This is a genomic window from Cyclobacterium sp. SOCE241 (genome assembly GCF_056867545.1).
This window is the reverse complement of record NZ_CP149779.1, coordinates 3748638-3806308: the sequence shown is the minus strand read 5'-3', so window position 1 is coordinate 3806308 and position 57671 is coordinate 3748638. Positions and strand designations below refer to the sequence as shown.

Annotated in this window: 52 protein-coding genes, 7 pseudogenes and 1 riboswitch (2 of these 60 cut by a window edge); of the genes and pseudogenes, 25 read left to right on the top strand and 34 right to left on the bottom strand. The window is 38.8% G+C overall.

Annotated features, from left to right (window positions below):
- The 5 genes from WG932_RS18980 to WG932_RS18960 all read left to right on the top strand — a co-directional run.
- Positions 1-1524: the 3' portion of a TonB-dependent receptor domain-containing protein gene (locus WG932_RS18980; RefSeq protein ID WP_483085020.1), read on the top strand. Its footprint begins 720 nt before the window's first position; the window shows 1524 of its 2244 coding nt (coding positions 721-2244); its start codon lies beyond the left edge, outside the window; it ends in the stop codon at positions 1522-1524.
- A gap of 31 nt (positions 1525-1555) precedes the next feature.
- Positions 1556-2164, top strand: coding sequence for a nitroreductase family protein (locus tag WG932_RS18975; protein WP_014019527.1), 609 nt, complete (start codon positions 1556-1558; stop codon positions 2162-2164).
- A gap of 64 nt (positions 2165-2228) precedes the next feature.
- Entirely contained in the window at positions 2229-2777 is a 549-nt protein-coding gene (gene gldD, locus WG932_RS18970) for a gliding motility lipoprotein GldD (RefSeq protein ID WP_052316302.1), read from the top strand.
- A gap of 98 nt (positions 2778-2875) precedes the next feature.
- Positions 2876-3943 carry a fatty acid desaturase family protein gene (locus WG932_RS18965; protein ID WP_014019525.1) on the top strand — a complete coding sequence of 356 codons (1068 nt, stop codon included), beginning with the start codon at positions 2876-2878 and terminating at the stop codon, positions 3941-3943.
- Positions 3944-3992: 49 nt separating this feature from the next.
- A riboswitch (TPP riboswitch) is annotated at positions 3993-4089 on the top strand.
- 82 nt (positions 4090-4171) lie between these two features.
- Positions 4172-6574: a TonB-dependent receptor gene (locus WG932_RS18960; protein ID WP_483085019.1), complete on the top strand. Its 2403-nt coding sequence runs from the start codon at positions 4172-4174 to the stop codon at positions 6572-6574.
- Between the two features lie 62 nt (positions 6575-6636).
- Here WG932_RS18960 and WG932_RS18955 read toward each other — a convergent pair whose 3' ends face one another.
- A complete protein-coding gene (locus tag WG932_RS18955) occupies positions 6637-7365 on the bottom strand; it encodes an NAD(P)/FAD-dependent oxidoreductase (RefSeq protein ID WP_483085018.1) in 729 nt (242 codons plus the stop codon).
- Positions 7350-7751 (bottom strand): NAD(P)/FAD-dependent oxidoreductase, encoded by a 402-nt coding sequence (locus WG932_RS18950; protein ID WP_483085017.1) that lies wholly within the window; start codon positions 7749-7751, stop codon positions 7350-7352. The genes WG932_RS18955 and WG932_RS18950 overlap by 16 nt, the downstream gene beginning before the upstream one ends.
- Before the next feature lie 121 nt (positions 7752-7872).
- Here WG932_RS18950 and WG932_RS18945 point away from each other — a divergent pair.
- Positions 7873-10362 (top strand): annotated as a pseudogene (locus WG932_RS18945) (zinc-dependent metalloprotease).
- Between the two features lie 65 nt (positions 10363-10427).
- On the opposite strand, the gene WG932_RS18940 reads toward WG932_RS18945, so the two are convergent.
- From WG932_RS18940 to rfbC, 9 genes are all read right to left on the bottom strand, one after another.
- Positions 10428-10604, bottom strand: a complete 177-nt coding sequence (locus WG932_RS18940) for a hypothetical protein (RefSeq protein ID WP_483085016.1) — start codon at positions 10602-10604, stop codon at positions 10428-10430.
- A gap of 44 nt (positions 10605-10648) precedes the next feature.
- On the bottom strand, positions 10649-11203 hold the full coding sequence (locus WG932_RS18935; protein ID WP_483085015.1) for a shikimate dehydrogenase family protein: 555 nt from the start codon (positions 11201-11203) through the stop codon (positions 10649-10651).
- Complete coding sequence (locus WG932_RS18930; protein WP_014019520.1) at positions 11169-12104, bottom strand: DUF368 domain-containing protein; 936 nt, start codon at positions 12102-12104, stop codon at positions 11169-11171. The genes WG932_RS18935 and WG932_RS18930 overlap by 35 nt, the downstream gene beginning before the upstream one ends.
- 31 nt (positions 12105-12135) lie before the next feature.
- Positions 12136-12897, bottom strand: coding sequence for a phosphosulfolactate synthase (locus WG932_RS18925; RefSeq protein ID WP_014019519.1), 762 nt, complete (start codon positions 12895-12897; stop codon positions 12136-12138).
- 36 nt (positions 12898-12933) lie between these two features.
- Positions 12934-14346, bottom strand: coding sequence for a tetratricopeptide repeat protein (locus WG932_RS18920; RefSeq protein ID WP_014019518.1), 1413 nt, complete (start codon positions 14344-14346; stop codon positions 12934-12936).
- Positions 14347-14445: 99 nt separating this feature from the next.
- Positions 14446-15105 (bottom strand): NAD-dependent epimerase/dehydratase family protein, encoded by a 660-nt coding sequence (locus tag WG932_RS18915; RefSeq protein ID WP_483085014.1) that lies wholly within the window; start codon positions 15103-15105, stop codon positions 14446-14448.
- Positions 15069-15407 carry an NAD-dependent epimerase/dehydratase family protein gene (locus tag WG932_RS18910; protein ID WP_483085013.1) on the bottom strand — a complete coding sequence of 113 codons (339 nt, stop codon included), beginning with the start codon at positions 15405-15407 and terminating at the stop codon, positions 15069-15071. Before WG932_RS18910 ends, WG932_RS18915 begins: the two co-directional genes overlap by 37 nt.
- 22 nt (positions 15408-15429) lie before the next feature.
- The gene (locus WG932_RS18905; protein WP_014019516.1) at positions 15430-16185 is read right to left on the bottom strand and encodes a tyrosine-protein phosphatase; all 756 of its coding nucleotides are present in this window, start codon (positions 16183-16185) and stop codon (positions 15430-15432) included.
- Complete coding sequence (rfbC, locus tag WG932_RS18900) at positions 16185-16736, bottom strand: dTDP-4-dehydrorhamnose 3,5-epimerase (protein WP_014019515.1); 552 nt, start codon at positions 16734-16736, stop codon at positions 16185-16187. The genes WG932_RS18905 and rfbC overlap by 1 nt, the downstream gene beginning before the upstream one ends.
- 229 nt (positions 16737-16965) lie before the next feature.
- On the opposite strand from rfbC, the gene hflX reads away from it, so the two are divergent.
- Positions 16966-18231 carry a GTPase HflX gene (gene hflX, locus WG932_RS18895; RefSeq protein WP_014019514.1) on the top strand — a complete coding sequence of 422 codons (1266 nt, stop codon included), beginning with the start codon at positions 16966-16968 and terminating at the stop codon, positions 18229-18231.
- 244 nt (positions 18232-18475) lie between these two features.
- Positions 18476-19159 carry a monofunctional biosynthetic peptidoglycan transglycosylase gene (mtgA, locus tag WG932_RS18890; protein ID WP_483085012.1) on the top strand — a complete coding sequence of 228 codons (684 nt, stop codon included), beginning with the start codon at positions 18476-18478 and terminating at the stop codon, positions 19157-19159.
- 7 nt (positions 19160-19166) lie between these two features.
- Here the strand turns inward: mtgA and WG932_RS18885 are convergent, their stop codons facing one another.
- The 4 genes from WG932_RS18885 to WG932_RS18870 all read right to left on the bottom strand — a co-directional run bounded on the left by WG932_RS18885 (position 19167) and on the right by WG932_RS18870 (position 21830).
- Positions 19167-19769 (bottom strand): DUF2179 domain-containing protein, encoded by a 603-nt coding sequence (locus WG932_RS18885; RefSeq protein ID WP_014019512.1) that lies wholly within the window; start codon positions 19767-19769, stop codon positions 19167-19169.
- A 158-nt stretch (positions 19770-19927) separates the two neighbouring features.
- Complete coding sequence (locus WG932_RS18880; RefSeq protein WP_483085011.1) at positions 19928-20746, bottom strand: MFS transporter; 819 nt, start codon at positions 20744-20746, stop codon at positions 19928-19930.
- A 52-nt stretch (positions 20747-20798) separates the two neighbouring features.
- Entirely contained in the window at positions 20799-21116 is a 318-nt protein-coding gene (locus WG932_RS18875) for an MFS transporter (RefSeq protein ID WP_483085010.1), read from the bottom strand.
- 207 nt (positions 21117-21323) lie between these two features.
- Positions 21324-21830 (bottom strand): phosphohydrolase, encoded by a 507-nt coding sequence (locus WG932_RS18870; RefSeq protein ID WP_339680477.1) that lies wholly within the window; start codon positions 21828-21830, stop codon positions 21324-21326.
- A 426-nt stretch (positions 21831-22256) separates the two neighbouring features.
- Between WG932_RS18870 and WG932_RS18865 the strand changes: the two genes are divergently transcribed.
- Positions 22257-23291, top strand: coding sequence for an amidohydrolase family protein (locus tag WG932_RS18865; protein WP_483085009.1), 1035 nt, complete (start codon positions 22257-22259; stop codon positions 23289-23291).
- 86 nt (positions 23292-23377) lie between these two features.
- Here the strand turns inward: WG932_RS18865 and WG932_RS18860 are convergent.
- Both WG932_RS18860 and WG932_RS18855 read right to left on the bottom strand, forming a co-directional pair.
- Positions 23378-24839 (bottom strand): annotated as a pseudogene (locus WG932_RS18860) (DUF1501 domain-containing protein).
- A 1-nt stretch (position 24840) separates the two neighbouring features.
- Positions 24841-27509: pseudogene (locus tag WG932_RS18855) on the bottom strand (DUF1553 domain-containing protein).
- A gap of 428 nt (positions 27510-27937) precedes the next feature.
- Here WG932_RS18855 and WG932_RS18850 point away from each other — a divergent pair.
- From WG932_RS18850 to WG932_RS18835, 4 genes and pseudogenes are all read left to right on the top strand, one after another.
- The gene (locus WG932_RS18850) at positions 27938-28396 is read left to right on the top strand and encodes a hypothetical protein (protein WP_483085008.1); all 459 of its coding nucleotides are present in this window, start codon (positions 27938-27940) and stop codon (positions 28394-28396) included.
- A complete protein-coding gene (locus WG932_RS18845; RefSeq protein WP_483085007.1) occupies positions 28357-30435 on the top strand; it encodes a PSD1 and planctomycete cytochrome C domain-containing protein in 2079 nt (692 codons plus the stop codon). The genes WG932_RS18850 and WG932_RS18845 overlap by 40 nt, the downstream gene beginning before the upstream one ends.
- Before the next feature lie 15 nt (positions 30436-30450).
- Positions 30451-31877: pseudogene (locus WG932_RS18840) on the top strand (DUF1501 domain-containing protein).
- 9 nt (positions 31878-31886) lie between these two features.
- Positions 31887-32953: pseudogene (locus WG932_RS18835) on the top strand (NHL repeat-containing protein).
- A 202-nt stretch (positions 32954-33155) separates the two neighbouring features.
- Here WG932_RS18835 and WG932_RS18830 read toward each other — a convergent pair.
- The 6 genes from WG932_RS18830 to WG932_RS18805 all read right to left on the bottom strand — a co-directional run bounded on the left by WG932_RS18830 (position 33156) and on the right by WG932_RS18805 (position 39541).
- Positions 33156-34874 (bottom strand): peptide-N-glycosidase F-related protein, encoded by a 1719-nt coding sequence (locus WG932_RS18830; RefSeq protein WP_483085006.1) that lies wholly within the window; start codon positions 34872-34874, stop codon positions 33156-33158.
- A 385-nt stretch (positions 34875-35259) separates the two neighbouring features.
- The gene (locus WG932_RS18825; protein ID WP_483085005.1) at positions 35260-36069 is read right to left on the bottom strand and encodes a hypothetical protein; all 810 of its coding nucleotides are present in this window, start codon (positions 36067-36069) and stop codon (positions 35260-35262) included.
- Between the two features lie 196 nt (positions 36070-36265).
- The gene (locus WG932_RS18820; RefSeq protein WP_483085004.1) at positions 36266-36913 is read right to left on the bottom strand and encodes a DUF7507 domain-containing protein; all 648 of its coding nucleotides are present in this window, start codon (positions 36911-36913) and stop codon (positions 36266-36268) included.
- Between the two features lie 89 nt (positions 36914-37002).
- Positions 37003-37542 carry a hypothetical protein gene (locus WG932_RS18815; RefSeq protein ID WP_483085003.1) on the bottom strand — a complete coding sequence of 180 codons (540 nt, stop codon included), beginning with the start codon at positions 37540-37542 and terminating at the stop codon, positions 37003-37005.
- 17 nt (positions 37543-37559) lie between these two features.
- Complete coding sequence (locus WG932_RS18810; protein WP_483088684.1) at positions 37560-37874, bottom strand: hypothetical protein; 315 nt, start codon at positions 37872-37874, stop codon at positions 37560-37562.
- A gap of 38 nt (positions 37875-37912) precedes the next feature.
- Entirely contained in the window at positions 37913-39541 is a 1629-nt protein-coding gene (locus tag WG932_RS18805; protein ID WP_483085002.1) for a hypothetical protein, read from the bottom strand.
- 292 nt (positions 39542-39833) lie between these two features.
- On the opposite strand from WG932_RS18805, the pseudogene WG932_RS18800 reads away from it, so the two are divergent.
- Together WG932_RS18800 and rluF are read left to right on the top strand one after the other, a co-directional pair.
- Positions 39834-40821, top strand: a pseudogene (locus WG932_RS18800) (D-alanine--D-alanine ligase).
- Between the two features lie 16 nt (positions 40822-40837).
- Positions 40838-41566 carry a 23S rRNA pseudouridine(2604) synthase RluF gene (gene rluF / locus WG932_RS18795; RefSeq protein ID WP_483085001.1) on the top strand — a complete coding sequence of 243 codons (729 nt, stop codon included), beginning with the start codon at positions 40838-40840 and terminating at the stop codon, positions 41564-41566.
- 1427 nt (positions 41567-42993) lie between these two features.
- Here rluF and WG932_RS18790 read toward each other — a convergent pair.
- Positions 42994-43248, bottom strand: coding sequence for an HAD hydrolase-like protein (locus tag WG932_RS18790; protein ID WP_483085000.1), 255 nt, complete (start codon positions 43246-43248; stop codon positions 42994-42996).
- A complete protein-coding gene (locus tag WG932_RS18785) occupies positions 43248-43775 on the bottom strand; it encodes an HAD family hydrolase (protein ID WP_483088683.1) in 528 nt (175 codons plus the stop codon). Before WG932_RS18785 ends, WG932_RS18790 begins: the two co-directional genes overlap by 1 nt.
- Positions 43776-44601: 826 nt before the next feature.
- Between WG932_RS18785 and WG932_RS18780 the strand changes: the two genes are divergently transcribed.
- Complete coding sequence (locus WG932_RS18780; protein ID WP_483084999.1) at positions 44602-45552, top strand: hypothetical protein; 951 nt, start codon at positions 44602-44604, stop codon at positions 45550-45552.
- Between the two features lie 270 nt (positions 45553-45822).
- Here WG932_RS18780 and WG932_RS18775 read toward each other — a convergent pair.
- Positions 45823-46658: pseudogene (locus WG932_RS18775) on the bottom strand (ion transporter).
- 397 nt (positions 46659-47055) lie between these two features.
- On the opposite strand from WG932_RS18775, the gene WG932_RS18770 reads away from it, so the two are divergent.
- The 6 genes from WG932_RS18770 to WG932_RS18745 all read left to right on the top strand — a co-directional run bounded on the left by WG932_RS18770 (position 47056) and on the right by WG932_RS18745 (position 49500).
- Positions 47056-47406: a hypothetical protein gene (locus tag WG932_RS18770; RefSeq protein WP_014019495.1), complete on the top strand. Its 351-nt coding sequence runs from the start codon at positions 47056-47058 to the stop codon at positions 47404-47406.
- A 174-nt stretch (positions 47407-47580) separates the two neighbouring features.
- A complete protein-coding gene (locus tag WG932_RS18765) occupies positions 47581-48108 on the top strand; it encodes a hypothetical protein (RefSeq protein ID WP_483084998.1) in 528 nt (175 codons plus the stop codon).
- On the top strand, positions 48101-48598 hold the full coding sequence (locus tag WG932_RS18760) for a sensor histidine kinase (RefSeq protein WP_483084997.1): 498 nt from the start codon (positions 48101-48103) through the stop codon (positions 48596-48598). The genes WG932_RS18765 and WG932_RS18760 overlap by 8 nt, the downstream gene beginning before the upstream one ends.
- Before the next feature lie 38 nt (positions 48599-48636).
- A complete protein-coding gene (locus WG932_RS18755; RefSeq protein WP_483084996.1) occupies positions 48637-48867 on the top strand; it encodes a sensor histidine kinase in 231 nt (76 codons plus the stop codon).
- Positions 48857-49009, top strand: coding sequence for a helix-turn-helix domain-containing protein (locus WG932_RS18750; RefSeq protein ID WP_483084995.1), 153 nt, complete (start codon positions 48857-48859; stop codon positions 49007-49009). Before WG932_RS18755 ends, WG932_RS18750 begins: the two co-directional genes overlap by 11 nt.
- Positions 49010-49041: 32 nt before the next feature.
- Complete coding sequence (locus WG932_RS18745) at positions 49042-49500, top strand: LuxR C-terminal-related transcriptional regulator (RefSeq protein ID WP_483084994.1); 459 nt, start codon at positions 49042-49044, stop codon at positions 49498-49500.
- Between the two features lie 53 nt (positions 49501-49553).
- On the opposite strand, the gene WG932_RS18740 is transcribed toward WG932_RS18745, so the two are convergent.
- The 6 genes from WG932_RS18740 to WG932_RS18715 form a co-directional block, all read right to left on the bottom strand.
- Complete coding sequence (locus WG932_RS18740) at positions 49554-50216, bottom strand: phosphatidylserine decarboxylase family protein (RefSeq protein ID WP_483084993.1); 663 nt, start codon at positions 50214-50216, stop codon at positions 49554-49556.
- 112 nt (positions 50217-50328) lie between these two features.
- Complete coding sequence (locus tag WG932_RS18735; protein ID WP_014019490.1) at positions 50329-51168, bottom strand: phosphatidate cytidylyltransferase; 840 nt, start codon at positions 51166-51168, stop codon at positions 50329-50331.
- Positions 51152-51358, bottom strand: coding sequence for a putative signal transducing protein (locus tag WG932_RS18730; protein ID WP_014019489.1), 207 nt, complete (start codon positions 51356-51358; stop codon positions 51152-51154). Before WG932_RS18730 ends, WG932_RS18735 begins: the two co-directional genes overlap by 17 nt.
- Positions 51351-51965, bottom strand: a complete 615-nt coding sequence (locus WG932_RS18725; RefSeq protein WP_483084992.1) for a CPBP family intramembrane glutamic endopeptidase — start codon at positions 51963-51965, stop codon at positions 51351-51353. Before WG932_RS18725 ends, WG932_RS18730 begins: the two co-directional genes overlap by 8 nt.
- Before the next feature lie 82 nt (positions 51966-52047).
- Positions 52048-52287: a hypothetical protein gene (locus tag WG932_RS18720; RefSeq protein ID WP_483084991.1), complete on the bottom strand. Its 240-nt coding sequence runs from the start codon at positions 52285-52287 to the stop codon at positions 52048-52050.
- A 233-nt stretch (positions 52288-52520) separates the two neighbouring features.
- Positions 52521-53459, bottom strand: a complete 939-nt coding sequence (locus tag WG932_RS18715) for a CPBP family intramembrane glutamic endopeptidase (protein ID WP_483084990.1) — start codon at positions 53457-53459, stop codon at positions 52521-52523.
- Positions 53460-53608: 149 nt separating this feature from the next.
- Between WG932_RS18715 and dusB the strand changes: the two genes are divergently transcribed.
- The 3 genes from dusB (at position 53609) to WG932_RS18700 (ending at position 56539) form a co-directional block, all read left to right on the top strand.
- Positions 53609-54598, top strand: a complete 990-nt coding sequence (dusB, locus tag WG932_RS18710) for a tRNA dihydrouridine synthase DusB (RefSeq protein ID WP_014019485.1) — start codon at positions 53609-53611, stop codon at positions 54596-54598.
- Positions 54599-54693: 95 nt separating this feature from the next.
- The gene (locus WG932_RS18705; protein WP_483088682.1) at positions 54694-55557 is read left to right on the top strand and encodes a DMT family transporter; all 864 of its coding nucleotides are present in this window, start codon (positions 54694-54696) and stop codon (positions 55555-55557) included.
- Positions 55558-55627: 70 nt separating this feature from the next.
- Entirely contained in the window at positions 55628-56539 is a 912-nt protein-coding gene (locus WG932_RS18700) for a mechanosensitive ion channel family protein (RefSeq protein ID WP_014019483.1), read from the top strand.
- A 55-nt stretch (positions 56540-56594) separates the two neighbouring features.
- Here WG932_RS18700 and WG932_RS18695 read toward each other — a convergent pair whose 3' ends face one another.
- Both WG932_RS18695 and WG932_RS18690 read right to left on the bottom strand, forming a co-directional pair.
- Positions 56595-57086, bottom strand: a complete 492-nt coding sequence (locus tag WG932_RS18695; RefSeq protein ID WP_483084989.1) for a hypothetical protein — start codon at positions 57084-57086, stop codon at positions 56595-56597.
- Between the two features lie 348 nt (positions 57087-57434).
- Positions 57435-57671, bottom strand: partial view of a Pycsar system effector family protein gene (locus tag WG932_RS18690; RefSeq protein ID WP_483084988.1) — the 3' end only. The gene runs 489 nt beyond the window's last position; 237 of the gene's 726 nt are visible here — the last part of the coding sequence; the start codon falls outside the window, past its right edge; it ends in the stop codon at positions 57435-57437.

Sequence of the window (57671 nt, the reverse complement as noted above, 5' to 3'; positions counted from 1 at the left end):
TTTGGCTTGGTTCGATACCGTTTAGGAATTGATCAGAAATTGGAAAATGGTGGAATTTCTGTAGGCTATACCAGTCAAAAATCTGATGGATACAGAGACCATACAGCCATGGATAGAGAAGTTGTTCAAGTCACAGGTTATTATCAGCCTTCCAAGAAACAAAAGCTTACTACACAAATACTTTACTCTGACCTTTTCTATGAGTTGCCCGGAGCATTGACAGCAGATCAGCTGGCAGAGAATCCACAGCAGGCAAGGCCAGGGTCAGCTGCAATGAACGCTTCAATCAGTCAGAAATCCATGTTTGGTACCTTGTCTCATGATTACAGGTTTAACCATAATTTGGACAATAAGACTTCCCTTTATATCAATACTACTGATTTTGAAAATCCTTTCAACACAGACTACAAAAAGGAAACGCAGTTTAGCTACGGAGGTAGAACAAGCTTTACTTATGATGACATTTGGGCGAACATACCTGTAAGGCTTATTGGAGGTGGTGAATACCAGCTTTCAAAGACTTCAGCACTTAATTTCGGAAACAATGGAGGGCAAATTGATACCATCCGTTTTGGGGATGAGTTGCTGACCACCACTTCATTTCTTTTTCAACAACTTGAAGCTGAGCTTACCGACAATCTGCTTATGACTGTAGGTCTAAGTGAAAACTTTTCCAGTTTTGATATTGCCAGAAATATAGATGCGATCAACGGAGTGCCATCCAATGCCACGCGTAATTTTGATCTTGTAGTTGTCCCTAGAGTTGCCTTATCTGCAAAATTAAATGCCAATTCGGCCTTACATGCAAGCATTAGTTCAGGCTTTTCTCCCCCGACCATTGATGAAGTAAGAACCAATGAAGGGTCTATTAATTTGGATCTGGAAGCAGAAAAAGGGGTGAATTACGAACTGGGTTACCGTTCCAGTTTCAACAAAGGAAAGGTAAATGTAGACGGGTCTGTATTTTATTTTAAATTGGATGAAACCATCACCACCTTCGTTAATGAAGATGGGGTTGTCCTTTTCAGAAATGCAGGAGCCACCAATCAAAAAGGTGTTGAGTTAATGGTTGATTATGCTTTGATTAGAAAACAATTAGGTTTTGTTCAGGAAGTTAAAGTTACCCATTCTTTTACCGGACATTATTTCAAATTTGATGAATTTATGAAGGGCGATGATGATTATAGTGGAAATGACCTTACCGGCGTAGCTCCCAATACTTTGGTCAATCAGCTAGATATCAAAACTAAGCCCGGTTTTTATTTGAATTTCACTCATCAATTTGTAGATGATATTCCTTTGAATGATGCCAATACGGTATTTCAGGAGGCTTACCATTTGATGAATTCAAGAGTAGGTTGGAGAGGTGATGTAGGAAATGCCCTTGATCTCGAGTTTTATTTTGGGGTACAGAATTTGAGCAATGCGAGTTATAGCCTTGGCAATGATCTGAATCCATATGGCGGAAGGTATTTCCAACCGGCAGCTCCAAGAAACTTTTATGGGGGATTAAGGTTGGACTAAGATATTAACAATCTCAAAAAAACAATTATATATGAACAGCAGGCCTGTATTCAATATAGAAGAAGTCAATAAAGTTATACGCAACAGGAGGTCTCAGTTTGTGGCCCAGTTTAAGGAAAATGATCCTGTTGAAGATGGGATCATCAAGGAGCTTTTGGAGAATGCCAATTGGGCACCTACCCATAAGCTTACAGAGCCTTGGCGCTTTGTTGTTTTCTCTGGCGATGGCTTAAAAAAACTAGCCGATTATCAGTCCAATTTATACAAGGAGCGTAGTAAAAAGACTGGGGTTTTCAAAGAATCGGTATACAATAAGCTGAAAGAAAACCCATTGAAAGCTTCTCATGTAATTGCAATTGGCATGAAGAGAGACTTGCGGGCAAACCTTCCCGAAATGGAGGAAATTTCATCTGTAGCTATGGCTGTTCAGAACATGTACTTAACTGCAAGCGCCAGAGGGTTAGCAGCTTATTGGAGTACAGGGGCTCCTACTTTTTGGCCGGAAGCAAAGGGCTTTTTTGGCTTGGGTGACGAAGACATGCTGATGGGCTTCTTTTTTGTAGCCAAGCCGGTATCGGATGGTTGGCCGGAAGGGAAGAGGAGTCCGCTATCTGATAAAGTGACCTGGGTAAAAGAATAATGTTTTTTTAAAAAAACTATATCAAAATCCCGCTTTGGCCATTTGTTGGTTAGCCTTAGTAGTGATGGGGGCATGTAGCGAAGACTACCTTCCCAAACCTACAGGCTATAACCGCATTGATTTACCGGAGCGGGATTTTGTTTCTCTAAATAAAAATTTGCCTTATGATTTTGAACATTCTGCCTATGCACAGATTGAACGAGACTCCTTTAACCTTGATGAAGAGACTTGGACCAATGTTCATTACCCAGGGCTTGAGGCCCGAGTGCACCTGACATACAAGGAAATCAATGGAGATGAAGAGCTGTTCAAAACTTATTTGAATGATGCAATGAGTTTGACCTTCAAACACCAGGTTAAAGCTTATGGAATCGATGAAGCTGTTTTAATGACACCCAAAGGCTATAGCGGCTTTGTCTCTGAACTAAGCGGGGAGGTGCCAACTCAATTTCAATTTTTTGTTACTGATTCCACACAACATTTTTTACGGGGAGCGTTATACTTCCAGACAGCAGTGAAAAATGATTCACTGGCACCCATAATTGAATACATCAAAGTTGATATGATGCATTTGATGAATACGCTTTCATTTGAAAATGTCAGATTAAAGTAGTATATTTAGAAGTATATTTGTACCCTTCCACCGGCTACTTTTTATATTTACTAGCGCCTAGTAAGCTTTCCAATTTTATTAAACATTTATTTACCTTTATGGCTACGCCAAAATTTTCCAGACCTAAAATAACCTTCCACCAAGACTTAAAACTAAGAGTTGGAGAATATTTTAAATCTCAAAACATTGCCCGATCAGGGAATATTGACCTTTTTATAAAGGCAGGCATCATGGTTGTGTCTTTTCTTTTGCTTTATGTTCATTTGGTGTTTTTCACACCACATTGGATTTTAGGCTTAATTGAATGCCTGATATTAGGTGCCTTGACAGCTTTTATTGGATTTAATGTGATGCACGATGGAGCTCATGGGAGCTTTAGTGACAAGCCATGGGTCAATTCTTTAGCGGGTATGTCCATTAATTTTCTTGGTGCCAATGTGTTCATGTGGAAGACCAAACACAATGTGGTCCATCATTCCTATACCAATGTAGATGGGGTTGATGACGACTTGAACGCAAGGCCTTTCTTACGTCTTTCTCCTAGTCAAAAGAAATTCAAAATTCATCAATTTCAACATTACTATTTCATTTTAACTTATTCCCTATTGTACCTTTATTGGGTGTTTTTCACAGATTATAAAAAATATGTAACGAGAAGGGTGGGGATAGTACCTATACAAAAAATGAAACTATCTGATCATATCAGTTTTTGGGGCTTTAAAGCCTTGCATTTGATGCTTTTTATTGCCATTCCGGTATACATGATGGGTTGGGTGCCATGGTTAATTGGCTTTTTGGTATACAGCCTTTTTGCCGGTTTATTGTTGACTTTGGTATTTCAACTGGCTCATAGCCTTGAAGAAACAGCTTTTCCCGTTCCTGAGCCGGTGTCCAATTGTCTGGAAGACGAATGGATGATCCATCAAATTAGAACCACGGCTAATTTTGCCACAGGTTATAAATTATTAACATGGTTTTTGGGAGGCTTGAATTACCAAATTGAGCATCATTTGTTTCCAAAGGTATCCCATATCCATTATCCTGCACTAAGTAAAATCATTAAGGAAACATGCAAGGATTATAACATTCCATACCTTGAGCATCAAAAATTAAGATGGGCGTTTAGGTCTCATTTTCGTCATTTGAAAATCTTGGGAACTGCATAAACTAAAATTGGAAGTTTGATATTTTAAATAATACCTGCTACATTTGTGGCAAGATCATTAGGGGTGCCTTAATATAACGGGCTGAGATCATACCCATATCACCTGAAACGGATAATGCCGGCGCAGGGAAATGAAAAATAGCTAATCGTACGTAATGCTATTGGGTAAACAAGAAAAGGAGATTTGTCCCCTCATTTCTTCTATGTTTAACCAGAATAAAATATCAACATGATTCGTATTTGTATTTCAGCAATACTCTTATTGCTGAGCCAATGGGCTATTGCCCAAAATAATATTCAGGGTTTAATTACTGACGCTGAGAATAATACACCTTTAGAAGGTGCGACTATCTACCTGGAAGGTACCTCCAAAGGGACAGTTACTGATGAAAATGGTGCCTTTCAGTTAATGAATCTGAAGCAAAAGTCCGCAAGTCTTCGTGTTTCATTTATAGGCTTTTCCTCCCAAACAATAAAGGTCAGCCTCCCTCAACAGGGACAGCTTGTAGTGGCTCTTGAACCTATAGCCATTACTGCTGAGGAGTTTATTGTGTCCGGAACACGGGCTTCAGAAACAACTCCTACAACCTTTCAGGTGATTGACAAGGAAACAATTGGGAAGGATAATTTGGGCCAGGATTTACCTTTATTGCTAAATTACACCCCTTCTATTGTGACGCATTCTGATGCCGGTACGGGAGTAGGGTACACCGGTTTGCGAATTAGGGGGACGGATCAGACAAGGATCAATGTCACTGTAAATGGTATTCCACTAAATGATGCCGAATCGCATGGGGTGTTTTGGGTTAATATGCCTGATTTTGCTTCCTCAGTAGACAATATTCAAATACAAAGAGGTGTAGGAACATCTACCAACGGAGCGGCCACCTTTGGAGCCAGCTTAAATATTCAGACCGATACAAAGAAAGAAGAAGCCTATGCCGAAACAGACAATTCCTACGGTTCTTTCAATACCCGCAAGCATACCATAAAAGCAGGTACAGGATTGATCAATGACAGATGGGCTGTGGATGCTCGCCTTTCGCAGGTAACATCTGATGGATATATAGACAGGGCTTTTTCTAACCTTAAATCCTATTTTGTTTCCGGAGGATATTATGGAGACAAGCATGTGGTAAAGGTGAATATCTTTGCCGGTGCAGAAAAAACCTACCAAGCTTGGTATGGGGTTCCTGAAAATTTGTTGGCCACCAACCGAACTTACAATTCGTATACTTACGATAACGAAACAGACAATTACAAGCAAAATCATTATCAGTTTATATATGCGGGAACACTTTCAGACAACTTAAAAGCGAATTTTGCTTTACATTATACTGCCGGTCAGGGTTATTATGAGCAATTTAGAGAAGATGATGACTTGGCAGATTATGGTATTAACCCAATACAAATAGGCGATCAACAAATTAATAGTACGGATATTATCCGAAGGAGATGGTTAGACAATGACTTTTATGGCGCTGTTTTCTCCTTAAATTATGTGTCATCAGATGGAAGGTTGGATGCCATTCTAGGTGGAGGAGCCAATCGCTATGATGGAGATCACTTTGGTGAAATTATTTGGATGGACATTTCTGGGAATACCAATATTCGGGACAAATACTATAACAATGTGGCGGTAAAAGATGATCGAAACGTTTATATGAAAGCCACTTATGAAGTGAGGGAAAGACTTTACCTATTTGGAGACCTTCAAGTGAGAGGGATTGATTATTCTTTTAATGGAAAAAATAATGACCAAAGAGATGTAAGTGGACAGCAATCTTATACTTTTTTTAATCCTAAATTTGGACTTTCATATGAAAGTGGCAATGGAAAAACCTTATATGCCTCCTATGCCGTAGCCAATAGAGAACCTGTAAGAAGTGATTTTACTGATTCTCCAATATCTGATATTCCAAGGCCTGAAAAGCTAAATAATGTGGAAGCCGGAATAAGGGTTAAGCAATCTAACTTTCAGTACAATGCCAATTTTTACTATATGGGCTATAAAGACCAGTTGGTACTGACAGGTCAACTAAACGATGTAGGAGCTTATATCAGAGAAAATGTTGCCAGTAGCTATAGAGCAGGAATAGAACTTGATGCAGCAGTGGTGCTTTCTCCACAATGGACTTTGGGTGGTAATGTTGCATTTAGTCGGAATAAAATTGATAGTTATACGGAATACAGCGATGTGTATGATGGAAACTGGGCTTTTACCGGTCAGGAAAGCATCACCTATAACAATACTGACATCGCCTTTTCTCCTGATGTAGTCGGAAGTGCTATTATTGATTTCAAGCCTATAAAAAATCTTGAATTGAGCCTGCTTAATAAATATGTAGGTCAGCAATTTCTGGACAATGCCCAGCAAGAGGATAGAAGCCTTGATGCTTATTGGACGACTGACTTCAGGTTTGTTTATACCTGGAATCCCGGATTTTTAAAGGAGGTGGTGTTTTCCGGGAAGGTGAATAATGTATTCGATAAACTTTACGAACCCAATGGCTACACCTTTGGCTATTTTGTCCCCAACAGTGAAGGACAGGGGATGCAAAGAGTAGCTGAGAATTATTATTACCCCATGGCAGGCACCAACTTTATGGCAGGAATATCCATCCGCTTTTAATAATAAGGAAAAGTAATTTTATTTTAAAGGAATCTCTCCTTGGTTTTGACCGGGGAGAGATTTTATTTTATGGGAGTTCCGTGGGTTTGGAGGATAAGTTTTTTTGCCAGAAAAGGAGAATTTTTGAGTACATTGACGGCTAATTTGGAGACGAAAGGAGCCCCAAATAGCCGCTGTACCGCCCTGCCGGTACGCAAGCGCCTGGAGAAATAATAATTCCAAGCCTTCGTATAATCTTCCTGAATAGCCTTGAGTTTCTTGTGTCTTAAGATAGCTTCTGCTGCTAATTTTCCGGTGTGAATGGCTATGGCCATACCATTGCCACACAAAGGTGTGATCATCCCGGCAGCATCGCCAATCATGATCACCTGATTTTCTACAGGAGATTTAGTTGCAAAACTGATCTCATTGATGACTTCGGGTTTATCCCAAAGAAATTCAGCACTTTCGTAAATCGCTTTAATATGAGGGTTTTTAAACAAATGTTGTTCTTCCATGGCAGGGATATTTCCCGCTGCTTTTAACTGAGCTCTGCTTCCCAGATAGCATAGGTTGAAATGTCCATGCTCTACTTGATTGATACCCAGGTAGCCTCCCTCATAATTGTGAAGGGCAACAATATTTTCAGCCTCGGCTATTTTTATGTGGTGTTTAATTCCTATATAAGGACTTCTCTGTTTTAAATAGGGGCGATGGAGGTATTTGTCAATTTTTGATCTTTTGCCATATGCCGCCAATACAATGGGAGAAACCAACTTTTCGCCATGATTTGTACTTAGGTCGAAAGCCATTTTTTGGGGTTGTAATCTATTGTTGCAATTTGTGTTTTTAAAAGAAACTTCACCCCTATCATCTCACATTTTTGGTAAAGATAGTGGTCTAAGTTGTATCTGCTGATACCAAAACCTCCCAAATCCAAAGGGATTTCAGCCAGGGCACCATTGACAGCAGTTAACCTAAAGGTGTTGATTTCGGCAGGTTCAAAAGAGGATGGAAATAAATTTTCTTTGATAAGAAAACCCCTTACTTCATTGGAGATGTATTCTCCACAAACCCTGTGAAAAGGATAACTCTTTTTTTCAATGAGCAGAACCTCTTTACCATTCTTTGCCAAGAGATAGGCAGCGATCAACCCTGAAAGCCCTCCTCCGATGATTGTAATTTGGTCTTGGTTCATGTATTTAATTAACTACTTGGATGCCTAATGGTTTGCAACTATTACTGAACCATTTGCCGGATTACAAATTAAAATTTTAATTTTACTTTCTATTATTCCTAACTTAATTAAAAAAACCAATATGTTAAAGTCAAAGGTAAGCCTTCTGATTTTGCTGCTAGTCGGTTTTGGACTGAATCTTGTTTCACCGGATTTAGCAGAGGCGCAGCGACGAAAGAGAAAAAAGGACAAACAAGAAGAAAAAGATACGGAAAAGAAGCCTTCAAAATCCAAGGATGGATTTAAACTTTATGGTGAAATAATTAAAGACAGCGCCCAGAGTAAAGCAGGGCTTTTTACTGTTCATAAGGTAGATGAAAAATACTATTATGAAATTCCTGAAGAAATGCTCGGCAGGGAAATGCTTATGGTTACCACTATCGCAAAGACAGCAAATGGAATAGGTTATGGTGGTGAGCGCACCAATACCCAAATGCTCAAATGGGAAAAGAAAGACAAAAATATTCTATTGAAAGTGGTCTCTTATGCCAATACTGCAGCGGACTCTCTTCCAATTTATCAAGCGGTAAAAAATTCCAACTTGGAACCTATTTTATACCGTTTTGATATTGAAGCCAAAGGAAAAGATGAAAAGGGCTGGTTGATTGAGGTGTCAGACCTATTCTCTAAAGATATACATGCGCTTGGTTTACAACAAAGGCGCAGGAAAAGCTATAAAGTGACGCGGCTTGATACGGACAGGTCATATATAGAAAGAATCAGCCCATATCCTACCAATATTGAAGCCAGGTATGTATTGACTTATGCGGCTTCTGCTCCCCTTCTAATGCTTCAACCGGGCTTATTACGGTGGAAATGAACAGCAGTATGGTTTTGCTCCCAGAAGAACCCATGAAGCAAAGACTCGCTGACCGTAGGGTTGGCTGGTTTAATACTAGGGTAACAGATTATGGCCTAGATGCACATAAAGCAAGTCAACGAATTTATCTGGATCGATGGAGGCTCGAAGTAAAAGAGGAGGACATAGAAAAATTTAAGGCTGGAGAACTTGTGGAGCCCAAGAAGCAAATTGTCTATTATATTGACCCGGCTACACCTTCCCAATGGGTACCCTACTTGATTGCAGGTGTGGAAGATTGGAATGCCGCTTTCGAAGAAGCCGGATTTAAGAATGCCATTACCGCCAAAGAAGCCCCTAGCCCGGAAGAGGATCCCGATTGGAATCCGGAAGATGCCAGGTATTCTGTGATTAGGTATTTTGCTTCTAATATTCAGAATGCCTATGGTCCGCATGTGTCAGATCCCCGGTCAGGGGAAATTATTGAATCTGATATTGGCTGGTATCACAATGTAATGAACCTGTTGCGCAATTGGTTTTTGTGCAAACTGCAGCAATAAACCCTGACTCTCGGGCGATACAATTTGACGATGAAGTGATGGGAAGGTTAATTAGATTTGTTTCTTCTCATGAAGTAGGGCATACCCTTGGTTTGCCGCATAACTTTGCCTCATCCTATGCTTACCCTGTAGATTCCTTGCGCTCAGCTACATTTACCGCGAAATATGGTACAGCACCTTCTCTTATGGATTATGCCCGTTTCAACTATATAGCCCAGCCTGAAGACAAAGGGGTGCATTTGTTTCCTGAGGTAGGGCCTTATGATAAGTTTGCGATTGCATGGGGGTATAAGCCTATACCTGATGCTGTTACTCCTGAAGATGAGCAGGAAATCCTAGACCAATGGATTTTAGACAAAAAGGGGATCCTATTTATCGCTATGGAAGGCAAGGGAATCCCTATGACCCAAGTGCACAAAGTGAAGACTTGGGCAATGATGCAATGAAAGCATCGGATTATGGAATCCAAAACCTTAAACGAATCCTTCCTAACCTGATTGAATGGACGGGAGAATTGGATAAACCCTATAAAGATTATGATGACCTAAAAGAACTATATGGGCAAGTACTTACTCAGTACAACCGCTATATGGGACATGTAAGAACAAATATTGGTGGGGTTTATGAAATATATAAAGCCATAGGTCAGGATGAGCCTGTTTATATTCATGTGGATAAAGCCAAGCAAAAGGAAGCCATGGCATTCATTCAAAAGGAGCTGTTTTTGACTCAGGATTGGTTAATTGATGATAATATTACTGCTAGGATTGAGGATTTTGGGGTTCTAGATAGGATAAGGAAATTGCAAGTGGGTACCCTCAATGGGATTTTAGATTGGGGTCGTCTTGGAAGAATTATAGAGAATGAAGCCCTAAATGGAGCTGAAGCTTATGATTTGTTGGAAATGATGACTGATTTGAGAAAAGGAATTTGGGAGGAATTGCCTTCTGGAAAATCCATTGATGTCAATCGAAGAAGTCTGCAAAAGGCACATTTGGAAAAACTTGAAGAGTTGATGACCAAGGATGCAAGTGGTCGATCAGCTTCCTCTTTAAATGCCTCGCAATCGGATATTCCCTCAGTGGCACGTGCTTCGCTGAATGTAATCCAGACGGAGATCAAAAGAGCTATTCCTAAAACTTCAGACCCTATGAGCAAAATTCATTTGAAAGATTGTCTTGAGAGAGTTAATAAAATATTAGACCCTTCTTAAGGGCTTATACCAACCCTTTTAATTAAAAAGGCCATGAAATACTCTCATGGCCTTTTTGTTGATTTTTATTTATTCCATATATCCCAAGCAGCTTCTGCTTGGAGATGGAGCATTTCTATTCCATTTTTTGTTTTCGCTCCCATTTTAGCTGCAGCCTTCATCATGGCCGTTTCAGTGGGGTTATACACCAAGTCATAATACCAATTATTGGCTGTTAAGTGCTCCACCGGCAAATCCGGCATGGCTGAGGTATTCGGGAAAGTGCCCAGAGGGGTGCTGTTAATGATCAGTGGGTATTCTTGAAGTAAGCTCGGTGAAGCAAGGATTTTTCGTAGCTAGTAACCTTTTTGGTGGAAGCATCAGGCTTTCTAGAGACTTTTAAATAGGAGATTTCCAGATCTTTCAAGGCCTGGCAAACAGCCTTAGATGCACCACCTGTTCCCAATACCAAGGCTTGGGGTTTTTCCTTTCCAATCCAGTTGGTCAGGGAGGTTTTGAATCCATAGTAATCAGTATTGTATCCTATTAAACCTTTTTTCGTTAGTTTGATGCAATTAACTGCACCGATGGCTTTACAGGCAGGGTCTAAATTGTCCAAAAAGGGAATGACTTGCTCTTTATAAGGTATGGTCACATTAAGTCCGATTAACCCGTCCTGTGAGGAAATGATTTCCGGTAGATCTTGGATCGTTGGGATTTCATATAAATCATACCGGCAATCTTTTTTTCCTTCTCTATTGAATTTATCAGAGAAATACTTTTTGAAAACGAATGGGTAAGCGGATAACCTATTAAACCGTATTTTTTCATTCTTTTCTAAAATTATAAGCCAGCCTTTCAAGCCCAACGACCAGCACAACACCAATTAAAAATGCCAAAATAGCGATTAGAAAGACAGGTTCCTGTCCGGTTTCAGCAAGGTACACATGGGGCAAAATATTTTCTGTTAAAAATGGCTTTTGAGCACCCGAACTAGATACCCTATAGCTTAGGATTTTTTTCCAAGGCCAAATTTTATTGATAGATCCTATCATAAAGCCTGACAAGAAGGACAAGGTAAGGGCGTGATAGTTTTTCAAAAACCAAGAAATCACCCTACTAAACAATAATAAACCGGTGATACATCCCAAAGCAAAGACCATCAGGACCAAAACATCCTTTTCATTGACAGCGTTGAGGATAAACTCATATTTTCCCAAGATAAGCAATAAGAAACTACCGGAAATTCCCGGAAGTATCATGGCACAAATGGCAATGGCTCCTGCTGCGAAAGTAAACCAAATGTTATTTGGTGAAGAAATCATCGGAAGCTCAGTGATAAAATAAGCAATGAGCGCTCCTATAGGAAACATCAGAATAGCGACAATGGTCCATCGTTTGATATCCCGAAGAATAATGATGGCACTAATAAGTATCAATCCACAGAAAAAAGACCACAATGGTATGGGGTATTTATCAATCAAAAAAGTTATAACTTTTGAGAAAGCAAAAATACTGGTAAGGATTCCTGAAAACAAGGTCAGTAGGAAACCTGCATTTACATGTTTCCAGAAAGCCACAACCTCAAATTTTGCCAATAGCTTTATGGCGGTAAGGTCAAAGGAATTGATGCTGGCCAGAAGCTCCTCATAAATCTTTGTTACCAGTGCTATTGAACCACCGGAAACTCCGGGGACAATATCGGCACTTCCCATACCCATGCCTTTTAAGAAAAGCAATGCCTTCTCTCGAAACTTATTCATTGAATGGACTTTTAAATAATGAGATTGAAAATTATTTGTTTAAAAAGAAATCGAAAGTATCTCCTCTTAGTCCAAGTCTTAGCGTTTCCAATGGAATGATTTCATTGGGGGCAATATTTCCTAAATTCACATTGGTACCCAGCAGTTTGATAAACCAAACTTGTTGCTCCTTCTGTGGTGCTTCCCAAATAATCCTCTCTTCCGGAACCTGGGTTAAAATTTCTTCAACCAGCCCCTGTCTTACTTCTCCTGAATCTCTGAATAGTCCTACAGTACCTCCCTCTCTAGCTTCGCCGATTACCTTCCATGCACCGGCACTAAGTTCCTTTTGCATTTGATCAATCCATTTATACGGAGGAATGATTTTGGCAGCATCTTTTGAACCTACTTCTGAAAGTACAGTTACATCCTTTGCTAGGGTTTGAATGTATTCACATTTTGTGTCATGGTCCAAGGTGATGGAACCATCTGAAACTTCTACAAAAGAAAGTTGGTACTTGTCTAAAAGTCGCCTATAATCTTCAAATTGATCCCTTATGATAAAAGCTTCAAATAAGGTGCCTCCAAAATAAACAGGGATGCCTGCGGCCCTATAAATATCAATTTTTTCTTTTAGTTTGGTAGTGACATAAGAAGTGGCCCAGCCTAATTTGACAATATCTACGTAATCTCCATTAGCTTCTATGAAGTCTTCCACTTCTCTTAGACTTAAACCCTTGTCCATAGCCATGGTAAATCCCGAATTTCTTGGCTTTTGTGTTCTGGATGGGATGCTGTTCAGGATGTAATTCATTCAATATGATTTTGATATAAAAGATAAATAGGAGTCTTATTCTTTAAAACCCTCTCTATACTGATTGATTATTTTATAGATTGCTTTTTGTTGTTCCAGTTCAGGCATCAACTCATAAAGCAAAGTGTGTTTTTCAAAGTCCAAAGTTAATGCATTTTCCAAAATTGAAAAGGCTTCTTTGTATTTACCTGTTTTAATCATGTATACTACCAGTCGGTAATACAGGCTCGCTTCCTCAGGGAGCTCTTCCAAGCCTTCCATTATTACATCTTCCGCCTCCTCAAATCGATTTTGATCAAAGTAGATCAATGAAAGGTTGACATAGGTTTCTAAAATACCGGGTTCCAGGTTAATGGCCTCTTCGTAGGCTTCAGAACTTGACTGTAGGTTGCCCAGTTCATATTCTGCATCAGCCAGCCCCACCCAATAGTTGGCATTTTCTGCAGTTAATTTGATGGCCTTTTTGAAATAATGTATGGCTTCAAAATATTTTTTCTTTTTGATCATACACATACCTAACCCAAACCACGCATCATCATATTCTGAATCCAGCTTAGCGGATTTTTTAAAATACTTGAATGCCATGTCTATTTGATCCAGCTTTTCATAAGAAGCCGCGAGATAACAGCAATTTTCGGCATTGCTTCCTTCACAATTGATTGTATTTAGATAGGCTTCTAGTGCTTTTTCATACTGGTTGGTATTCATCAAGGCATTGCCGAGATTGAAGTACGCAGAGGAGAAAGTGTCATCAATCAATAATGCATAGTCATAGGCAGCGATGGCATCCTCAAACTTACCCAAGCGATTATAAACCACTCCAAGGTTATACCAGGCGTTGGCATTGTAAGGGTCTTGGTCGATAAATTCTTGATAGAAATTCAGGATTTCATCGAATGAACCTTCTTCGTCAGTAAGCATGGCCAGCTGAAACAAGGCGTCTTCATGATTGATTTTAAGCTTTACGGCCTCTTTAAGGCATTCAATGGCCTCCCTGTTTTTATTTTCAATCCTGTAAAAATTACCCAAAAGGTAAAATACCTCGGCCTTATCTTCAGCCAAGGGGATGAAGTTTTGTAGCAATTGAATGGCATCTGAATTCTGGTCCAATATGGACATGGCATTGGCCAAAGTCAGCACTATGTCTTCGTTATTGGGGGAAATATTGTTTAGATTTTCAAGAATCTCTAAACCTTCTTCAACCTCATCGAGAAATATATGCGATTGAGCCATCAACAATTTTATTTCAATTGAAAATGGAAACTTAGACAAAGCCCATTCGCTGGTTTTTAATGCTTTTCTATATTTAAAATGATCATGGTAATATCTAATGATATCTTCTAGCTCTTCTTCTCCGAAGAACAAATTTAAGTTAGCGCTAAGTGAGTCCTCAAACCTCTTAACCAACTCTTTCTCTTGATCTGAATGATTATCAAAATCTTCTGTCATAGGTTTGATGTAATTTTTAAACTTAATGTACCAATTTTATTCTTGAGATGGCCTAAACCATTCAAGTTTTTATGATTAATTAACGACTTTAGAAGGAGGTTAATTAATTGATATTGCCCATTTAAAGGTGTCCGTTAAAGGGGTATAGGTATATTTTGTAATTGTATTAATTTTTTGGTTATCATACCTGATTTTGCTTTGAGCAGATTTAATCGTCTGTCGTGTAACAGGTATTTTATTTTTTGCAAAATAATTATAAAGCATGGACCAGTTGATTACCATTCTGGCCATCAAATTATTCAAAGGTTTTTTGGGTGGGGTTAATTTAAATTCTTTGGCCATTTCTTTAAAGAAGGTTTCATAAGGTATGGCTTCTTTATTGATGATGTACCGTTGCCCCCAGGTTCCGGATTCGATCAAGGTATTGATCAGGGAAACAGCATCCCTAATGTCTATATAATTAATGTCTCCAATTGGAAAATACCGGTTTCCTTCCAGTACATACCTGTAGATTTGGCTGGAACTCCTTTCATCGCCAATTTTGGCCAATAAAATTGAAGGATTGAAAACCATTACCTCAAGTCCTTCTTGTGCCCCACGCCAAACTTCAAGTTCTGCAAGATGCTTTGAAATGGCATAGGGAGTATTGAGAGGTGAATTGACCCATTTCTGATCTTCATTGATTAGCGGACTGGCATCCTTCCCGAGTGCAGCAATAGAGCTTATAAAGACCAATTTGTTGCAATTTGAAGATAGCATGGCATTGACCAAACAGGCCGTACCTTGGGTGTTTGTTTCCAGTAAGGCTTCTTTTTAGACTCATCAAATGAGACCATACCGGCTGCATGGATCACTAAATCCTGATTTTCACAGGCTTCAATAAGCAATTCCACATCATTGATCTCACCCTCATACCAATTGATTTGGGAAGCGAGATTTCCCAGAAGCCGGGTGCTACTGTTTTTTCTTTTGAGCCCGGAGATTTGAGCTTTTCCGGCATAGCTTTTTGCCAGATAGCTTCCCAATAATCCGGTAATGCCGGTAATTAATATTTTTTTCACACGCAATAAAGCTTACAGGTTGTTATAATTCTTTATTCCACAAATCCATTTCCTGTAATTTATCATAGTATTTGCTATGGGGTAACCTTTCCATGGCATTGAGGTACTTTTCATTGTGGCAGTCTGTTCCTGCCAATTTTACCAAGTTTCTGTCTATTAATTTCTCGGCAAATTTTTTTACTCCTTTTGAGTAATAACCCGTCAGTGAAAGTAAGTTAAGCTGAAACGGAATGTTTCTGTCTATCAATGCATCGAGAGTTTCCACCTCTTGATGTAAATAAATGTATCTTTCCGGATGTGCAAATACCGGCTGGTAGCCCAACATTTCCATCTTAAAGAAAGTATCCAAAAGAATGTGAGGCTTACTCATAAATCCGGTTTCTACAAGTACCATTTTATTGCTCCCAAAAGAGAGAATGGGTTCTTTGTTTTCAATTTTTTCGTAGAAAACTTCATCCAAGTAATATTCCGCTGCAGCGTCCAGTTCAATGTCAATTCCGGCTTCCTTTACTGCCATTCTAAGTTTTTCTAATCCTGCCCCAATGATTTCAGGGGTGTTTTTGAAAAACTCACTCATGATATGTGGGGTGATAATTAATTTTTTCAACCCATAACCTGAAAGCCTGCTAATTAGCTCTATGGACTCTTCCATACTTTGTGAGCCGTCATCTATGCCAGGTATCAGGTGACTGTGCATGTCTGCCCTAAGCCAGCTGAGGTCTAGGGGTTTGTTTTTTGGTGATTGATTAAATTTTTTAAATAGTTTAATGATAGACATTAAAGTCCTCCTTTGCTTATTTCTGTGAATTTTTCAACATCAGGCCATAACTGGTCTTTTTCTGACAGTAGTGGTTCATCCACTCCCCAATCAATGCTTAACTGTTTATCATTCCAAATAATTCCACCTTCACTTTCTTTGTTGTAAAGGTTAGAACATTTATAAGTAAATACAGCATCTTCCCAGACGGCAAAGCCATGAGCAAAACCTTTAGGAACATATAACATATTTTGTAATTTTTCATCAAGGACCACAGAATGGAATTTCCCATAGGTGGCTGAGCCTTTTCTTAGGTCTACACAAACATCCAAGACTTTGCCACTAATGACCCTTACTAGCTTTGCTTGCGCATGTTCGCCCTTTTGAAAGTGGAGACCACGAACAATTCCGGCTTCAGAATAGGATTGATTGTCTTGGACCCATGTGGTGTTTAATCCCTTCTTTTCAAAACTATCTTGTCGGTAACTTTCTAAAAAATAACCCCTTGCATCTTTAAATACTTTTGGGTAGATTTCATATACATCTTTAATAGGTGTTTCCCTGATTTCCATACCTTTGGATTTATATCTCTAAAAACGTTGCAATTTGACAATTATGTTATGAAGATATATAAATTTGAAACGAAATTGTACAGTTGTGGTTTAAAGATTGGTTCTTAAATGTTTTTGTACCGGAATTTATATCCAAATACCCGGATTTAATTTAACTGATAATGAATCTATTATTAACACAATATGTTATAATTTCCTGAGTTAAAAAAGATTGATTTAAACTTTCTGAATGAGTAAACATAGTAGAAAATTAGCAAAATTAGTAGATACTTCTCCCAAAGAAGAAACGGCCATATTGGTAGCACTTATCCATCAAAATGAAACGGAAAAATTGGTGCAAGATCATTTGGACGAACTGGCGTTTTTAACGGAGACTTTAGGGGCGAAAGCCATTCACCGGTTTACCCAAAGGATGGACAAACCGGATACTAGGTCTTTTGTTGGAACCGGTAAACTTGAAGAAATAAAGGCCTATGTCGAATACTTTGATGTAGACATGGTCATCTTTGATGAAGACCTAAGCCCTTCTCAAGTTAAAATTCTGGAAAATGAGTTGAAGATTAAGGTTTATGACCGATCCATGTTAATCTTGGATATCTTTCTAAACAGGGCCCAAACTGCCCAAGCCAAAACCCAAGTTGAATTGGCTAGGTTTCAATACCTATTGCCAAGGCTTACTCGAATGTGGACTCACCTAGAGCGACAAAGAGGTGGTACTGCCACTCGTGGAGGAGCAGGTGAAAAGGAAATAGAAACAGATAAAAGGGATATCAGGAGAAAAATTGATATTCTTAAGGATAAGCTCAAGAAAATTGAGAAACAAGGCCAAACTCAACGAAAAGGCAGACAAGGGATTGTGAGAGTTGCCCTAGTGGGATACACCAATGTGGGTAAAAGTACCTTAATGAATCTTTTGACTAAGGAAAATATTTTAGCAGAAAACAAACTTTTTGCAACAGTAGACTCCACGGTTAGAAAGGTTGTTTTGGAAAATATACCTTTTCTAATCTCAGATACAGTTGGTTTTATTAGAAAGCTTCCGACTCACCTTATTGAGTCTTTTAAATCTACTTTGTCTGAAATTGAAGAAGCAGACCTTTTGGTGCATGTGGTGGACATTGCCCACCCAGGATTTGAAGATCAAATAGCTGTGGTAAACCAAACGCTAAGAGAATTGGGCGCAGGTGATAAGCCAATGATCATGGTTTTCAATAAAATTGACATCGCTCCCAAAATGCCTTCTGAAGAAGAATTGATGGAAATGTCAGAATTTGAAGTGGAAGAGGCAAATTTCATCGATTTTGAAAAACTGAAAGTAAGTTATGCGAAAAAATCAGCCATTAATCCGGTTTTTATGGCAGCAGGTGATGGTACCAATATTGATGAATTAAGAAAAACTATCATAGAGGAAGTGAAGAAAATTCATAAGAAAATGTATCCACATTACCTTGAAGATGAAGTTGTAGATTTTTCTCAATATTCCGATGAGGAATAAACAATTTTAGCCTAGCGGAGCTTAAGTCCGGCCAAGCTTTTTCTTGAGTGAGTTGGTTTAACTGATTTGGGAAAAAGGTTGGCCGTATTAACGAATTAAATTAAGCCAATGGCATTCATTCACCACGTTTTTTTAGGATAAAGCTTTCCATTATAGGCTGATGTACTATTTTTTCCTGTAGGTATTTGGTGTACAATGCCTGTTATCGAATAAATATTCAATTTATATTTTAATTATAAATACATTGAAAAGGTTAGTAGCTTGGCTTGGAAGGGTTTTATTAGTCTTTTGGGGTATATCGGTGCTAATGGTCTTGGCACTTAAGGTATTGCCGGTTTATTTCACACCCTTGATTGGTATTCGGACCATACATCAGGTATTCTCTGAAGAAAAGGTGGTGCTTAATAAAAAATGGGTTCCTATAGAAGAAATATCTTCTCACTTGTATATGGCGGTGATTGCCTCAGAGGACCAAAAATTTTTAAACCATAATGGCTTTGATTGGGAGGCCTTGGAAGGTGCCATGGCAGATTATAGATCAGGTAAGCGGTTGAGAGGAGGAAGTACTATTTCCAATCAAACAGCTAAAAATGTTTTTCTCTGGCCCGGAAGGAATTTTGTCAGAAAAGCTCTGGAAGCCTATTTTACTGTGTTAATCGAATTGACTTGGAGCAAACAAAGAATACTTGAAGTCTACCTGAATGTAATAGAAATGGGGGATGGCCTGTATGGTGCTGAGGCGGCTGCTCAAAAGTACTTTAACAAACCGGCCTCCAAACTTTCCCGACAAGAAGCGGCGTTGATTGCAGCGATACTTCCCAATCCTATCCAATGGCGAGCTGACCGCCCCACAGGCTATATTAAAAAGAGACAAGCGTGGATACTGAAAAACATGAATAACCTAGGGGAGCTAAAATTTGAAAATTAAGAGCTCATTATTTTCTAATGATACTTCTAAGTCGAGTTGTAAACCTTGGTTTGTCTTCCATGACATTCAAGTCATCTTCTGAAATACGCTTTACGCTTTCAATGGTATAGAAAGCTTTTTCATCGCTTTCTTTTAGTTTATTTATCAAACCCGGAAGCATTTCCCTCTTGATCACAGTAAACATCAAAATTACTTTCCCATACCTACCCTCTGCACCTACAGAGGTGAATCTAAAGCCTCTTTCTTTCATGTATTCAACCAATTGAGGAAGTGGCTCAGGGGTAATGATTCGAACCAGCACTCTTCCCAAAGCCAATCGTTCCTCAATGACCATTCCCACATAAGTACCTGTAGCGAAACCGCCTGCATAAGCAATATAAGACATTGGGTTGCTAATATTTTGAAAAATTTGACCTATGGCTAAGAGCCAAATAAAGGCCTCGAAAAAGCCAAGTATGGGCGCTATTGTTTTTTTGCCATTGAGTACAAACATTATTCTCAGGGTATTGATAGAAACATCCACCACCCTGGCAAAGAAGATCAATAACGGCATTACCAAGTAGTCAAAAAACGTTTCGGAAATACCAAAAGACGCTATAAATTCCTGCATGAGATTTATGAATTTTTGAAAACGCAAAAGTAAGCAAAGTAAATCAGATTAAATAGCTTTCTTCATGTCTAAACTATTGGTAATCAAAAATATTTGTCCGGAATTTATGAATGTAGATCAAGCCAATTTACCAATTAAATTTGCTTCAAATTGAAAACCTAAATTGTTCTGTTTTTACCTGCATGATATCCAAAATAAGTGAATAAAGTGGAGGCAATAATCATCAGGTAAATCAATAAGTCCCAATCCTGCCAAATATCAAAAGCGACACCAAATAACATGGGGCCGAACGCAGCGAGGAAATACCCGGCAGACTGGGCCATACCTGATAAAGCAGAAGTGTAGTTATCCCCATCTGTTCGAAGGGCAATAAGGGTATAGGCCAAACTGATGCTTGCTCCCATGCCAAGGCCTATAAGTCCTATGCTAATAATGTTAAGCCATAGTATGGAGATAAACAAACTACTAAAGCCGATAACATATATTAGTCCTATGATGGTGTTAAAGATCGATTGTTGCTGGTATCTGACTGCAATAAACGGTGCCACAAAGGTGCCTGAAAGTCCGACGACTTGCATCAGGGAAGCGGTTAAGCCTGCTTCAACAGGAGACAAGCCCCTGTCGATCATCATGTCAGGAAGCCAAGTAACAAGGGTAAAGAAAAGAAAGGATTGTAAACCCATAAATAAGGTGACCTGCCAGGCCAATCTTGAACGCCATACAGACTTTCCGGGTTTTTCCGGTTTGATTTTTGGTTTGGGGCTGAGTTTTAATTGAGGCCACCAGACGATCAAGGCGAGGAAAAGCAGAGAACTCCAGAATAACAGAGAACCTCTCCATCCCCAATTTAAGTCAATAGCGAGTGGAACACTCAATGCAGTGGCAATCGCGGCCATTAATGACATGCCTGTGCTGTACATTCCGGTAACAGCTCCGGTTTTCATAGGCATTCGAGCTTTCACCAAAGGGATCAGCAAAACATTACAAATTACAATTCCTATACCGGTGAGGGCAGTGCCAAAAAAAATATTAAGGACCTGCTGACACTCTAATAATTGAGCCTATTCCGAGCACAACTAATCCAAGAAAAATAGCTTTGGCTTTCCCAAAATAGTCTCCTATTGCCGCTGAGAAAAGAGAGAAGATTGCAAAGCTTAGTAAAGGTAAAGTAGTAAGAAAACCAGCCAACCCATTAGAGATTGACATTTCTTCTCTGATATAGGGGATTAATGGACCTACAGCCGTAATGGAGGGTCGTAAATTAAATGATACAAGTAGGATCCCCAAAACCAACCATTGGTTGCTACTCTTGTTTTTTAATCGGCTGATGTTATGGCTAAAAGTCATGAAAGGTCAACCTTAGTAAGGTTGTATAAGGTTCCTTGAAATGTAAAATATGCACTTGTTTTTGTTTAATTGACTTACTAGTTGAGTAAGGTGGTTTTCGGGCCGGTTCCAGAGCGGATCCGAAGGAGTAGGCATAATGACTCGTCTTTGCTCCCCTCAAATACATATGTCTGATTTATTTATTTCTGCAAACCCTACATACAACAATTATTCATTCTCAAGTAAAACCTCAATGTAATTGACCATATCTTTTAATTCGGGACGGTAAGTCTTACGAATAAAGTTGTCATTTTCTTTTTTGTATTTTTCAAACATACCGGAGCCCTGTTTTTTTGAATACATAATATTGGCGATCCGGTCACAATATTTGATAAAAACAGCATTGGGCATTTCTTGCATTTCCTGGTAATATTTATCATTGGCCCTTTCATCTCGGTTTTTCCCTTTTTCATTGGTTAGTGCAAAAGCCAATTCTGCCACTGTTTCATTGGTGTTTTTCTTGACGTCATTATAGGTTTCTCTTGCATCCTCTATAATGTCATGCACCCAGCAAGCACATAAAACATTTTCGCGCTCTTCCTCTGCTACCAAGTAAATGAATTTTTCAGCCACTTCATGTACCATTTGAAGGTGATATTCGTATCCATTTTCTCCATATTTATGGTTAACGGCTTGGTGGGTTTTAATGGCGTAGGTAGTTGTTTTTTCTAACATATAGGAAATACTGTTGTTTGGGTTTTCTTTTCGAATTTGATAGGGCTATGCCTTGAATTTCTTTCGCTTTTTGCGGAAATCCGGTTGCTAAATGAACAAGTTTTTTTATAGGGGAGATTATTAAATAGGCATTTCAATTAACTTTAATCCGTTTGTGCAAACCGAAATATTCACTAGGTCTTCTACGTCCTCAAAGTCAAAAGTAAAAGTGAAAAATATCTTGAAAAAAACCAAACTAATTGTTGATAAGACCATTAATTTTCAGCTTGTTCCAGTAGGGGATTAACTTTTTCAACCAATCTAGATCGGCATTTTCAAGGATGCACAGGATTTGCCAGTTGTAAAATAATTTTCTTTTGTAACTTGGTAAAACGTTTACTCTCCATTGTTTTATTTTATTTTCTTGTCTACCTTATTCCTTCACTTATGAAACAATCAATTTTACTGGTTTTTTGTGCGATGGTTTCCATTACACAGTTATACGCTCAGTTTAAGTCCAATTATCCTGATATTCCGAGGGTTGATGTACATACCCATGTTGCCGGAGATATTTCCGGTATTTCAAATTACCTTAGCCTCGGTGACTTCTTAAGAGAGAAGAAAAACATAGAAATGGCATTATGGATTAACTTGGGAAATCGAAATACTCCCCTATTAAATATTGAAGAAATAGAGCAGGCCGGGAAGGGAAGGATGTTGTGTGGTATTGCGGATTTTAAGGCACATGATGGATTAAGTTATGCTCCTGAATCCCTGAAGAATTTCCAGGAACAAGGGTTTGTTGGTTATAAGATTTGGTCCGGACCTTGGTATAGGACACTGGCGAAGAAAGAAGATGGCTATCCATATATTGATGATCCTGCCCATGAAGCTACCTTTGCAGAAATGGAGCGGATAGGGTTTATGGGTGCCTCTATCCATGTTGCTGACCCCAATGGGCCTTTTGGTAATAGGACAGCTTGGCTGGAAGACCCCATAGAATATTGGACACAGATAAATGCCTGGAGAAATGTGCTTGAGAAACATCCGGATCTGCGCGTGGTTATGGCTCATGCCAATTGGCTGATTTGTCAGGATGCTCAAATAGACTATTTGCGCAATATGCTGGCCACCTTTCCCAACCTAAACATCGATTTGGCTGCAACTTTTCAATACTTTCATTTGGTAGATCGAGAAAATCTACGATCTTTTATGATTGAATGGGCGGATAGAATTGTTTTTGGAACAGATATAGGCAATGTTAAAAACGAAGAAATAAGCGAAAGGGCGGAGCAGTATTCACGGGCTTTTCAGATTTTAGAAACCGGAGATAAGGTAAATGGGGGCTTTTTTGGTGGACCGGAAACGATGGGTTTGGAGTTGCCCAAAGAAGTACTGGAGAAGATCTACTATAAAAATGCCATGCGACTTTATCCTCGAGTCAAGGACAACTTGCTAAAGCTTGGGTATAGCCTTGATTAAGTCCAACTTCTGACCTTGAATTAAACGTAAAAAAACTGTTTAGAATTAACTGTTTTAGAACCAAGGAAAGTTTGAAAACTTTCTGATTAAGTCAGCACTTCATTGATTACTTTTCCATGGACATCGGTCAATCTGAAATCCCTTCCTTGAAACTCATAGGTAAGTTTTTCATGATCAAAGCCCAATCTTTCCAAGATAGTAGCTTGTAAATCATGAACATGGGTTCGGCCTTCTATACCATAGTAGCCTATTTCATCGGTAGCTCCATGAATATAGCCTTTTTTTACGCCCGCTCCAGCCATCCACATGGTGAATGCCTCTAAGTGATGGTCTCTACCATCAAAACCTTCTCCAGTTCTGGATTCCATCATTGGGGTTCTCCCAAATTCCCCTCCCCATACCACGAGGGTGTCATCCAATAGGCCTCTTTGCTTGAGATCCCTTAGCAAGGCAGCAATGGGTTGGTCTATGGTTTTGCATGATCTGCGCATTCCTTCACCCACTCCATTCCCGGCTCCAACCCCGTGGGTGTCCCAGCGGTTGTCAAAGAGTTGAACAAAGCGTACCCCTTTTTCAACCAACCTTCTTGCCAGTAAGCAATTGTTGGCAAAAGAAGCTTTTCCCGGATTGGTGCCATACATTTGATGGATGTAATCCGGCTCATCGTTGATGTTCATGGTTTCTGGGACGGAAGTCTGCATGCGAAATGCCAGCTCGTATTGGGAAATTCGTGTTAGAATTTCAGGATCATTTGATTCCTTAAATTCCATTTCATTGATTTGGTTGATGGCATCAATGGATTTTTTCTCAGGTGACTGTCGATAGATTTTGGGTTAGACAAAAACAAAACAGGATCTCCTTCCGAACGACATTGGACTCCTTGATAAATGGTGGGTAAAAAACCACTTCCCCAAGCACTTTTGCCAGCACTTATGGCTCCCCCGCCAGAAGTGAGTACTACATAGCCAGGTAGGTCTTCATTCTCTGATCCAAGTCCATAAACAGACCATGCTCCTATACTCGGTTTGCCCAGTCGTGGACTTCCGGTGTGCATGAATAATTGTGCGGGAGCATGGTTAAATTCATTCGTATGCATGGCCTTTAAGAAGCTAACTTCATCAACCATTTTCGAAAATTCAGGCATATAATCTGATACATAAGCACCGGATTGTCCATGCTGACCAAAATTTGCCTGAGGTCCGAGAAGTTTCGGGGTGCCTTTTAAGAAAGCAAATTCTTTACCCTCCATCAGGGACTGGGGAGTATCCTGACCATTTAATTCTTGAAGTGTGGGCTTGAAATCAAAAAGCTCCAGATGTGAAGGTCCCCCTGCCATGTGAAGGAATATCACACTTTTTGCCTTGGGAGCAAAATGAGAGGCTTTCTTGTCTATTATTGAGGCGGCTGTTTGCTTAGCCCCGTATTATTTCCACAGCCCATCAGTGAACCCATGGCCAGTGCACCTAGGCCCGACGTACATTTCTTTAAGAAATGCCTCCTGCTGTTGTACTGAGCTTTACGGATAAATGCTTCTTCCCAAATATTCATTTTATCTTCTTGTTACAAATTCATCTAAATTTAACATGGCATTGCTAACCATACGCATGGCTGCTAGTTCTGCATTTTTATCCAGTTCTTTGCCTTCCTTTTGATAGTAAGAAAGGGACTCCAAATAAAGCTGATGAAGAACTTCTACTTTTTCCGGCTCAGGCACTTTGGCAGTAACCAGTCTTAGATTTTTTTCAATGCCATTTTTTATATTGTTACCGCTCTCTTTCAATATCCGCTTTGCCCAGGCATCTGCCGCTTCTATGTATACAGGGTCATTTAATAAAACGAGTGATTGGAGGGGGTGTTCGTTCTTATCCTTCTGGAAGTACATACTTCCCTGGATGGACTATCAAAAGTGACAAATGAAGGATAAGGGTGGGTTCTTTTCCAGTAAGTGTACACTGCTCTTCGGTATTTTTCTTCTCCCTCACTTGGAAACCAAAACTTTCCTCCAAAGCTGATGATGTTCTCAGGCTGGTAAGGCATTACACTTGGTCCCAGTTGTTTTTCATTCAATAACCCACTGATGGCCAAGGCTTGGTCTCTTATGGTTTCTGCAGGTAATCTTGTCCTTGAGCCTCTGGATAAGAACTTGTTATATGGGTCCTTTTTTATTTTGTGCTCGTCTGTAGCCGAATTTTGTCTGTAACTCTGAGACATCACAATTTTCTTGATCAATTTTTTCATTGACCAATTCATGTCATCCTGAAAGTTTACCGCCAACCAATCCAATAGTTCGGGATGACTTGCAGGAATGCCTTGGCTACCAAAATCCTCCATGCTTTCGACGATACCAAAACCAAATATTTGTTCCCAAATGCGATTGACAATTACGCGAGAGGTTAGGGAGTTTTCACCATCCACCAACCATTTGGCAAAATCCAGCCTAGTGGGATTGTCCTTGTTGATTGTTCCCATGATTTCAGGGGTGTTTGCTCTAACCTCTTCCCCCTTTGATCGCCAGTCGCCCCGTTCAAATACATGAGTTTTTCTTGAACGCGATTTTGGTAAATCCTTTAAAATTGGAGTTTCTATTGCTTTTGTATTGGATAATTCTTCCAACTTTGCCTGTAAACTTGGCGGATACTTATCCTTCAAAGGAGCCTTTTCATGATAGAAAACCCAGTCTACTCGGATAAGGTCCTGTGCAAAAGTTTGGTCTTTTTTAAAATAATAAAAGATATCTCGTGTGCCTGAAACCGGTTTAATCGATACTTTTAGTGTTTCCCAGTCTGTGGGGCGGTTGCCGGGAAAATTTTTGTCTGTAATCCTAAAAGTTCCTTCTCCGATTTTTTCCCCAAGTACTGAGTCTAGTCTTATTTCCACCTTAGCACCATAGAGAGAGGCATAACCCAAAGAAATGGCACTAACATCTGTCAGGTCTACATTTTCAAACATGATCCATGAGCTGTCTTGTACCTGCCAAATTGATTCCTGATCATGCGCTACCAATTCGATGAATCGGCTCTTGTCTTGAAACTCTTCGGCTTCAACCTTTCTGAAGCCTAAAGAATATAAAAGTTCTTGCTTTTGCTTATGTAAAAAGCGATCTGTTATTTTTGGGAGCTTTTCTGAAGGCCTCAAGTTTTCGTTTACCCAAGAAAGCAGTTCTTTGACCTTTTGTTCATCCTCTTTTTCATAAGTAAATACTTTGGGTTGTTCATTGTAAAGGTCTTTGTCTTGGGTATTGTTAAAAAACGCCTGACTTTTATAAAACTCTTCGTGTCTGATAGGATCATAAGGATGGCTATGACATTGAACGCATGCCATGGTTGTACCTTGCCATACCTCAAAGGTAGTACCTACCCTTTCCATCACTGCTGCCACCCTAAACTCCTCATCATTCGTTCCTCCTTCATCGTTTGCCATGGTGTTTCTGTGAAAAGCTGTGGCCAATAAATCAGATTCGGTAGGATCAGGCAATAAATCTCCGGCCAGTTGCGCAATGGTAAATTGGTCGAAAGGCATGTCTTGATTAAATGCTTCAATCAGCCAATCTCTGTACTTCCAAATTTCTCTATGCAAATCTTTTTCATAGCCTTTGGAATCAGAATAACGAGCCAGATCCATCCAAAAGGCTGCCCATTTCTCTCCAAAATGAGGAGAAGCCAAAAGTTGATCAACTTTGTTTTCATAAGCATTAGGAGAAGTATTGGCAATAAAATCATCATAGGCCTGGATGTCGGGTGGCAAGCCGGTAATGTCCAATGTCAGCCTTCGGAGTAGCAGTTCCTTTGGGGCCTCTTCATTAGGACTTAGCTCCATCTTGGCCAATTGCCTAAAAATAAAATGGTCAATTTCATTTTGGGCCGGTATTTCCATATCCACAGTAGGTACTTCTATATCCTTTGCTGGGGGAATATAGGCCCAGTGCTTTTCCCAGTTTGCACCTTGATTGATCCATTCTTTGATCAGGTTTATTTCTTCATTGGACAAAGGATCTTTGCCCAAAGGCATTCTTAGTTCGGGATCGTGGTGTGTAAGGCGTGTGACCATTTCTGAGGCTTCAGCATCTCCGGGGATTATTGCCGGTTTCCCTGATTCAGTGTCCATTTTTGCTTCCTCTTCAAATAGCAAGGAAAACCCTCCGGATTGTTTGACACCACCATGACATGAAATGCACTTGTTATTGATAATGGGGCGGATTTGGCGATTATAGCTTATCATTTCTTGCCGCGGCCATAACCAAAAAGTTAGGAGGAGTAATACAGGCAGTATGAAGAGGAGGAATCGGCTTTTCATTTTGGGTAGTTATGCTAATAGTAGCATTAAATGTAAGTAATAAATACTTTACTTTCAAAGCTCAATCCTGTACATTCCACCTCCTCTTGTATAATAAATCTTGCAAATTTGTAAATCAAGAAGTAACTTTTATAAACCAAACAGGATAGTACAGGGTGGTTGTATCACAAAATTTTAATAGTATTGTGTTATACAGCAATAGTAATTAATTAAGGGTAAACGCGGTTTTGCAGTGAGACAGGGAACTGAACCTTGTGATGAGGGGTAGGTATTCTTTGTTGGTGTTGCTATTTGGTTTAGTCAATTTCAAAACTTACACGCATAAAGCTTTAGACCCGGAAAAAAGTAATCGAATGAAAAGGATAAGTAAAGGTAACCTGTTAATCCTCCCGGCTGTGTTTTTTTTCATGGCATTAGGTATTACTACAGAGGTGAGTGCACTTGAAGCAGTCATGGTATTTCAGTTAGCTGAGGCTGAAACTACCTTTTGGTTGTGGAAGTTTTTAGGGCGTTTGCATCCTTTAGCTGTTCACTTTCCTGTAAGCTTTCTTTTATTGGCCGCCTTGTTGGAGTTGTTTACGCTTAAGGAATTTAACCATAAACTGAGACCGGGTATTAATGCCTTGGTATGGACAGGGGCCATAGGTGCACTTGTGGCTGTTGTTTTGGGATTGCTACTGGCAAATATTGAAGAATATGGAGGGGAGTTATTGGATATTCACCAGTGGACAGGAATCATAACAGCTGTTTTAGGGGTGTTATTACTTTTTTATTGGGAAAAATTAAAAATGGAACTCCCAAGCAAGCCATAAAAACTTTTAGAATAGTTTTATTTATTACTGCTCTGGGCGTTTCAATTGCCGGGCATTTTGGTGCCTCATTGACACATGGGGAGGAATACTTAACAGAGACTTTACCTTGGAATGAATCTTCCTATAAACCTGAAGACCTAAACATTGATTTGGTGGCCTTTGAGGAAGAAGGTGCATTAAGTGAACAAAAGCAAATAGAATTGGTAGGTAAGGTAAGGGCTGTTTTAGCCCACAATTGCTATAAATGTCACAGTGATGCCAAGATTAAAGGAGAATTAAGGCTTGACTCCAAAGCGTTTACTTTTGCCGGAGGTGAGTCAGGTCCTGTTATTATTCCGGGGAATGCTGATAAAAGTGAATTGGTGCGAAGGATAAAGCTTCCAAAGGATCACAAAGAGGCAATGCCTTCTAAGGGGAAGGTGCTTTCCGATGATGAGATAGCCTTGATTACTTTTTGGGTGAACAAAGGAGCTCCTTGGCCGGATGCTGCTGAAGAGGTGAGTGTGTTCAGGGTAGCCGAACTTGCTCCAAGACGACCTAACTTACCGGCCCAAAGAAAAGGATTGACCCAAGCCATCGACATTTGGGTAGATGAATATTTCGAAAAACAAAAAATAGCCTGGAAAGAACCTGTGGATGACAAGGTTTATCTAAGAAGGATATATTTAGATATAGTAGGTTTACAGCCTTCGCCGGAAGAATATTCGGCTTTTATAAAAGACAGCAGGCCTGACAAGAGGGCCATATGGGTAAGTAAACTGCTGGATAGAGATGACGATTATGCGACCCATTGGTTAACTTTCTGGAATGATGCCCTGAGAAATGACTATACCGGCACAGGTTATATTACCAAGGGGCGGTATGCCATTACCGATTGGCTGTACAATTCATTGCGTGACAATAAACCCTATGACCAATTTGTGAAACAGTTATTGAATCCTGATGAAAAGTCAAAGGGTTTTATTGAAGGGATACGCTGGAGAGGGGATGTCAACGCCAGTCAGGTTACTGAAATGCAAGCTGCACAAAATGTTGGCCAAGTGATTTTAGGCCTTAACCTGAAATGTGCTTCCTGTCATGACAGCTTTATCAGTGATTGGAAACTTAAAGAAGCCTATGCCTTTGCCAATATTTTTTCAGATTCATCCTTGGTTGTAAGCCGATGTGATATTCCTACAGGAGAGAAGGCAGGGACTAAGATTTTATGGGAAGAACTGGGTGAAATTGACAGTACTGCCAGCAGGTCCAAAAAGTTGGAACAGCTGGCCGAATACTTGGTGCAACCCGCCAATGGTAGGCTTTACCGCACCATAGTAAATAGAATATGGAAACAAATGATGGGTAGGGGATTGGTGGAACCTGCTGATGAAATGGATAATGTACCTTGGAGTCAGGATTTATTGGATTGGCTAGCCACAGATTTTGAAGAAGATGGTTACGACTTGAAGCAACTGATATATAAAATTGCTATATCCAAAGCTTATCAACAGCCGGCTGTAGGAGTAGAGAGCCCATTGTTTCTTGCTGAAGACGATTTTGTTTTTGAAGGGGCTGTTATTCGAAGGATGACAGCAGAACAATTTACTGATGGGGTAAGTCAAAAAATTCATCCCCTATTTACGGAGGAGGAAATGAAGTATGATCCAAATCAGCTGGCCGTTTCCGAGCAATCCGACATTGGCTTCGTTCGTGCTGCATTGGTGGCAAATAATGGTTTATTGAAAGCTTTGGGACGCACAAATCGGGAAGTGGTAATGACAAGCAGAGACAGTCAAGCCAGTTTATTACAAGCATTAGAATTAACCAATGGTGAAAAGCTTAACAATACCCTAAAAGAAGGAGCGGTTAAATGGAAAGAAAAGTATGAGGCAGGGGAAATTATTGTTGAGGAAGTCTACCAGCAACTTTTGGGAAGAGCGCCTCAGGAAAAGGAATTCAATATTGCCATGGCAGCTTTGGGAGATCAACCGGAGCCCGAAGCCATACAAGATTTGTTTTGGGCGGTTTTATTACTTCCTGAATTTCAATTAATTTACTAATAAAAAGCTTAAGCAATGAATTATAATTGGAGAAGAAGAGATTTCTTAAAAAAGACAAGTGCTGCTTCTATTGCAGCCATGGCTGCAGGAGCTCCAATTTCAGCCTTATTAAACGCATGCTCCCCTAAGGAGAAGATTGAAAGCACTGCGGATACCGTGATTTTGCTTTATATGGCAGGTGGAATGGCTCATACTGAGACTTTTGACCCAAAAAATATACCCCTTTTAGAAAGGGAATGGAGTCCAAGGAGGTGTTGAGTACCTTTAAAGCAGTCCCAACTGTTTTAGACGGGGTTAATTTTTCTGAAGGCCTTGAAAAAATAGGTGGGGTGATGGATAAAGGCAGTTTGATTCGCTCCTATGTAGCAGCAGATTTAGGGCATATATTGCATACCCGGCATCAATTTCATTGGCATACTTGCTATGAGCCTCCTCAGTCTGTAGCTGTACCGCATATGGGTTCGTGGATGGCCAAAGAGTTAGGACCTGTTAATCCGGTTATTCCGCCTTTTATTAACATTGGACAGCGGTTTACTGTAGGAGAAGGGGAGGAATTGAAGGCGTTTCACAGTGCGGGGTTTTTAGGAAGTGAGTATGGTCCTTTTTTGATTCCTGATCCTAGTTCCGGTTTAGATAGTGTGCGCCCTCCGGTTGGCATGTCAAACAAGCGATTTGAAGCCAGGAATCAGCTTTATGAGAATTTGATAAAAGAAAGTGCCATGGGAGAATTTGGGAGTGATTACCAAAAAGAATCGCTAAAGCGATCCATGGAGCAAGCCTATATGTTGTTGAATAGTCCCGAAGCAAAGGCTTTTGATTTAAGTCAGGAGCCCAAGGAGAAATATGATATTTACAATACGGGTAAATTTGGCTTGGGCTGCTTAATGGCCAAACGACTGGTGGATCAGGGGGCCAGATTTATAAGTGTTACATCAGAGTATGAACCCTTCGTAGGTTGGGATACCCATGAAAACGGACATACCAGGCTTAAAGGTATGAAAAAATTGATCGATGCGCCTATTGCTCAGTTAATTAAAGATTTGGATGAAAGTGGAAGGCTTGACAGGACTTTGGTGGTGTTGGCCAGCGAATTTAGCAGAGATATGTTGACAGAAGGAAGACCCGGTGCCAAAGTAAAAGACCAAGTGGAGGTTCCGGATATTATTGAAGACATGAAAAATTATGGAATGCACAGGCATTTTACAGACGGTTGTTCGGTGTTGATGTTTGGAGGAGGAATCAAAAAAGGCTATGTTTATGGTAAAACTGCCGATGAGAGGCCATGTAAAAGTATAGAAAAGCCGATTAAAATTGCGGCATTACACCAGACCATTTACCATGCCCTAGGGATGGATCCTGAAACGAATTACGAAATAGAAAAACGACCATTTTATACCACTCCAGATGGGCATGGAGAAGCTGAAATGGATTTATTCGCTTAAATTACACCCATGAAAGAAAACCCAAATCCAAGAAGAGAATTCTTAAAGAAATCGGGACTGACGCTGTTTGCAGGAGCAGTGGTTCCCAATATTATTGTAAATAAAAGCTACGGCATGAAAAAAGAAACCATACTGGGGCATGGCTCTCATCAATATAAGGTCATAGAAGGATGGGGCAATTTAGATCCCGCCAAAAACCCTGTCAATGACTGCCATGAAATGGTAGAAGATGCAAAAGGAAGGTTAATCCTTTTGACCAATGAGACCAAAAACAATGTGATTATTTATGACAAGTCCGGAAAGTTGCTGGAAACATGGGGAAGTACTTATCCCGGTGCGCATGGACTTACTATCAGTGATGAAGGAGGAGAAGAGTTTCTTTATATTGCCGACAATACCCGAAGTCAGGTGATCAAAACTGACCTAAAAGGCAGAGAAATTATGGTGATGGATTACCCCAGAGAAACAGGTAATTATGAGTATCCCAAACAATTTGTTCCTACAGAAACAGCCATCAATCCTGCCAATGGAGACATCTATATTGTGGATGGCTATGGCAAAAATTACGTTACTCAGTACAATGCCAAGGGTGAATTGATCCTACAGTTTGGAGGAAAGGGAGAGACCAACGAAACCTTCAACTGTTGCCATGGTATATTGGTAGATACCAGAGATAAAAACAACCCTACCTTGCTTATTACTGACAGGGGGAATATGCAGTACAAGCGTTTTACTTTGGATGGTAAATACATTAAAACGATTCCTACTCCAGGCTCATTTGTTTGTAGACCTGTTTTGAGAGGAGATAACGTTTATGCTGCGGTGTATAGAAGTACCACACAGGCTTATCCCAACTCCGGTTATATCACCGTCTTGGATAATAATGACCGGGTAGTTTCCACTCCTGGAGGAACGGCACCTGAATATGTAAACGGAGAACTTCAGGAACAGCGAAAAGACATGAGTTTCCAAGGTTTTATGCACCCCCATGATGTATGTGTAGACAGGGATGAAAACATTTATGTTCCTCAATGGGCCTCCCAAAAACCTATCCGGTAAAGCTGGAAAGGATTTAACAGAAGATATTTCATAAGTAAATAGAAAGGCCATCCATGTTAAAAGATGGCCTTTTCGTATTTAACTAAATTAAATAACTTTGGTCTTCGGACAGATGAGGACCAATTATATTACTCCTTCACCCTTAGCCTTTTATTATAGACTACCTTGTCATTTACAAAAACACGGAAAAAATACCTGCTTTTTGGATACCTGCTTAGATCAAAGGTGAGCCTGCCTTCTTTGAAATCTCTGTAAAGATGCTCTTCCACCACCTCCTCCGGGATCTCTTATCAGCTTGATAAGGACCTCTTCAGGATTGTTTGATAAAAAATCGAAGTAAGTAAAATCTTTTGTTCGGGTAGGGAATACACCTAGGGAAATTTCATTTTCCATAATAGGGTCAGGTGTATCCCCCACTGTAAAGTTATAAGTGATGCTGCTTCCGAAATCAGAATTAAAGCTTTTGACAATTTCGCCCTGCGCATTAAGTAAGATGGACTTGCCTCTTCCCGCCTTTGTTTTATACCAAAATTCCAGGCCGTCTCCACTCACGTCCTTGAGCAACAATTGATAAGCCCCTTTGCTCAATTGTAAGGTGTCTTTGTAAATGGTGTCAGCAACCAAAGTGCCCACCTCTCTTTGGTAAAGGATATTTCCTTCAGCATCTATGAGTTCATAGGCATTGTCTTCGGGTTTCTTGTTGGTTTCCAAATGAAAAATTAAAGTAGAGTCATAGACGGGAGTTTGACTATAGGAAGCATAAATAAAATTGTCCTGTCTTGAAGCATCTTTTCTCCCATTCGGTTTTTTGAGTTCAAATTGATAGGTCAGTGTGCCTTTTTGAGGGATAAGTCCCGGCATTTTGACTGTGTCCATTTCTCCCGGCATGAGCATGCCTTTCCAGAAATACTTATTATTTTCTTGTCCTTTTTGCCCGTGATTAATGCTTAGCTGAGTTAAAGGTTCTGCCCCGTTATTTTTGATTACTATGGTAGGACCAAAGGCTGCAGGGTTTAACCTGCTATAAATGGCTTTGTTTGAAGGGATAATAACGTCCTCAATGGTAACATCATTTTTCTTTCTGTAAGCTTTGTATTGTATGAGGTAGGCAGCAATTAGTTCATTGGCACTGGGTTTAGGAGAGCTGTAATCCTCCATTTTTAACTGAACGGTATGTTGGGGTTTTGCAATGGGGAAATCATATAAATCAGGTTGGATAAGGTCTCCGGGACACCAGTTAGCACGGTCGAAAATCCATGTTCCTGCTTGAGGGTAGAGAGGGTTATTACCGCATTGTTTCCAGATTTGGCGACTGGCGACAAGTTTTTCATCCAAAATGAAATCCCTGTATTTATTGCAAAACTCTCCACATCCATCAGGTCTATCCATTCCATGGCCGGTTTGAAGGATTCGTAACCTTCCCATAGCGGCTTCTTTTTCTGAAGTAAATTGCACGGGTATCAAAGCTTTTTCAATCGGTTTTTCCTTGTCTCCATAAGCAAATGAGCCATCGTATATTTTGGTAATGGAAATAGGTTCCATGGAAGGTTGACCTCTGATAAGATCAAAGGCTACTGTGACTTTCCATCCCCGGTCATTATTGGGCTCATAGCCGGTGTGCTTGTATTCCAGTTCAACGCTATCTCTTAATAATAGGGAAAAATCTGTAACATCCACTTGCCAATCAAATTCCCAATCTTCCCCGAATGCACCGCCATAGGGTGTTAGCATTCTTCCTATTTCAAAATCCTGTAACTCTCCTGCTATTCCCCCTGTTCTTTTAATGGTAATATGGTCCAGGTAATCCCAGTCTGCACAACGCATATCGTCAGGACATGCAAATTTGATTTTCATAACGATTTTTCGAATAGGCACCTCCTTGTCGGGAAATAGGGCCCACTCTGTATAGGTATTGGCTCCTTTTGATGGGTTCGTCACTACAGTGATGGCATCATGACTAATAATTTCTAAGGTGTCTCCTTGAACTGCCCAAACAAATGAAGTGAATAAAAAGGAAAAAAGCCTATCAGTAGGAATTGCTTCATGGGTTTAAAATAAGGTAGGTTTAAAATTTTAGCTAAAAAATAGCTGAAAGGTTCAAAGTTACCATCTATATTATATTACTTAAACATTATTGATAAGTTTTTCAAGATGGCATGATGGGGTGATCGTGTGATTTAGTGATGTTGTGATGGGGTGATTTAGTGATCGTGTGATCGAGGGATGAGGTGATGAGGTGACTTAGTGATTGTGTGATCGAGGGATGAGCACCTTTCCTATGTCATGTCGATTTTTTTTTCATACTACCTCAGCTAGCATTATACTACTCAATAACCGTGATTATGGCTTTTACTGTATGGACTTCTTTCTCTGTTTTAGTTACATATTGGATCGTTACGGAATAGCCTCCTCCCGGGACTTTTTGGTTGTTGTAGTATCCATTCCATAGGCAGGTGGAGGCCTGATTCCCTTGAAGGTTTTTGTCTTCACAATAATAAATCAACGCTCCCCATCGGTTGTGTATGAAAACCTCAATTTCGGAGATAAGGTTATTCGCAAAAACAGTAAAAGCCTTCTCAGGGTCACCGGGAAGCATGGCATTGGGAAAATGAACTTTGGCTTCACATACTTCCTCTACTTCAAAATCTACCGAAAAGGAACAACCTTGTTCATCAATGGCCAAAAGGTTATAAAACCCGGCAATATTTGGAGAAAACACATCCCCTGTGCCAACAAATTTTCCGTTTAAGTACCATTGACTGGCTGAAAATCCTTGGCCAATATCGATTAATACCTCTCTTTTGTTTTCCGGGCAAATTGAATACAGTTTCTCCAACTGGGGCATCTCCGAAAATGACTTGCTGACTTCCATTTGTCCACGGCCTACCATGCAACCTTCTTTATTGGTTAAGGTAACGGTGTATAAGCCCGCTTCCTGAATGGTCAGGGTTGTGTTGTTGTCATATGTTTGCAAGTGAATTGACTCCTCCGAAAGGAGCCTGTACCATTTTACTTCCAGCCCGGTTATGTCCTTTCGCAAAATAAGGGTTGTGAAAACATCTTCCTTACAAAAAGGAGCCAGTTCCATTTTTACATCCAAAGGCATGGTGATATTGGCATCAAAACGCTTCACTATAGGGCAAAGTTGACCACTAGGATCAGTACCTGTAATTTCGTAAGTACCTGATGCGGAAAGAGGAAAGCCTCCTGATTGTTTTGGTTAACAGGTTTTCCATCTGGATCTTCTAGAAAGTAATCTAGTTGGAATGCGCTTTCAGGAATTAGTTCGTATGGGAAACAGGCATTGATTTCTGCCGGTACATTGAAGGCTACAAAGGCTTTTTTTCTACTGTAAAACTTCCTTTTACCTCTAGTAAATTTTCGTTAACATCCCATATTTTGACAGTATACTGCCCATGTGGAACTGCCACCTTTATGTGAATTAGGTTTTGAAAATTACCTGTATACTCCTGATTATTTTCTTTCTTTACCAATAAATAGCGGCCTGTTTGGGGGATATATCCCGGGAACCGTATATGAAGGGTGCCCATTGCCTCATCAGGAGGTGGGCAAGGTTCTGGTGTAGTGGTGATTTCATTGAAAAGAAAGCCGTCCGCATAAATCAAGGCTTCTATTTTTTCAATTTCAGTATCATGCACAAACCCTCCAATTATTGGATTGGCCGTAACGCTGGAGATACTGTTAATATATCCTCTATCAATATCCTGCTGCGTGGTAACGTAACTTACGGTAAAAGTTTGGCTTTCCATAATGTCGAGGTAGGGAATGGTCCAAACCTCGTTGGTAAGGTCATCATGAACTTTTACATCTACCAGAGGTACTTTACGTGGGTTGCTGACTACCAAAGAAATAGTAATGGTGTCGTTTACTTGACTGTAATGCTCCTTGTCAACAGATTTATCTAGGTTTATGTCTGGTTGGTAGCTGCAATCTTCCACTGTGATACTTACCGGCACGCGTGGGCTATCACATACCCCCTCCTTTGAATGACTTACCCAAACAGTGTAAACTCCTATCTTATCAGGATCAATAACAGGAACTTCAGTTAATGGATTACTTGAGGGATCATTGTCAGGATAATAGTGGAGCTCATGTTCATTAATATTAAATATCTCAAATGTATTGGTAGTTGAAAATTGGCAAATTGTCTGGTTCCGAACGCCTGGAGGACTTGCTTTTTTACTACATTTATGGTTAAGAGGCTGCGTATTCCGGTGCAGTTTTTTGAAGGGCCTTCGGCAACCCAAATTTGCTCTGAACCAACATGAGCGGTATTGACCTGATAGGAAGGAATGGCTTCTCCACCTTCTTCTTCCATAAAATAATAAATAGAATAACCCTTTTGACTGGGAGAGACAAATGAATTTAAATCTACCGGAGCATCACCTTGGCAGAAATCAGGAAGTTCAATTGGACCTAAACTTGGAAAATCAACTTGAGAATTACAATGTGTTGCAGCAAATTCCGCTTTGCCTGTTATTGGGATTTCCAAAGGCCCATAAATGGCTTCTCCTGAGCAATTGTCCTTCATAAATCCTTGAATAAAAGGTAAATTGGAAAAATTGTGATTGGAGATCGCTCCCATGCCCGACATGCTCCCATCTATGGAGATTTTAATTTCACAATTGTTATTGGCCCAAAAAAACAGTCTTCTGAAAGTTTTAAGGTGTATTCCAGCGTTGCAATTGTTTCACTTGGGTTTTCTAGCAATGGAAGCTCATCGATTTCCCAAATGATGGCTCCTGCTAATCCCATTTCTGGGTCAAAGGTGACGGTGCCAACATCTTGAGGTACCTGACCAGCATTTACGAAGGTGGCAGTGGGAGGCAATGGGATGATAACCTTATTGTCAAGCGAATTTTCTGTGCCATAGTTATTGATATTCAAGGTATAGGTTATCTCTTGACCAGGTTCTATCGTAGGTTCTTCCTCAGGAGGATTCCCGTCGATGGATTTTATGTGATTGTATGCTTGAATTTCCGGTACGTAAGAGGGTACTGAGAAACAAATGCATAAATGGCATATACATCCTGATTGGTGCCATAGCGAAAGCGAAAGGAATTCTGTTTATTGGTAATAATGGAATTGTTGGGATTGGGAACCTCCCATTGAAGTATATCGGCACCGGTATTGTGCTCCAAATTTGGGTTTCTAGGACTCTCTACTAAATTGCCCTCTTGGTCTGGAACCGGGCTGTAAATGGAGGAATTGAAGAAATTTGAACTGACAGATTTGGGGTGGTACAATGGAGCCCATTTGTTTTCCTGATTTCTAATTTGTAGAAAATCTCCTTTAATTGATTTGTCACCCTCTGCAGCCATTATGCCTAATTTTAACCGAACCGGCCCTTGATTAATGGTTTCAAAGCCTGTAATTTCAACTTCTCCGATATGTTCTTCTCCATCCAAAGACTGGACAAAAGAATACCCGTCAAAAACACTGATGTCCCGCCAGTCCATTTTTGAGTTTTGGTAGATTACCACCATTCCCCAGTTGCCGGTATAGCCTGTTTGGTTTCCCACCCCTTCCACCAATGCCAAATCAGCCAAGGTATAGTTCCCCGCGCCATGCTTTTTAACAAGATCAGTTACATCAGCATAGCCAACATAGATGTCTTCCAATTCATTATGTGGATAGAGGATGCTGTTTCCCTGAGCGGTTATTTCAGTGTACTCGCTCGCACCCGGCCCTTTGAATTTTACTTTACGTTTGTCAAAATTTACTGTATGGGGATAAATAGGGTAATAACTTCCAAAAGATTTTAAGCCAACATTAAAATCTTTTGGACCAATGTCATCCATGTCTGAAGTCATTGAGCGATGTAAAGTATGGATAGAGAAAGTTACCCCATTCTCTTCAAATTCAATGGGGTCAAAGGTAGCTTTAGATAAGCCGGCTGAGTCAGTTGTGGATATATTTTCCACTTCATTCCATTCTTCATTGCCAAAACGATAAAGTATTTTGCCTAAAGAATCATTGAGGTAGGCAAAGGTAAGCGGTTGAGATTCCGGGGAGCCAAAGTAATAGTAAGGAAATAGCATTCCTTTTTCATCAAAGTCCATGTAATAAGACATGGTATAGGAGCTGTGTTCAATGGTTTCCTCCGGTAAAATAAGTTGCTCCTGATCCACTTCAGTAAGTTCAGTTGAGGTAATATTTTCTGTAAGGTCGAAGCTAAGTCCTTGCCCGATGTTGGATTTTCCGGCCCAGTAAAGGCCTGCATATACAATTTCAGTACAATTGGGATCGGCCCCATTTTCACCGGAGAACAACAGGGTTGCTTCTGAAGAATTAAAGGTGTGAGGATCTCCATCAATGTCTACAAATCTCATGTCATTCAGAGAGTTTTCCGAAGAAGTGGAGTAGTTAGCCATTGTGATATTGGTGTTTCCTATCAAGGTAAAATCACCTCTGATGTGGAAAATATTGTCGTCGGGGGCGGAGTTGCCTACTCTATGTTTAAAGGGGATTCTGTTGTCGTTTTGTGCATTTCCTAAAAAGGGGACTGCCAGCCAAAAAACAAGCCCATCAAAATAAAGGAGATGAATTTCCCAGTAAAAATTTGATTGAAAGCGTTCATTCAATTAAATCAGCTAAAAAATTAAAAATGATTCAAAAATTTAAGAAAAATAAAAGCTTTAAGCTTTGAAACAATGCACGAAATATAATTAAAAAATTATTACATGAACCTAATTTTAGCAACTTTTTCCATTTTTAGTGCTGGTCTTCAGCTGAAATAGGAAAAAGATTGCAGGACTTGATTCAGTCGAATCATTGAAGTGAAACAATTCCGTGTTGAATTGTTCATCAAATAAAATATTTATCATTTTCTTTACATAATAATCTTGTAATTCGCATAAATTATAATCTTTTAAAATGAATAAAAAGCAAATTGCATTAGTGATGGGTGGCTATACAGGGGAGTCTGTGGTGTCAGAAAAAGTGCTGCTGTTGTTGCTCAACACCTTGATAAGGATCGTTTTGAGGTGCATAAAATCCATATTTATCCCAATAATTGGTACTTGGAGGAAGAGGATGGTACAAAATTACCCTTAGACTTGAATGGATTCTTTGTCGTAAAGAACGGAAAAAACTCACTTTTGACGGAGTGTTTAATATAATTCATGGTTCTCCGGGAGAGGATGGTAAATTGGTAGGGTATTTTGATATGCTCGGCATACCTTATACAACTTGTGATGCATTGACATCTTCCATTACCATGAACAAGGCCTATACAAAAAAGATTGTCTCTGAAATTCCTGATTTACATGTGGCAAAGTCGGTTCAGTTATTTGCCAATAAATCCGGGCTAGCCAACGAACTGCTTGAAGAGTTAAGGTTGCCCATATTTGTTAAGCCAAACAATGGAGGCAGTAGTATCGGTATGAGCAAAGTGAAAAGTGCTGAGGAATTATCTCATGCCTTGGACTTGGCTTTTAAAGAAGATACTCAGGTGATGGTAGAGGAATTTGTAAGTGGCAGAGAATTTTCTATTGGAATATATAAAACCAATGGCAAGATCATGGTTCTTCCTTCCACTGAAATTATCAGTTCAAAAGAATTTTTTGACTTTGAAGCCAAGTACCAGCCTGGAGTTTCAGAAGAAATTACCCCGGGCAGAATGGATGAAAGAGATGCAGTTCAGGTGAAGAAAATAGCAGAAAAGGTTTACCAAACATTGAATTGTAAAGGTGCAGTGAGAATGGATTATTTCTTGGAGACCAAGACGGATAAATTCTATTTTATTGAAATTAATACGGTGCCTGGACAAACCGAAACAAGTCTGATTTCCCAGCAGGTGAAGGCAGTAGGGATGAGCCTTAAAACGTTCTATACGGAGTTGATAGAAGAAATGTGGCGTTAATATAAACCGAAGGATAGTGAAAAATGAAGTCAGGATTAACAAGTACTTAAGTGAAATTGGTTATTGCTCTAGAAGAGAAGCGGATCGGATGATTGCTGCAGATAGGGTGACTATCAATGGTAAAGTGCCTGAAATGGGCACCAAAATCAGTCTGGGTGATGAGGTGCATGTGGATGGAGAGCTGGTAAGCGCTCCCAAAGAACAGCCTGTATATATTGCTTTCAACAAGCCGGTTGGGATCGTTTGTACGACTGACACCAGTCAAAAAGATAATATAGTAGATTATATTAATCATCCTCAAAGAATTTTTCATATTGGTAGATTAGATAAACCTAGTGAAGGGCTGATTTTACTCACGAGTGATGGTGATATTGTCAATAAGATTTTGAGGGCTGGGAATTCGCATGAAAAAGAATACATCGTAAAAGTTAACAAACCCATTGAGGGAGATTTCTTAGAAAAAATGGGTAATGGCGTTCCTATTTTAGGAGTTGTAACGCAAAAGTGTCAAGTAAGGCAAATGAAAAAGGATACATTTAGGATTATCCTTACTCAAGGTTTAAACCGACAGATCCGAAGGATGTGCGATTATTTGGGATATAAAGTTGTTGCCCTTAAGCGGGTTCGAATCATGAATATTAAGCTGGACCTGCCAAGAGGAAAATGGCGTGATTTAACCCCAAATGAACTTGAGGAATTGAAGTACTTGGTCAAGGATTCCTCAAAAACCCACCCAGATGAATAAGCGTGTTTTTGTATAAAATCAATATATAGGTGTAAATTTAAACCATAAAATCAGTATTTTACGTTAAAAAATGATTAATAGGGTATTTTGGGATGCTATTTTTCTAAAATGACAATTTTTTTTGCCATTTCCCTAAAAATGAATGGTGTAGCCTGTCTTGTTTTAACAATAATGTATTTAATACGTAATTATATTAAAAATAATGTAATAATTAAATGTTTTTATTAATGAAAATTTAATTTAGTAATCTTTTTATTACCTTTGATATATCAAACAAAGACAAAAGGTCTTTGGGTAATGCACGGAAGTTTAATTACTGATATATACTGTAGGATGATGAAACTGGCAGACATGCCCTCCGGTCTCGGGGGTGGGGATTACAGGACAAAGAAAATATAGAGCTCGTATTATTTCTAACTGCCCCGTGGAGGTTCGACTCCTTCTCCTACAGCAGGTTATTTTGGGTTTATTGTTAATTGACTAAAGCTATGAAATTTTATTTCATAGCTTTTTTTGTTTGTCGGTTCTCAAGGTGATTTTGTCAGCATTGTTGCAAAAAAAGCAACAATACCGCCAAAATCAAGGTATGCTTTTTCATTGTATTCCGAGGGCTGACACCCTCGGCTATCATATTGTCACCCTTTCAGGGTTTAGGATTTATTTGTGAATAATAGTATTGTTTTTGAAGTTTGTTTTCGGTTGGGGCTTGATAGGATTGTTGTAAAAAGAACAACTATACCGCCAAAATCAAGGGATGCATATTCCTATTTTCCGAGAGTTGGCGCCCTCAGCAACAAAAAAATGATACACCTACGGAGGTTGAGAGGCTTGAAGTTCGGCATTTTTTGTATTGGTTTTTGATGTTTAATTGAAGAAATGTTTCCGGAATTTACCCTTTGATTTCGGAGGGGTTTTGCTGGGTGCTGTAGTGGTAACTGCTTTCTTTATAGTCCTTTGCAAATATTTTAATCCAAGGGTTTGTAGAAGTGGCTGAAAAATGAAATAGTTAATTTAAGTACTGATATAATAAAAATAATGTAAATATATATAATTTTTGTTGTCATAATTTTAATTTTATAATCTTTTTGTTACCTTTGAAATATCAAACAAAGACAAAAGGTCTTTGGGTAATGAACGGAAGTTTAATTGCTGATATATACTGTAGGATGATGAAACTGGCAGACATGCCCTCCTGTCTCGGGGGTGGGGATCACAGGATAAAGAAAATAGCGAGCTCGTATTTTTCCTAACTGCTCCGTGGAGGTTCGACTCCTTCTCCTACAGCAGGTTATTTTGGGTTTATTGTTAATTGACTAAAGCTATGGGATTTTATTTCATAGCTTTTTTTTGTGAAAATTTTTTTTAAAAAGGTAACGCCAATTATGTAGCGCTACCTTAAGTAATTGATTTGTCTGTTTTATAATTGATTATTGAAGTACCAGTTCTCCATGAATGATTTTTTCCATGACTAGAGGGTCGTTTAGTTCTTGGATGCTGGAGATAACGTGGTCAGGTCCATAAGCGTAAGACTCAAGGTCTTCTATGCTTGTGGATCCGGTTAAGGTTAAGACGGTTTTAAATCCCATTTGTACACCTCCTAGGATGTCTGTTTCCATGGTGTCTCCAACCATTATGGTGTTTGCTGTGCGTGTTCCTAGTTCTGCCTTGGCGATTCTCATCATTACGGGGCTGGGTTTTCCTGCGCTAAAAGCTTTTTTCCGGTGGCTATTTCTATCATTGATACAAATGCTCCACAGCCTGAACGGATAGAGTTGTTAGAGCTAGGGCAGTAAGCGTCTAGGTTTGTGGCGATAAGTTTTGCGCCATTCATTACCATGTTTATGGCTTTGTCAACTGATTCAAGCATAATGGTTCTCCCTTCACCAATGATTACATAGTCCGGAGCCTCGTCTACGATAGAGTATCCGTTGCTGTGGAGGGCAGTAAGTAATCCTCCTTCTCCAATTACATAGGCTGTGCCGTTTGGTTTTTGTGAAGCAAGGTATCTCGCCGTGGCTATTGCGCAGGTAAAAATATGTTTTTCCTGCACATTGATTCCCATTCGGCTTAATTTGGCGACCACGTCTCTACAGTTTCTTTGGCTGTTATTAGTGAGGAATCTAAAGGGAAAGTCTTCCTCAAGTAGTTTCTGGATAAATTCCTTAGCGCCTGGTATTAGTTCTCCGCCACGGTAGATTACCCCGTCCATGTCGATTAAAAATCCTGTCTCTCTCATTTTAGTAGTTGTTGTGGTTTAATTAAATACGTAATCAATAACAAAGGTTTAATAAAAATATTAAAAATTCAAACAAAGACAGTTAAAAATAATAAAATGATAAATATTATTTATAAAAGTTGAAGAAAGTAAAAAGTAGTAATTTTTTGAGGTGTTTGGTTTTGACTTTTGTATCAATGGTAATGATGGCTTGATTTACGATTTTTCAATGAAGGGTTTTTAAAGTATTGAAAAATTCTCTATTAAACATTAAAGACGTTAAAATATATAAAATACGTAAAAAAATATTAAATATGTTGCCATAATTTTAATTTATTAATCTTTTTGTTACCTTTGACATATCAAACAAAGACAAAAGGTCTTTGGGTAATGAACGGAAGTTTAATTACTGATATATACTGTAGGATGATGAAACTGGCAGACATGCCCTCCTGTCTCGGGGGTGGGGATCACAGGATAAAGAAAATAGCGAGCTCGTATTTTTCCTAACTGCTCCGTGGAGGTTCGACTCCTTCTCCTACAGCAGGTTATTTTGGGTTTATTGTTAATTGACTAAAGCTATGGGATTTTATTTCATAGCTTTTTTTATGTCAATGAACCAAATAAATAGGTTTTGGAGATAAAGATTGAAAATCAAGCAAAAAATTTTGAACTCACCTAATAAATTGGGACTTTGAGAGGTTGGATAGATGGATTAAAGCATTTTTTTGTTATTGAAAATATAAGTATTTTAGATAAACGATTAGGGTGCCATTTAATCTTGAAATAAAATGAGCTATTTTCGAAATCATTTGAAAATGTGTTTTTTAGCCTTTCTCCTTTATTCTCTTTCATGATAGTAGGTGTTTTATTCCAATTTAGATTTGGAAGTCAAAGCCTTAACAAGGAGCTATTTAATGTTTCCTCCGGGAATGATTTGTTAATAGAAAGCGACCATGAAAATAGTTCTAAGATAGATTCCTTGACATTTTTTGTGAGCGGACTCGCCAATGAAGCTCTTTTGATTAAATTTTTTCAAGGAGATTTTATTGACATTCCGTTCGATAGAGATTCACAGTATTTTTCTTCTCTTTACAGTGCATATCTCAATAGTTACGCAAGGAAATGTGGAGGCTATTTACCCACAAATAAAGTTGAAATGACCCGTGAAGAATGTGTTACAGAACAAGTTACCCGGAATGGATATGGGGTTGAACTCAGTCGGTATTGCGTGGAATGGGTTACCGTAGGTACAGGCCTATATGCGAAACCGGACATGTACAATGGGAAATTGGCCTTGGAAAAAATCCAATCTGCGGATGTGTTCAGAAATGTTTTTGGTCTAATTAGTCAAGATAAAGGTTTGGAAGGAATGATGGACTTGGTGGTAGACGTCCAAAATATAATTAGTGACATGAATGAGCTATTGGTTTTGAATGAATGCAATAGCCCCGGCTTGATTCGCTTTGAGGAGAACTTAAACCTTTTTGCCCTGAACAAGCAACCAGTTAAACTTAATGTAACTAACGAGGCTCAACAGGCAACTATTTCTTCGGGAACTATTGCAGTGTTTAAGGACCAAAATTACCGTCATTTAATAGATGATTTAATAAGTGACCATTCCAAAGGTTGGGTGATGAATAGGTATCAAAGTGGAAGTGTGAGCAATGTTGCAGTCATGTCCAGAGATGAAAGTGGCAGACCTGCACAGGTCAAAGCCAACTATGTATTTTCCGATTCTCAGGTAAAAGTAAAGGGGCAGTTACCCTAACTTTTACCAATGGATTGCCTGATTGCATGTATTTCTTCGACTTTCCCAATACTTGTAGGACACCCAATAGAAGAATTGTGGCTGCTTACGATAATTATGCTTATGATCAATGATAATTTACTTAGTTGTCAAAGCCCCATTAAGTTGATTCGATTTACTATAAGGGGTGATAATAGAACCCTGCGGTAAGGCCTAATTCTCATCAACTTTTTTGGGCGCAACTTATTCATTATCCCAGAGTATTTGATGAAACAATTTTGTAATAATTGGTTACTTTGTTTTAGGTGAAAGGCGGGTTCCACATCTCCTGCAAAAGATTGCGTCCAAACTATGGTTTTTAGGTTACAGGCATTGCAAGTTTTTAAGTCAGGAAAGTTTTTTATCTCATCTGCATTTCTAGCAGAAACCAATTCAGAAGTAACAATACCGGTGGGCACTGCAATGATAGCATAGCCGATAAGCATGATCAATGAGGCCATAAATTGACCAAAATCTGTCGCAGGAGCAATGTCTCCGTACCCAACAGTTGTTAAAGTAACTATCGCCCAATACATGGATCTGGGAATGGAGGTGAATCCACTTTCAGGGCCTTCAATAATGTACATGACAGAGCCCATCACCAAGACAATGGTCAAGACAGATCCAACGAAAATCTGAATTTTGGCCTTGCTGTGTTTTAATGCGTCCGTTAGCCGAGAAGCTTCTTTTAGGTATTCGGGAAGTTTGAGAATTCTCAAGATTCTCAAAAACCTTAGGGCTCTAATAACCGTAAGGTACTGGGTTTGAAGTAAAAATAAGCTTAGATAGGTTGGCAATATGGCCAGTAAATCTACAATGCCATAAAAACTGAATACATAGCCTGATTTATTGTTGCTTAACCATATCCGCAATATGTACTCAACGGAAAAGATTAGGGTAAAGAACCATTCGAGCCAATACAATAGTGGGCCAAAGTTTTCATGAATTTGTTGAACGGAATCCAATATTACAATTACTACGCTTAGTAGTATCATAACCAATAACACCAGATCAAATGCTTTAGAGGCACGGTCATCAGATTCGTATACAATATGCGCCAGTCGTTTTTTTGAAGGTAAGGAAATCATATCTGGTAAACTTGTTCCCGGTCCATGGACCAATTCGAAATTGGATTGTTTTAAACACTCCCCCTATTTGGCAGAAATAAGCATATGCCCTATTGCCAGTTAAAGCGCTCAATTTACAAATAACCTAATTAAGTAAACAAGATAAAAATTTTCTTGCCGGGGATTCTGTGGAAGCGATTTAAAAGGGAGTGCCTACCTCTTTGTTAAGTTGTCGCAAGAAATAACCAAGAAGAAATTTGTTTAATCAATAATTATGCACCCAAAGATAGTAGGTTGTGAAAAGCTGATTAATGTCATGTATAGGCTGAAAAAGGTAAATTTTTGATCTATTAAGCTTTTTTAAGAATAAGAATGGTTATTTTTGATAAAGATATTTTTACTTTAAACAGATAGCAGTATGGACCTAAAATTATTTAAGCGACTAAGAGAAAATTATGAGAAGTTTATTGCAGGAGCAGAGAAAGCAGTAAATGGGGACAATGCGAAAGACCAAACCAGGTCTGTCTTTTTTGACCGAAAGACTCTTGAAGAGTTATTGGCCAAAACAGATGAAAAGGAGGGTGGAATTAAAATCTACCTAGGGATGTATGACAAAGAAACGGTAAAGGTGAGGGGTGAAAAAGAAGATAGTGAGGATTATATTGGTAAATTGACCCTTATTTTGGAGGCATCTAATGATAACTCCAGTACTACGAATGAATCTTGGATTATGAATGGTGGTAAAATTTGTCCTCCAAACTGTAATTAATAAAAAGACTTTAAAAACAATGATTGCATTGCCATGACCTTTTATGCTTACCTTTCTTGTATAATCGTTGGCCTTTTGTTGTCATTGTTTTTTTCTTTTTAAAAGGAAATATCAATTGAACGAAAAGTCCCATGATTTCATTTTTTTATCATCTCCTATGTTTTAAGTTTTGAATTGTATGCTTTCTTTTTGGTGGAGCATGGAGAGAAGAATGTTTTGGTTTACAATATCTTCTTTGTTTTTGGTGAGACCATATTGATTTTAATTTACCTTGGAACCTTAATTGAAGCCAAAAGGATAAAAAGAAATGTCATTTATTTTCTTGCTTTATTTGTGGTATGGGCTATAATTAATACCTTTTTTATCCAACCTCCAACGCAAATGTTTCAGCAATACACACATTTACTTGGGAGTTTGGGGGTTGTGCTTTTTAGTTGCTATTTGATGTATTCTTTATTTATGGCTGATAAAGCAGGAAATGCTTCTTTGCTTAGTATGCCTCATTTTTGGAACATAGCGGCCATCTTATTTTTCTACTCCGGAAGTTTTATATACTTTGGATCCTTGAATGTCACTTGGGGTTTGGATGAGTATTATCTGACAATATTGGCCTCTGTAAATCGGTTTTTTGCAGCGACTTTATATCTTATTTTTGGGTTTTCTTATTATTCACCATTGATTTTTTCTACGAAAAGTGATTGAAGATAGCTCTCAACAAACCTTTTTTGCCATACTCACGGGTGTGATTCTTATGGTAATTATGGCAGCCTTTATCATTGCCATTGTTATTGTTCATCGCCAAAGGCAAATTAAGAACAGGCATAAAATTCAAATCATTAAGGCTGATTTCAAAAACACCATATTAAATGCAGAAAAAGAGATCAGAGAAAATACCTTACATTATGTAAGCCAGGAATTGCACGACAATATCGGACAGCTTTTGTCATTGACAAAAATAGTATTGAATAATCCTGATCCAGCGGCAGTATTTGAAGGGAAAAAACTTATCAATAAAATAATTAAGGAAGTTAGGAGCTTGTCCCGATCTATAAATAAAGATTACATCAACGATGTGAAATTTGAGGAATTTCTGGAAGAAGAATTAAGCAAGATTCAAAAACAGGTTTTTGTGAAGTCCTATTTGAAAAAGAAGGAGAACCTGTTGATTTTATTGAAGGAGACAAAAAATTAGTGCTTATACGGTTGGTGCAGGAATGTTTAAACAATGCAATGAAGCATGCTTCACCGGCAATGATCGCTATTAAGATAAAGAATCAGGGAGGGAAAATGATATTGCGCATTGAAGATGACGGTGAAGGATTTGATAGGGAACGTGTTTCCCAGGGTTTAGGCCTTAGAAATATAAATTCTAGAGTACAGGCGATTAACGGTAAGGTGCAGATAGATTCGGGGCTAGGGGAAGGCACCCGAATAGAAATAGAATTGGAAAATGATAAATAATACCAGAATTTTATTAGCAGATGATCATAAGTTATTTGCTGCAGGGATAGAAAGATTGCTTTCTAATGAACCGGATTTTATCGTGGAGAAGGTGGTTCACAATGGCAAAGAGGCGATTGCTGCCATTAAAGAAAAAAGGTAGATCTGATCATTACGGACATGAACATGCCCGGGTTGAATGGGTTGGATATTCTTCAATACATAAAAAAGAAAAGATGGAAAGTGAAAACCATTGTACTTTCAATGTATGATGATGAAGAAATTTTTAAAAAATGCATCAAGCAAGGTGTAAACGCTTATGTTTTAAAAAATGCCGACCCTGAAGAGCTGGTTTATACCATTAGAGAAGTGATGGAAGATAGGTATTTGGCCAATTTTGAACATGTTTTGAATCAGGCCGAGGAAGGGGATGAGTTTGAGCAATATGACCATTTTAAAGCCACCTTTAAACTCTCTAAAAGGGAGTTAGAAATTTTAAAGTGGATAGTTAAAGGGAAGACCAATAAAGAGATTGCTGAGGAATTGTACTTAAGTATTCATACAGTGGAAACTCACCGTAAGCATTTGCATCAGAAATTAAATGTTTCTTCAGTTACTGAGCTTGTAAAGAAAGCATTGGATATGGGCTTGTGATCAAAGCCTTGGTAAGCAGTATAAGTAAGGGATGTACGAAAACATCCCTTTTTTTATGATTTGAATTTAGCAATGGGAGTGATTCCTCCTTTGGTTTTTTGGTTGATGTCTACCAGTATTTCAGCGTCCAAGGGAACGAAAACGTCCACTCTGGAGCCAAACTTAATAAAGCCAAACTCAGCCCCTTGGGTCACGGGGTCGCCTTCTTTCACATACCATTTAATTCGTCTTGCCATTGCCCCTGCGATCTGGCGCATCATCAATTGAACCCCACTTGGGTGTTCAATTACCAAAGAAGTACGTTCATTTTCCAAACTGGATTTTGGGTGCCAGGCTACTAAATATTTTCCCGGATGGTATTTGAAGTATTTTAAAATGCCACTAACCGGAGACCTGTTGACATGTACATTTATTGGGGACATAAAAATGGAGATCTGAATTCTTTCCTCTTTGAGATACTCCTCTTCCACGGTATTTTCAATGACCACCACCTTGCCATCTGCAGGAGCATAAACCAACTCATGATTATTTGGGACAGGGATGGCCGGGTTTCTGAAAAACTGCAATACGATCAAGTAGAGTACAATGCTTCCTATTAGAATCAGGTTAATAACCAATTTTTCTACAGGTGCTAAATAATTGATGGCAAAGTTAATCACAGCCAAAACAACTAACATCCAAAATAATAATGATCTACCTTCTTTATGAATGGTCATAATGATTTAGCATTTAATTTTTTACAATTCTAGCTTTCTAAAAAGTTGCCAAGAATAATTGTGCCTCAGCTAATTTTTGAGATTACAATATTAGGACTTTTTAGAGCAAATATTAAAATATTTTTAAAAAGGCTACAATAAAAGGGGTGGAAAGCAATAGTCCGTCAAAGCGATCCATAAAGCCTCCATGACCCGGTAAGCCTCTTCCGGAATCTTTAATCGCGATGCTCCTTTTGAAAAGAGACTCAATCAGATCTCCATAAGTGCCGGCTATAATAATGATGGTCATGATACAGAACCATTGCCACTCCGGCAAAACGGTGAAGTTTTTTGATATGAAATAAGTTACGATAATGGCAGCAAATGCTCCGCCAAGACTTCCTTCCCATGATTTTTTTGGAGACACACGTTCAAATAACTTTGTTTTACCAAATTTGGTTCCGGCAAAATAAGCTCCGGAATCACTTGCCCATAGCATTAATAACGAGCCTATTATGATTTCAAAATGGAATGTATTGTCCACAGAAAATGCAGCTACCGTAAGTAATGAGAAAGGAAGAGCCACATAAATTATTCCTAATATGGTATAGGCAATGCCTGTAAATGGCTTTTTATCTGTTTTTTTATAGAGTTTGATAAAAAATATCATGGACACTAAAGGGAAAACCAGAAAGTAATAGGCCATTGGAATTATTTCCATTTCCTCCAAGAAGGTAAATGTGAATACCAAAAGTCCAATAAATGTGCCAAAGCTTTTTAGCGGTAACATACCATCTAGTCCACAGAGCTTATAAAACTCCATTTGGGTAAATGCTAAGATGATAGCAAAAACTAAAAAGTAAGACCACTCACTAAATACAGTACTGCTAATAATAATAATTGTTCCCAAAATGGCTGTGATTACCCTTTGGCCCAGATTACTGTAATTACTTATACTAAAACGAGATTTCATTTTCAACAATTTTTAATGCCCTTTGGGCTTCTTCCACCAGCACCATCACTTCAATGTTACCGTGGATTTTATAAACCGGGTCTTTCTTATTAACTATGACCGCAGTGATACCATTTTCTTCTAGCACTCCTTTTACTATTTCCGCCCTTATTGGGGTACTCGACTCGAAAATCCTCTGCCATTTACTCATAAATCTGTTTTTTATTTGATTGAATAAACCAATTCCAACACAAGAGAAAGACTACAATGCCTACTATTACATACTCCCAATACAACTGATTCGAATCCTCTATATCAAACTCCATTAGTCCGAGTTTGTTGAAGTAAACCATAGTAACGGTTAAAGTGTTGTTGAGGATATGTGCAATGATGGGATACAATAAAGAGCCCGAATACAAATACAAATACCCAAACAAGGCCCCTAACATTAACCTGGGTAGAAAACCATAAAATTGAAAATGTATGGCTGAGAAAATAAATGCTGTGATCCAAACTCCCCAATGTGCGTTTCCGGTGTATTGATGCATTTTAGGTTGTACAATTCCCCGGAATAAATACTCTTCACCAATACCTGCCAGCACCCCGATGACCAATACGCCTAATAAGAATTCACCGAGACTTTCGAAGTCAGTAAGGTATTTTGTTAACTCCATCAATTGGTCCTCTTTGGCTCTGAATGAGGCTTCAAGTCCACTTAAGGCTTCCGGGAATTCAACATTCATATTGAGGTAAACCAATAGCGAATTGAAGAGAATAAAACCTATAAGCATAGGAATCACAATCCACAACTGTTCCATTTTTTCCGGTTTCAATTGTTTATCAAAGCGCAGGGTTTTTTTGTCTACAAAGCGGATAAATATCCAGCCTCCAACAAAAATCCTAGCCCCCTCCTAAGCCTTGAATAAAAAGAAAAGCCATTCTGGCATTTGGATGATCTAGAGAGGCACCGAGCAAATAAGGCACTTGCTCAAAGGAAATTCCAAATAGAAAAGGTAACAAGCCCAAAGCTGCCGTTTGTAAGATAGCAAGAGCTCCAAATACGATTAGCACCAAAACAGTAAACGAGAGCAACCATGGTTGGCTGTTAGAATGTCCTGGTTGATTTTCATATATTTCCATATTAGGAGTAAATTTACAGTAATTAGTGTGCACCACAAGATACTTTTGTTTTTTGGAAATAAATTAATTTGGATAAAATGAAAGACAATTGTGCCAATGTTGCTGATATTCAGCTAAAAACACTTATTTCTGCAAAAAATTTCAGCTTGTGATTAATATAGGAGATTTAAATTTTGAAAAGGTTCTATTGCCTTTGGCTCCTCTGTTTCTCCCCTTGATGTGTTTTTCTTAAATTACCGATGAACCTTATTTTTATTTGTTTTTATCAACCCATACCAAGAAAAGATAAATACGAATAGCCCAACAATTATATATTGCCATTTCAATGTGTCCACTTCCCCCATACTGAATTCCAATAATCTTAGTTTGTTTAAATATACCAAAGTAACCATCATGACATTGTTCGAGATATGTGCTAACATAGGGTAAAGCAATGATCCGGTATACAGGTATAAATAACCGAATAAAACACCAAGAAACAGTCTTGGGAGGAAACCATAAAATTGAAAATGAATGAGGGAAAAAATAAATGCAGTAATCCATACACCCCAGTGTGCATTCCTCGTGTATTGGTGCATTTTGGGCTGCACTATTCCTCTAAACAAATACTCTTCACCCACCCCTGCCAGCAGCCCTATTACCAAAATGCCTACTAAAAACTCCCCAAAACTATCGAAATCAAGGGTGTAACTTGTCAAATCCATTAATTGATCCTCTTTTGCCTTTAAGGATGCTTCCAATTCACTTAGGAAATCGGGAAAATCAAAATTCATGTTTAGATAGATCAAAATAGCGTTTAATAGTATATATCCTATAAGTATGGGGAAGACAATCCATAGATTGTCCAATAGCTGTGGGGTTAAATGTTTTTCAAATTGTAACGTTTTTTTGTCTACAAAGCGGATGAAAATCCAGCCCCCTACAAAAAAAGCAAAACCTCCTCCAAGGCCTTTAATAAAAAAATAAGCCAACCTGGCATTTGGGTGGTCAAGAGTAGCTCCAAGAAGAAGAGAGACTTGATCTATGGAAATCCCAAAGAGCATTGGTAAAAGAGCCACTGCTACAGATTGCAGAACCGAAAGGGTTCCAAATACGATTAATACCAAAACAGTAAATGAGAGCAACCAAGGTTGGTGGTTTGATTGCCCCGGACGATCTTCATATATCTCCATATTAATAGTAAATTTACAGCTATTAGTATGAGGCACAAGAAGCTTTTGTTTGTTGGGAATAAAAATAATTTGTATAAAAAGAAAGACAATGTTGGCAATGTTATTGATATTCAACTTAAAACACTCATTTTTGCAAAAAATTTCAGCTTGTGATTAAAATAGGAGATTTAAATTTAGGGGACTTTCCATTGCTGTTGGCTCCTATGGAAGATGTAAGTGATCCACCTTTTAGGGCGGTATGTAAAACCAATGGGGCAGATTTAATGTACACCGAATTCATCAGCTCTGAAGGCTTGATTCGTGATGCAGCCAAATCTGTCCAGAAATTGGATGTGTATGATTATGAGCGGCCTATAGGTATTCAGATATTTGGGAATGAAATTTCATCTATGCGTGAGGCAGCAGCCATTGCAGAGGAGGCAGGACCGGATATATTAGACATTAATTATGGGTGCCCGGTAAATAAAGTAGCTTGCAAAGGTGCCGGGGCCGGTATCTTACTGGATATAGACAAAATGGTTGCCATGACGGCCGAAATTGTAAAAGCCGTTAAGATTCCGGTAACAGTCAAAACTCGATTGGGTTGGGATGAAAGTACCATCAAGATCAATGAAGTAACAGAAAGATTACAGGACGTGGGCATTCAAGCCATCAGTATTCATGCGCGCACCAGAAAGCAAATGTATAAGGGAGAAGCGGATTGGTCTTACCTTGGTGAGATTATGAAAAACAACAGGATAAAAATCCCTGTTTTTGGTAATGGAGATATAGATAGTCCTGAAAAGGCCAAAGCCTATAAGGAAAAGTATGGGGTAGATGGTTTGATGATAGGAAGGGCTGCCATAGGTTATCCTTGGATTTTTAATGAGATCAAACATTATATGCAAACCGGAAGCCTGTTGGCTGTTCCAGATATGGAAGAAAGGGTGAAAGTTGCTAAAAAGCACCTTGACTTTTCGGTGGAATGGAAAGGAGAAAAACTTGGGGTATTGGAAATGAGAAGGCACTATACCAACTATTTCAGAGGAATCCCTCATTTCAAACCTTATCGTACCTCTTTGGTAACAACTGATGAATACGCGAAAGTAAATGATATTTTAGAAGAGGTATCTACAGTTTTTGCTGATGAAGTTTTTTAATAAAGCTTTTTAAAATGGCCGTTATTAGGGGGTAAAAATATACTTAAGTGCCGGTAGCTATAGAGATCCAAAACCAAAAAGCCAAGCACTGGGCCATGTTACTATTGCTGGCCTTGATTTGGGGAAGTTCCTTTATTTTGATAAAGAAATCCTTGGAGGTGTATTCTCCGGGAGAGGTAGGTGCTTTTAGAATCCTGTCTGCTGCACTTGTCTTGTTGCCACTGGGAATTTCCAAAGTAAAACATCTTACCCAAAGCCAACTGGGCTACTTGTTTTGCATTGGCTTTTTGGGGAGTTTTATTCCTGCCTTTTTGTTTGCCACTGCACAAACCCAACTCTCCAGTTCTTTGGCCGGAGTGATCAATGCACTTACCCCATTAATGGTGGGGGTGATAGGTGCATTGTTATTTAAAACAAAGATCTCCAAGCAAAATGCCATAGGCTTGATTATTGCTCTTTTTGGTGTTTGTATTTTGGTTTTGGCAGGGAATTCCGGAAGTCCGGATATTTTCAGACAATTTAATCTATACGGTTTGTTAGTGGTATTGGCTGCTGTTTGCTATGGCTTTAATGTTAATATAATTAAGTATAAAATTAAGGAGTTAAAACCAACCTTAATTACCGCTATCTCCTTGATAATGGTCTTGCCTATTGCGGCCATTTATTTATTTGGTTTTACCCAATTTTCTTTTAAGTTGATACATGCTGATGGGGCATGGCAGGCGGCGGGGTATATCGCATTTCTCGGTGCAGTGGGCACTGCAGCTGCCCTCGTTCTCTTTAATTCAATAGTAAAACTGGTTACACCTGTTTTTGCTAGTTCTGTTACTTATATTATTCCATTGGTAGCAATCTTTTGGGGTGTTTTGGATGGAGAATCTTTGTTTCCCCTTCATTATTTGGGCATATTTGCTGTAGTGGTGGGGGTATGGATTGGAAATCGGAAAACAAAACTGTAGCCTAACCAAAAGGAAAGTGTATATTTATTTATAAAGTTAAATTTCTTATTATTTCCATGGTGAAGTAACTATGTTCGATAATTTCTTAAATCTAGACATTGAACCGGCATTAAGAAACAGGATCCTACAGACCATCCTGATAGGGTTCGTGGTGTGGCTGATCAACAAAATTTCCCTGAAATTGATTTACAGAGGAGATGCATTGGAATTGAGAAGGCAATATCATTATCGAAAATTCATTGAATATACCTCTTTCATTATCGGCATATTGATAATCGGAAACCTTTGGATAGGCAATTTTCATTCTGTGACTACCTTTTTGGGATTATTGTCCGCAGGTATTGCGATTGCCTTAAAAGATATCTTTGTCAATATAGCCGGCTGGGCATTTATTTACCTTCGAAAACCTTTTGATGTAGGGGATAGGATTCAGATTGGAGAGGTACAAGGTGATGTGATAGATCTTCGTTTGTTTCAGTTTTCTTTGCTGGAAATTGGCAACTGGGTAGATGCTGACCAAAGCACCGGAAGGGTTATTCATGTACCCAATGGGAAAGTGTTTATGGATGCTCAGGCCAATTACTCCACCGGTTTTAATTATATATGGAATGAACAGAATATCTATATCACCCTTAGGAGCGATTTTAAGAAAACCAAAGAAATACTTCTGGATATTCTTAATACCCACCTTCAGGAGGATTTGAAAAAAGCAGAGAAGGTGTTTCGAAAAGCCAAGCAAGATCATTTGATTGTTTACAAACAATTCACACCAATGATTTTCACCAAAATCACTGAACGAGGTGTGCAGCTCTCTATGCGTTACCTTTGCGATCCAAAGAAACGTAGGATGTTTGAACATGCCATTACAGAAAGCATTCTCGAACGTTTGGGGCCTGAAAATAATATTCGCTTGGCTTATCCCACTTCTACAGTATTGCTGCATCAGGATAAAGTTCATCCTGAAACCAATCCCAACCGTTAACTTTTAATTATATACTGAAATGCTTATAATGGAATTGTCTTGGGCTTTTTAGAGATTAATATTTTAGCCAATTCGTAAGCGATTCCCCCACCAAGAAAATAAAGGCTTCTTCAAAAAAGGGACCTTTAAAGCTAATCCATAAAAATAATGCTATGGTATGAACCATCCAGAAACTTCTGTTTTTTTCTGAAACCCTTTCTGTTATAGCCAATAAAAAAATTGCTCCGGCTCCATACAATAAGGCTATTCCATAAATTGATTGCAGCTCATTTCTAGAAAGCTCTATTGTAATTAAAATAAGCAGATTGAGGATTGTTAACAATTTCCAAAAAGGCTTATCTACCTTACCACCCAAAATATTTCCCAAAATCAATATTCCTAAATGAATACGGATATAAAGGGTATCAAAAATACCATAGTACAGGCTTATTGTTAGAAAAATAAGGGAAATAAGTAATAAGCACAGAAGTGTTTTTCTACCTGTAAAGGGATGATCATCTAAAAATAATCTATTATGGCGATTAATGAAAAGTGGATCATCTGCCATAAAATTAATTTTAAAGGGATTATTTCATTAACATCTCTATAATAGAGAGCCAGTACCAATAACGTCTGGAAAAAAAAATAACCTTTCTTTTGGAAAGATCTGAGGTAAAAAATAACCTATTCATTATATAAATTTTGTCAATTTCAGAATAAAGGAAAAAAATGCTTTATTCAACTAAAAATAATTTTCAAGTAAGTTAGAAATCCTGAATTTATTAAATTGGTTACAGAAAAAAACGTTTGAGTGTAAAAATAGGCCTAAAAGGTCTTTAGTTTAAAAATTGAGCATGAAAAATAATATAGGGTATGTCATTTATTTTAAGATCATTTAATTAAAAGTACTTTTAAATTATCGAGCGATTGGATCGAAAATATAAGTAGCTATTAAGAAAGAAACTACTGAAAGGACAAAACCGAACATAAAGATATTGTAGCATTTCCTAAGTAAAATGTACTTTTTGGAAAGCACGATTCCTAAGTTGTAAATGTCTGTAATCATGCTATCATAAAGGTACGTTCCATCCTTCATCATCTCATGCATTCCTCCCATATAGTCAGGAAAAGACATTTCATGAAAATTGCCAAA

What these genes read in the sequence shown, in the direction of transcription:
- WG932_RS18975 (WP_014019527.1), top strand. Translation starts at nt 1,556, where the DNA reads ATGAACAGCAGGCCTGTATTCAATATAGAAGAAGTCAATAAAGTTATA.
- gldD (WP_052316302.1), top strand. Translation starts at nt 2,229, where the DNA reads ATGGGGGCATGTAGCGAAGACTACCTTCCCAAACCTACAGGCTATAAC.
- WG932_RS18965 (WP_014019525.1), top strand. Translation starts at nt 2,876, where the DNA reads ATGGCTACGCCAAAATTTTCCAGACCTAAAATAACCTTCCACCAAGAC.
- WG932_RS18960 (WP_483085019.1), top strand. Translation starts at nt 4,172, where the DNA reads ATGATTCGTATTTGTATTTCAGCAATACTCTTATTGCTGAGCCAATGG.
- WG932_RS18955 (WP_483085018.1), bottom strand. Translation starts at nt 7,365, where the DNA reads ATGGCTTTCGACCTAAGTACAAATCATGGCGAAAAGTTGGTTTCTCCC.
- WG932_RS18950 (WP_483085017.1), bottom strand. Translation starts at nt 7,751, where the DNA reads ATGAACCAAGACCAAATTACAATCATCGGAGGAGGGCTTTCAGGGTTG.
- WG932_RS18940 (WP_483085016.1), bottom strand. Translation starts at nt 10,604, where the DNA reads ATGCCGGATTTGCCGGTGGAGCACTTAACAGCCAATAATTGGTATTAT.
- WG932_RS18930 (WP_014019520.1), bottom strand. Translation starts at nt 12,104, where the DNA reads ATGAATAAGTTTCGAGAGAAGGCATTGCTTTTCTTAAAAGGCATGGGT.
- WG932_RS18925 (WP_014019519.1), bottom strand. Translation starts at nt 12,897, where the DNA reads ATGAATTACATCCTGAACAGCATCCCATCCAGAACACAAAAGCCAAGA.
- WG932_RS18920 (WP_014019518.1), bottom strand. Translation starts at nt 14,346, where the DNA reads ATGACAGAAGATTTTGATAATCATTCAGATCAAGAGAAAGAGTTGGTT.
- WG932_RS18915 (WP_483085014.1), bottom strand. Translation starts at nt 15,105, where the DNA reads ATGCTATCTTCAAATTGCAACAAATTGGTCTTTATAAGCTCTATTGCT.
- WG932_RS18905 (WP_014019516.1), bottom strand. Translation starts at nt 16,185, where the DNA reads ATGTCTATCATTAAACTATTTAAAAAATTTAATCAATCACCAAAAAAC.
- rfbC (WP_014019515.1), bottom strand. Translation starts at nt 16,736, where the DNA reads ATGGAAATCAGGGAAACACCTATTAAAGATGTATATGAAATCTACCCA.
- hflX (WP_014019514.1), top strand. Translation starts at nt 16,966, where the DNA reads ATGAGTAAACATAGTAGAAAATTAGCAAAATTAGTAGATACTTCTCCC.
- WG932_RS18885 (WP_014019512.1), bottom strand. Translation starts at nt 19,769, where the DNA reads ATGCAGGAATTTATAGCGTCTTTTGGTATTTCCGAAACGTTTTTTGAC.
- WG932_RS18875 (WP_483085010.1), bottom strand. Translation starts at nt 21,116, where the DNA reads ATGACTTTTAGCCATAACATCAGCCGATTAAAAAACAAGAGTAGCAAC.
- WG932_RS18870 (WP_339680477.1), bottom strand. Translation starts at nt 21,830, where the DNA reads ATGTTAGAAAAAACAACTACCTACGCCATTAAAACCCACCAAGCCGTT.
- WG932_RS18865 (WP_483085009.1), top strand. Translation starts at nt 22,257, where the DNA reads ATGAAACAATCAATTTTACTGGTTTTTTGTGCGATGGTTTCCATTACA.
- WG932_RS18850 (WP_483085008.1), top strand. Translation starts at nt 27,938, where the DNA reads ATGAAAAGGATAAGTAAAGGTAACCTGTTAATCCTCCCGGCTGTGTTT.
- WG932_RS18815 (WP_483085003.1), bottom strand. Translation starts at nt 37,542, where the DNA reads ATGGGAGCGATCTCCAATCACAATTTTTCCAATTTACCTTTTATTCAA.
- WG932_RS18790 (WP_483085000.1), bottom strand. Translation starts at nt 43,248, where the DNA reads ATGATGAGAATCGCCAAGGCAGAACTAGGAACACGCACAGCAAACACC.
- WG932_RS18785 (WP_483088683.1), bottom strand. Translation starts at nt 43,775, where the DNA reads ATGGACGGGGTAATCTACCGTGGCGGAGAACTAATACCAGGCGCTAAG.
- WG932_RS18770 (WP_014019495.1), top strand. Translation starts at nt 47,056, where the DNA reads ATGGACCTAAAATTATTTAAGCGACTAAGAGAAAATTATGAGAAGTTT.
- WG932_RS18755 (WP_483084996.1), top strand. Translation starts at nt 48,637, where the DNA reads ATGAAGCATGCTTCACCGGCAATGATCGCTATTAAGATAAAGAATCAG.
- WG932_RS18750 (WP_483084995.1), top strand. Translation starts at nt 48,857, where the DNA reads ATGATAAATAATACCAGAATTTTATTAGCAGATGATCATAAGTTATTT.
- WG932_RS18740 (WP_483084993.1), bottom strand. Translation starts at nt 50,216, where the DNA reads ATGACCATTCATAAAGAAGGTAGATCATTATTATTTTGGATGTTAGTT.
- WG932_RS18735 (WP_014019490.1), bottom strand. Translation starts at nt 51,168, where the DNA reads ATGAAATCTCGTTTTAGTATAAGTAATTACAGTAATCTGGGCCAAAGG.
- WG932_RS18730 (WP_014019489.1), bottom strand. Translation starts at nt 51,358, where the DNA reads ATGAGTAAATGGCAGAGGATTTTCGAGTCGAGTACCCCAATAAGGGCG.
- WG932_RS18725 (WP_483084992.1), bottom strand. Translation starts at nt 51,965, where the DNA reads ATGGAACAGTTGTGGATTGTGATTCCTATGCTTATAGGTTTTATTCTC.
- WG932_RS18720 (WP_483084991.1), bottom strand. Translation starts at nt 52,287, where the DNA reads ATGGAAATATATGAAAATCAACCAGGACATTCTAACAGCCAACCATGG.
- WG932_RS18715 (WP_483084990.1), bottom strand. Translation starts at nt 53,459, where the DNA reads ATGGAGATATATGAAGATCGTCCGGGGCAATCAAACCACCAACCTTGG.
- WG932_RS18705 (WP_483088682.1), top strand. Translation starts at nt 54,694, where the DNA reads ATGTTACTATTGCTGGCCTTGATTTGGGGAAGTTCCTTTATTTTGATA.
- WG932_RS18700 (WP_014019483.1), top strand. Translation starts at nt 55,628, where the DNA reads ATGTTCGATAATTTCTTAAATCTAGACATTGAACCGGCATTAAGAAAC.
- WG932_RS18695 (WP_483084989.1), bottom strand. Translation starts at nt 57,086, where the DNA reads ATGGCAGATGATCCACTTTTCATTAATCGCCATAATAGATTATTTTTA.